Source organism: Thiohalophilus sp. (assembly GCF_034521165.1).
Lineage (GTDB): Bacteria > Pseudomonadota > Gammaproteobacteria > UBA6429 > Thiohalophilaceae > Thiohalophilus.
Genome location: NZ_JAXHMV010000008.1, coordinates 858,746 through 902,697, shown reverse-complemented (window position 1 = coordinate 902,697; position 43,952 = coordinate 858,746). Strand labels below are relative to the sequence as shown.

The 43,952-nt window shown below is 58.3% G+C and carries 39 protein-coding genes (1 of these 39 cut by a window edge); 10 read left to right on the top strand and 29 right to left on the bottom strand.

Annotated features, from left to right (window positions below; all coding sequences use genetic code 11):
- Positions 1-195 precede the first annotated feature (195 nt).
- From U5K34_RS09160 to leuS, 10 genes are all read right to left on the bottom strand, one after another.
- Positions 196-3,933 carry a YhdP family protein gene (locus U5K34_RS09160; protein ID WP_322568083.1) on the bottom strand — a complete coding sequence of 1,246 codons (3,738 nt, stop codon included), beginning with the start codon at positions 3,931-3,933 and terminating at the stop codon, positions 196-198.
- Positions 3,934-3,974: 41 nt separating this feature from the next.
- Positions 3,975-5,441 carry a ribonuclease G gene (gene rng, locus U5K34_RS09155; protein WP_322568082.1) on the bottom strand — a complete coding sequence of 489 codons (1,467 nt, stop codon included), beginning with the start codon at positions 5,439-5,441 and terminating at the stop codon, positions 3,975-3,977.
- A gap of 9 nt (positions 5,442-5,450) precedes the next feature.
- Positions 5,451-6,056, bottom strand: a complete 606-nt coding sequence (locus tag U5K34_RS09150; protein WP_322568081.1) for a Maf family protein — start codon at positions 6,054-6,056, stop codon at positions 5,451-5,453.
- A 75-nt stretch (positions 6,057-6,131) separates the two neighbouring features.
- Positions 6,132-6,599, bottom strand: coding sequence for a 23S rRNA (pseudouridine(1915)-N(3))-methyltransferase RlmH (rlmH, locus tag U5K34_RS09145; protein ID WP_322568080.1), 468 nt, complete (start codon positions 6,597-6,599; stop codon positions 6,132-6,134).
- A gap of 195 nt (positions 6,600-6,794) precedes the next feature.
- Entirely contained in the window at positions 6,795-7,139 is a 345-nt protein-coding gene (rsfS, locus tag U5K34_RS09140) for a ribosome silencing factor (protein ID WP_322568079.1), read from the bottom strand.
- A gap of 12 nt (positions 7,140-7,151) precedes the next feature.
- Complete coding sequence (gene nadD / locus U5K34_RS09135; RefSeq protein WP_322568078.1) at positions 7,152-7,787, bottom strand: nicotinate-nucleotide adenylyltransferase; 636 nt, start codon at positions 7,785-7,787, stop codon at positions 7,152-7,154.
- Positions 7,788-7,899: 112 nt separating this feature from the next.
- Complete coding sequence (locus U5K34_RS09130) at positions 7,900-9,168, bottom strand: glutamate-5-semialdehyde dehydrogenase (RefSeq protein ID WP_322568077.1); 1,269 nt, start codon at positions 9,166-9,168, stop codon at positions 7,900-7,902.
- Positions 9,169-9,196: 28 nt separating this feature from the next.
- Positions 9,197-10,234, bottom strand: a complete 1,038-nt coding sequence (holA, locus tag U5K34_RS09125; protein WP_322568076.1) for a DNA polymerase III subunit delta — start codon at positions 10,232-10,234, stop codon at positions 9,197-9,199.
- Positions 10,218-10,817 (bottom strand): LPS assembly lipoprotein LptE, encoded by a 600-nt coding sequence (lptE, locus tag U5K34_RS09120; protein ID WP_322568075.1) that lies wholly within the window; start codon positions 10,815-10,817, stop codon positions 10,218-10,220. The genes holA and lptE overlap by 17 nt, the downstream gene beginning before the upstream one ends.
- 12 nt (positions 10,818-10,829) lie before the next feature.
- Positions 10,830-13,286 carry a leucine--tRNA ligase gene (leuS, locus tag U5K34_RS09115; protein ID WP_322568074.1) on the bottom strand — a complete coding sequence of 819 codons (2,457 nt, stop codon included), beginning with the start codon at positions 13,284-13,286 and terminating at the stop codon, positions 10,830-10,832.
- Between the two features lie 161 nt (positions 13,287-13,447).
- Between leuS and U5K34_RS09110 the strand changes: the two genes are divergently transcribed.
- The gene (locus tag U5K34_RS09110; RefSeq protein WP_322568073.1) at positions 13,448-13,966 is read left to right on the top strand and encodes a zinc ribbon-containing protein; all 519 of its coding nucleotides are present in this window, start codon (positions 13,448-13,450) and stop codon (positions 13,964-13,966) included.
- 125 nt (positions 13,967-14,091) lie between these two features.
- On the opposite strand, the gene U5K34_RS09105 is transcribed toward U5K34_RS09110, so the two are convergent.
- From U5K34_RS09105 to miaB, 7 genes are all read right to left on the bottom strand, one after another.
- Positions 14,092-16,164, bottom strand: a complete 2,073-nt coding sequence (locus U5K34_RS09105; protein ID WP_322568072.1) for an EAL domain-containing protein — start codon at positions 16,162-16,164, stop codon at positions 14,092-14,094.
- Positions 16,165-16,745: 581 nt separating this feature from the next.
- Positions 16,746-16,985 carry a hypothetical protein gene (locus U5K34_RS09100; protein ID WP_322568071.1) on the bottom strand — a complete coding sequence of 80 codons (240 nt, stop codon included), beginning with the start codon at positions 16,983-16,985 and terminating at the stop codon, positions 16,746-16,748.
- Positions 16,986-17,028: 43 nt separating this feature from the next.
- Complete coding sequence (gene lnt, locus U5K34_RS09095; protein WP_322568070.1) at positions 17,029-18,570, bottom strand: apolipoprotein N-acyltransferase; 1,542 nt, start codon at positions 18,568-18,570, stop codon at positions 17,029-17,031.
- Positions 18,560-19,462 (bottom strand): HlyC/CorC family transporter, encoded by a 903-nt coding sequence (locus U5K34_RS09090; RefSeq protein ID WP_322568069.1) that lies wholly within the window; start codon positions 19,460-19,462, stop codon positions 18,560-18,562. Before U5K34_RS09090 ends, lnt begins: the two co-directional genes overlap by 11 nt.
- Entirely contained in the window at positions 19,459-19,920 is a 462-nt protein-coding gene (gene ybeY, locus U5K34_RS09085; protein WP_322568068.1) for an rRNA maturation RNase YbeY, read from the bottom strand. The genes U5K34_RS09090 and ybeY overlap by 4 nt, the downstream gene beginning before the upstream one ends.
- Entirely contained in the window at positions 19,917-20,891 is a 975-nt protein-coding gene (locus tag U5K34_RS09080) for a PhoH family protein (RefSeq protein WP_322568067.1), read from the bottom strand. Before U5K34_RS09080 ends, ybeY begins: the two co-directional genes overlap by 4 nt.
- Positions 20,892-20,927: 36 nt before the next feature.
- The gene (gene miaB, locus U5K34_RS09075; protein WP_322568066.1) at positions 20,928-22,268 is read right to left on the bottom strand and encodes a tRNA (N6-isopentenyl adenosine(37)-C2)-methylthiotransferase MiaB; all 1,341 of its coding nucleotides are present in this window, start codon (positions 22,266-22,268) and stop codon (positions 20,928-20,930) included.
- Between the two features lie 143 nt (positions 22,269-22,411).
- Here miaB and U5K34_RS09070 point away from each other — a divergent pair, with 143 nt between their 5' ends.
- Positions 22,412-24,070, top strand: a complete 1,659-nt coding sequence (locus tag U5K34_RS09070; protein WP_322568065.1) for a cation:proton antiporter family protein — start codon at positions 22,412-22,414, stop codon at positions 24,068-24,070.
- A 101-nt stretch (positions 24,071-24,171) separates the two neighbouring features.
- On the opposite strand, the gene U5K34_RS09065 is transcribed toward U5K34_RS09070, so the two are convergent.
- Together U5K34_RS09065 and U5K34_RS09060 are read right to left on the bottom strand one after the other, a co-directional pair.
- Positions 24,172-25,080, bottom strand: a complete 909-nt coding sequence (locus U5K34_RS09065) for an HDOD domain-containing protein (RefSeq protein ID WP_322568064.1) — start codon at positions 25,078-25,080, stop codon at positions 24,172-24,174.
- A 44-nt stretch (positions 25,081-25,124) separates the two neighbouring features.
- A complete protein-coding gene (locus U5K34_RS09060; protein ID WP_322568063.1) occupies positions 25,125-25,652 on the bottom strand; it encodes a hypothetical protein in 528 nt (175 codons plus the stop codon).
- Positions 25,653-25,868: 216 nt separating this feature from the next.
- On the opposite strand from U5K34_RS09060, the gene U5K34_RS09055 reads away from it, so the two are divergent.
- On the top strand, positions 25,869-27,005 hold the full coding sequence (locus U5K34_RS09055) for a response regulator (protein WP_322568062.1): 1,137 nt from the start codon (positions 25,869-25,871) through the stop codon (positions 27,003-27,005).
- Positions 27,006-27,029: 24 nt separating this feature from the next.
- Here the strand turns inward: U5K34_RS09055 and U5K34_RS09050 are convergent, their stop codons facing one another.
- The 5 genes from U5K34_RS09050 to U5K34_RS09030 form a co-directional block, all read right to left on the bottom strand.
- The gene (locus U5K34_RS09050) at positions 27,030-27,530 is read right to left on the bottom strand and encodes a protein disulfide oxidoreductase (protein ID WP_322568061.1); all 501 of its coding nucleotides are present in this window, start codon (positions 27,528-27,530) and stop codon (positions 27,030-27,032) included.
- Positions 27,531-28,011: 481 nt separating this feature from the next.
- Positions 28,012-29,238, bottom strand: coding sequence for a beta-ketoacyl-ACP synthase I (gene fabB / locus U5K34_RS09045; protein WP_322568060.1), 1,227 nt, complete (start codon positions 29,236-29,238; stop codon positions 28,012-28,014).
- 15 nt (positions 29,239-29,253) lie between these two features.
- The gene (fabA, locus tag U5K34_RS09040) at positions 29,254-29,793 is read right to left on the bottom strand and encodes a 3-hydroxyacyl-[acyl-carrier-protein] dehydratase FabA (protein ID WP_322568059.1); all 540 of its coding nucleotides are present in this window, start codon (positions 29,791-29,793) and stop codon (positions 29,254-29,256) included.
- A 135-nt stretch (positions 29,794-29,928) separates the two neighbouring features.
- On the bottom strand, positions 29,929-30,711 hold the full coding sequence (gene lpxA / locus U5K34_RS09035) for an acyl-ACP--UDP-N-acetylglucosamine O-acyltransferase (protein WP_322568058.1): 783 nt from the start codon (positions 30,709-30,711) through the stop codon (positions 29,929-29,931).
- Positions 30,712-30,741: 30 nt separating this feature from the next.
- Positions 30,742-31,230: a PaaI family thioesterase gene (locus tag U5K34_RS09030; protein WP_322568057.1), complete on the bottom strand. Its 489-nt coding sequence runs from the start codon at positions 31,228-31,230 to the stop codon at positions 30,742-30,744.
- Positions 31,231-31,315: 85 nt separating this feature from the next.
- Here U5K34_RS09030 and U5K34_RS09025 point away from each other — a divergent pair, with 85 nt between their 5' ends.
- Positions 31,316-32,812: a protein adenylyltransferase SelO gene (locus U5K34_RS09025; RefSeq protein ID WP_322568056.1), complete on the top strand. Its 1,497-nt coding sequence runs from the start codon at positions 31,316-31,318 to the stop codon at positions 32,810-32,812.
- Positions 32,813-32,957: 145 nt separating this feature from the next.
- Here the strand turns inward: U5K34_RS09025 and U5K34_RS09020 are convergent, their stop codons facing one another.
- Positions 32,958-33,329: an iron-sulfur cluster assembly accessory protein gene (locus tag U5K34_RS09020; protein WP_322568055.1), complete on the bottom strand. Its 372-nt coding sequence runs from the start codon at positions 33,327-33,329 to the stop codon at positions 32,958-32,960.
- A 145-nt stretch (positions 33,330-33,474) separates the two neighbouring features.
- Here U5K34_RS09020 and U5K34_RS09015 point away from each other — a divergent pair, with 145 nt between their 5' ends.
- Both U5K34_RS09015 and U5K34_RS09010 read left to right on the top strand, forming a co-directional pair.
- A complete protein-coding gene (locus U5K34_RS09015) occupies positions 33,475-33,759 on the top strand; it encodes an oxidative damage protection protein (protein ID WP_322568054.1) in 285 nt (94 codons plus the stop codon).
- Between the two features lie 6 nt (positions 33,760-33,765).
- Positions 33,766-34,311: an NUDIX hydrolase gene (locus U5K34_RS09010; protein ID WP_322568053.1), complete on the top strand. Its 546-nt coding sequence runs from the start codon at positions 33,766-33,768 to the stop codon at positions 34,309-34,311.
- A gap of 100 nt (positions 34,312-34,411) precedes the next feature.
- Here U5K34_RS09010 and U5K34_RS09005 read toward each other — a convergent pair whose 3' ends face one another.
- The gene (locus U5K34_RS09005) at positions 34,412-34,858 is read right to left on the bottom strand and encodes a hypothetical protein (RefSeq protein ID WP_322568052.1); all 447 of its coding nucleotides are present in this window, start codon (positions 34,856-34,858) and stop codon (positions 34,412-34,414) included.
- A 98-nt stretch (positions 34,859-34,956) separates the two neighbouring features.
- Between U5K34_RS09005 and U5K34_RS09000 the strand changes: the two genes are divergently transcribed.
- On the top strand, positions 34,957-36,120 hold the full coding sequence (locus tag U5K34_RS09000; RefSeq protein WP_322568051.1) for a hypothetical protein: 1,164 nt from the start codon (positions 34,957-34,959) through the stop codon (positions 36,118-36,120).
- Between the two features lie 2 nt (positions 36,121-36,122).
- On the opposite strand, the gene U5K34_RS08995 is transcribed toward U5K34_RS09000, so the two are convergent.
- Complete coding sequence (locus tag U5K34_RS08995; RefSeq protein ID WP_322568050.1) at positions 36,123-37,271, bottom strand: NAD(P)/FAD-dependent oxidoreductase; 1,149 nt, start codon at positions 37,269-37,271, stop codon at positions 36,123-36,125.
- A 10-nt stretch (positions 37,272-37,281) separates the two neighbouring features.
- Positions 37,282-38,655, bottom strand: coding sequence for a cyclopropane-fatty-acyl-phospholipid synthase family protein (locus tag U5K34_RS08990; protein WP_322568049.1), 1,374 nt, complete (start codon positions 38,653-38,655; stop codon positions 37,282-37,284).
- A 123-nt stretch (positions 38,656-38,778) separates the two neighbouring features.
- Between U5K34_RS08990 and U5K34_RS08985 the strand changes: the two genes are divergently transcribed.
- Both U5K34_RS08985 and U5K34_RS08980 read left to right on the top strand, forming a co-directional pair.
- Positions 38,779-39,462, top strand: coding sequence for a hypothetical protein (locus tag U5K34_RS08985; protein WP_322568048.1), 684 nt, complete (start codon positions 38,779-38,781; stop codon positions 39,460-39,462).
- 149 nt (positions 39,463-39,611) lie between these two features.
- Positions 39,612-42,713: a cyclic nucleotide-binding domain-containing protein gene (locus U5K34_RS08980; protein WP_322568047.1), complete on the top strand. Its 3,102-nt coding sequence runs from the start codon at positions 39,612-39,614 to the stop codon at positions 42,711-42,713.
- Between the two features lie 20 nt (positions 42,714-42,733).
- Here the strand turns inward: U5K34_RS08980 and U5K34_RS08975 are convergent, their stop codons facing one another.
- Positions 42,734-43,447: a nuclease-related domain-containing protein gene (locus tag U5K34_RS08975; RefSeq protein ID WP_322568046.1), complete on the bottom strand. Its 714-nt coding sequence runs from the start codon at positions 43,445-43,447 to the stop codon at positions 42,734-42,736.
- 128 nt (positions 43,448-43,575) lie between these two features.
- On the opposite strand from U5K34_RS08975, the gene U5K34_RS08970 reads away from it, so the two are divergent.
- On the top strand, positions 43,576-43,952 hold the 5' portion of the coding sequence (locus U5K34_RS08970) for a hypothetical protein (protein WP_322568045.1). The gene runs 25 nt beyond the window's last position; the window shows 377 of its 402 coding nt (coding positions 1-377); the start codon lies at positions 43,576-43,578; its stop codon lies off the right edge, out of view.

The following is a 43,952-nucleotide window of genomic DNA, read 5'->3' as shown; positions in this document are numbered from 1 at the left end:
TGACAGGGCCGGCATGGCCACGACCGACTCGGGGTTGCGTGGCACGGACCATTGCTCCCGGGTTAATTGATGCGCGGTATCAATGGCCGCAACCGTGCCGCAGACGCACAACAGGATGACGCTCACAAAGGTTTTCATACAGCCTAGAATACCATTAAACCGGCCGCGGGGTCAGGTTCCAAAGAAGCAGCAGGTTTACTGCTCGCTGTTGTCCAGCGGGGTAATGACCGGTTCTTCCCAGCTGCCGGTGATGTGATAACGTTTTGCCGAAGCCTTGTCGATGCCGCCGCCAAACAGCTTCTCCAGAAACAGGATGGCCGCCCCCACCTGGGTCCCGAACAGCAAGCCGCTGGCCACGGGCAAACTGTCGCCCACCTGCGGGATCACCGTGACCCGCTGATCGAAGTCCCGCTCGGCCAGGCCGGTTCGCCCCTGGATCAGGATCTTCGCCCCCGGCGCATCAATCTTCAGGGCCTTATTGTAGGAATTCCCGTCGCGCAGCTCGAAATCGCCCTGCATACGATCGAAGTGGAAGCCTTCCTGAAAGGTGTCGCTAAAATCGAGCATCAATCGGCGCGGCAGGGCCGAGAGACTGAACAGCCCCAGCAAACGACCGGCACCGGGGTTAACATTCACCAGACTGCCGTCCTGGATTTGCATAGATATCTCACCGGTTAACAAACCAGGTTCAAAGCCGATGGGTGGCGCACGCCAGTGCAGTTCACCGCGGCTTTTCAACTCGCCGCCCCCGATGATGGCGGCAAAACCGAGGTTATCGAGCAACTGACCGAGATTGGGACTGCTCAGATCATAATTGACCTGCGTGGAATGCCGCCCGAGTTCAAACCACCAGTCACCACTGACATGCAGTTGCAGGAGCTCACCCTGCAACCGCAGTCTTTGCAGGCGCAATCCCTTCTGCAGTGAACGCAGCTCGAAATCGAGCTGGCCCAGTGGCTGCTCAGCGTACTGAAATTGTTCGATGCGCCCGCTGATACCCGGCAAATTCGTCGGTGGCGGAGAATACGACGCCGTCTGGGCCGAAGACGTCGGGGTCGCCTGCTCGGGTTCTTCCATCCGGGCCAGCGCCAATCGTTGCATATCGACCCGGATCGGAAGCTGCCATGCACGGACCGCGTCCCCCCGATCGTCATTCACGTATTCGACAGTCCGCCGCCACTGGCCCGGATCAACCCCCTCCAGTGCACCGCTTACCAGCAGGACCCGTTCGTCAGGCAATGATGCCGACGTTGCCGGGCCGCAATGGACCACGCCCCGCTCCAGCTGCATCCGACCCTCACGTTGCACCAGCTCCAAACGTGTGGTCAATTGCTCGCCCAGGGTCAATGAAACGTTATTGCGCTCATCCCCGAACCGGGCTTCAGCCAGCAGCCGCATCGCCTGCGAGGCGGGTTTGTTCAGGGGCACCGGCAAATCCGAGCGAATGCCTTCCAGGGTCGAATCGATGCGTAATAGCGGTTGCTGTGCCGCGTTTTTATCCCCTCCCAGAACCACGGCACCATGCCAGGACGTGGTCCCCGAGACCCGGTGCGCCCAGCGCGGGGCAAGACGTTCGGCCAGTCGTGAGGCATTAACTCGCCCATGCGCCAGAATACTGATCTGGCGATCGCGTTCGGATTCGCCCGAGGTAGCCAGTTCCAGTGTCACCGGCTCATCCAGCAATTGTGCCTGCAATGCCCTGGAACTGACGCCGGTCTGATCGAAATTCACTTCGCCCTCGATCGATCGCAGTGCCAGTTTTTCATCCAGCAGATGGAGCTGGCCGTTACGCAACGTGACCTTGCCCTCATAACGCGTGGGCGCCTGTTCCTCCATCCGTGATCCGAGCGGGATCCATGCCTCGAAACGGGTATGTGCGGTTCCCTCGATGCGCGACTGTTCGATGAAACGTGAACCACCGGGCGCGATCGGGCTGTGGTTCAGAAACCGTGCCACATCGTTCAACTTGCCGTTGGCGTCGACCTGTAATTGCAACCGGGGATTGCGAAAGCTGGCAATGCGGGCCCGCGAGGGTGACAGCCGGGTATCGAACAAACGTCCCTGCCGGGTCAGAATCTCCATCCCGTCACTGGTCAAGGTGGCCGATAAATCAATACCCGTGATCGCCGGCCAGTCCTTTCGATAATCCAGACGCACATCCCGGGCATCCAGGTCCACCTTGAACTGTCCGCGCTGATCGCGAAAAGGAAAGTCGCCCAGCCGACCGTTAAACACCAGCCCGCCTTCGCTGACATGGCCGCTGACAATACTGCGATCCAGCCAGTTCACCAGCTTTTGTTTCATGATGCCGGTCGGATAATAACGACTGGCATGTTCCACCTTGCCGTTTTTAAATCGGGCCTGCAGATCCATATAGGGTGACACGGAACGGTCTTGCGGCAAACTCAATAACAGGCTGGCCGCCAGTTGTATGTGGTCGGTGTCCAATTCCAACTGTTCGCTTTGCAACTGCCAGCCCTGCTCGCTGCGTAACCAGCGTAACGTGCTGTCAAACCGGTTTATCGTCAATGCCTCGCGAAACAGGCGCGGCGCATCGATACTGGCAAAACCGGAATGCAAAGCAACCCGGCCTTGGCGATGATCGGCATAAAGCTGCCCCTGCAGACCGGTGACGCCTGGCAGATTATGCCAGGGCTCGAAGGAAAGGTGCTCGAAAGCGGCCTGCAACCGGTAACGGGGTGCCTGTTGTGCATTGCCTGTATGACGAAAGTGCAGACGCTGGACATCGCCCACCGGCTTGACGCTTTGCAAAAATTCGCGCTGCTGTGCATCAGGCAGGTTGGTCTGCAACAGCAGACCGGCAACATCCTCGATTCGAAAATAGTCACTATCCACTTGCCATTCGGCAGCCTGTGCCTCGTTACCCCGGGTATGACGAATACTGAAACGGGTTTGCGGCCAGACATCGCCGGAGCTCATGTACTGGAAACGGTCCACGTTCAGCGTCCAGCCATCGTCACGATTATCGACATCAAACAGCCCTCCCATCAATCGCACGTGATAGGACTCGTCCATAATCGGTAACGACATATCCAGATCGTAGGCGGTGAGATCGCCACTGAGTTGCGCTATGGCATTATCTTGCCAGGTTCCCCAGAGTTGAAAATCAGCGATCCCCGAATTGAGGCTGACGCCCTGGTATTCGGGTTTGACGCCCCATTTATCCAGCTGTATCGCGTCACCGCGCAGATAGATATCGCCTTTCATCTCACGCGGATTGAGGATGTCACCGCGAACATCCATGGCAATTTCAAAATTCTCACCCATGCGGGCGGGCAGTTTGACCTTGCCGTTAAGCTGATGGCGCTGATTGTCATTGCGCAACACCAGATTGACATCATCAAAACGCAGGAGGTTGCCGCCCTGCTTCAGATCTTTCCAGACTATTGTACTGTTGCGCAGGGACAACCAGCTGCGCTTGAACAACCAGTCCGCCAGCTCCCCCGATCCGCGTGGTCTGCCGGTCTGAAGGGTTTTCTCAAGATTGGTTACATCCACGCCCTGCAACAGGAATCGTCCGTCCTGTTGCCGGGTTATCGCCAGCTGAATACCATCAATCGTAAAATTACGCGGCACGACCTGGCGCTGGCGAACAGAGTCGATCAGGGCTATACCCAGCCGTGCCTGGTCAAAGCGCACCAGTTCACGCTCGCCGGTTTTATCCAGCATATAAACATCATCGAAAATCAATGTGGGCGTAAAACCGACCAACCGGGCATCCATGGACTCGATTCTCACCGTATGATCCAGGAAGGCGCTGGCCAGCTCTTCCAGATCAGAACGATAAGCGGTCAGGTCGGGTAAAAAGATGCGGAACAGGGAGACCAGCACGGCCAGGATGACAACCACGGCCGCCAGGCTGTACCAGAGGATACGTCGAAGAGTGCGCAGGTATTTTTTTGCCGTGGCCACGTTAAACTATCGTCATTCTATCCGGGTGCAGCCAGCATCGGTTACATCAGCACGACATCAAACTGTTCCTGGGTGTATTCCGACTCCACCTGGAACTTGATCGGCTTACTGATAAACTCTTCCAGCTCCGCCACACTGGTTGACTCCTCATCCAGCAACATATCCACTACCGGCTGAGCTGCCAGCACCAGAAACTGCCGGGCATCGAACTGGCGCGCCTCGCGCAAAATCTCGCGGAAGATCTCGAAACAGACCGTTTCCGAGGTCAACAGGGTACCGCGCCCGTTACAGATAGGACACGGTTCACACAGAATATGTTCCAGACTTTCGCGGGTTCGTTTTCGGGTCATCTCCACCAGCCCCAGACTGGAGACTTCGGTGATGTGGGTCTTGGCATGGTCCCGTTCGAGACTCTTTTCCAGCGCCCGCAAAACCTGCCGCCGGTGTTCGATATCCACCATATCGATAAAGTCGATAATGATAATCCCTCCCAGGTTGCGCAGGCGCAGCTGGCGCACGATCGCCTGGGTAGCTTCCAGATTGGTCTTGAAAATGGTCTCTTCGAGGTTGCGATGACCGACGAAGGCGCCGGTATTCACATCGATGGTGGTCATCGCCTCGGTCTGATCGATAATCAGATAGCCACCGGATTTAAGTTGCACCTTGCGTTCCAGGGCGCGACGAATTTCATCCTCGACTCCGTAAAGGTCGAAAATGGGTCGCTCGCCCGGATAATACTCAATCTGATCGACCAGCTCGGCGATAAACTTGGCAGCGAATTTTTTGACCTTGTGGTAGGTTTCATTGGAATCGATGCGAATTTTTTCAATATCACTGCCGCTGAGATCGCGCATGGTGCGCATTACCAGGGGCAGGTCCTCGTACAGGAGATTGCTGTCATCGCCATTGCCGGCGGCGCTGCGTTCCTGAATTGACGTCCACAATTTCTGCAGGAAGCACATGTCGTTATAAATCGCCTCATCGGAAACCCCTTCGGCCACGGTACGTACAATGTAGCCTCCCGCCTCGAACTGCGGGGCATAACGGGCGACAATCTCTTTCAGGCGCTGGCGCTCGGCTTCCTCGTCGATTTTTTGCGAGACACCGACATGTTCGGCGCCGGGCATGTACACCAGATAACGTGATGGAATGGAAAGCTGGGTTGTCAGACGTGCGCCTTTGGAACCCATCGGGTCCTTGACCACCTGCACCACCACCTCCTGACCTTCGCAGAGCAGTTGCATAATGGTTTGCGAGTTTTTCTCACTATCACTGTCAGTGCGCACGGCAATATCGGAGACATGCAAAAACGCCGTGCGATCCAGCCCCATCTCGATAAACGCGGCCTGCATGCCGGGCAGAACCCGGCTGACCTTGCCACGATAGATATTGCCCACCAGGCCGCGCTTGCGCGCCCGCTCGATGTGTACTTCCTGCAACATCCCATTTTCCACATAGGCGACACGGGTCTCCTGTGGGGTAACATTGATTAACAGTTCTTCACTCATACTGCCCACTCACTCCTGATCCCACTCCTGATCCGGAAACAACCCGACACCGGTCTGTTGTAATAATTGTGCGGTCTCGTACAACGGCAATCCCATCACCCCCGAGTAACTGCCCTGCAGTTCACGGATAAAGGCCGCCGCATAACCCTGAATGGCATAGGCGCCTGCCTTGCCCTGGCTTTCGCCGGTTTGCCAGTAGCGTTCACATTCCGTCCGGTTCAGTTCCCGAAACGTCACCTGGCTGATATTCAGTGCCTCGTATTCTTCATGATCGATCAATGTCACGCTGCTGAGAACCTGATGGGTTTTCCCCGACAGTCGCTGCAACATGGCGATCGCGTCGGCCTGATCCCGCGGTTTGCCCAGTACCTCATCGTCAATGACGATAACCGTATCGGCGCCGAGCACCGGTTGCGACGGCTTTTCATCGAACAGCATCAGGCCGGCGCGCGCCTTGTCCCGCGCCACCCGGCGGACATACGCCTCGGGCGCTTCGTTATCCAGCCGGGTCTCGCTGATCGCGACATCCAGCAACCGGTAACGGACGCCGATCTGCCCCAGCAATTCGCGCCGCCGCGGCGAGGCCGATGCCAGATAAATATCAAAAGGTTCCATACCTGTGAGTGTACCCTGTTCCGGCCCCGGGTTTCAGTGCCCGGCACGGCCCTTCGGGATGGGCCCGGTTTTTTGCTATTTATGGTAGGGATGGTGCTTGAGTATGCTCATGGCCCGATACAGCTGTTCTGCCACAATAATGCGCACCAGCGGGTGAGGCAAGGTCAGGGGAGAGAGCGACCAGCGGCCGCTGGCCTGTTGCAGGCAATCGGGCGCGAGACCGTCCGGGCCGCCGATCATCAGGGCGATATCCTGTCCGCCCTGCAGCCAGTCGCTCAATTGCCCGGCCAGTTGTGCGGTGGACCAGCTCTGGCCCTGGCTATCCAGCGCCCAGAGAGAGGCACTTTTCGGCACCGCCGCCAGTAACTTTTCGCCTTCCTGCTGTTTGAGTTGTTCGACGGCACTGGTCTTGCCGCGTTTGGCCAGCGGAACCTCGACCAGATTCAGCCGGCATTCGGGCGGCATGCGCCGGGCGTATTCGGCATAACCGTCCTGCACCCAGCCGGGCATCTTGCTGCCTACCGCCAAAAGATGAATCTGCATGCCAGGCCTGTTGGTTATCGCAAAAGAGTCGGTGTATGCGGGTCTGTCCGCGTTTGTTCGGCACGGATAAGGTAACCACCGAACACACCGAAAGACACTGAAAATGAATTATCGGTGTTTTCGGTGCGTTCAGTGTCTTCAGTGGTCATCTTGATCTGTGTCAGACCCCTCACCCCGGTACACAGAACACCCGGGTTATTTTTCGACTGCCGAGGGACTGGCCTCGCCCCAGAGTTTTTCCAGATTATAAAAGTCGCGGATCGACGGCTGCATGATATGCGCCACCACATCACCGAGATCGACCAGCACCCATTCGGCATATTGCTCACCTTCCACACCCATCGGCTTGATTCCGGCGGCTTTGGCTTTTTCGATTATATTGTCGGCGATGGCCTTGACCTGGCGCGCGGTATTGCCACTGGCGATGACCATGACATCGGTCACGTTGGACTGGCCACTGACATCCAGGACCTTGACATCGATGCCTTTGACGTCCTCGATCGCCTCCACCACCAGTTGTTTCAGTTGTTCACCATTCATGAGCGTCTCTGTTTACCCGTAGATGTGTTGCGTTTTGATCAATTCGTGGACGGTATCCGGCAGTAAATAGCGAATATCCCGTCCTTTTGCCAGTTCCTCGCGAATGCCGCTGGCCGAAATGTCCAGTTGGGTCACCGACTGGAAAGCGATCTTGCCGGCCGGTTGACCGCCCAGTTTTTCCGGTGCGTTGTAACGCGCCTGGATCTCCCTGACCAGCATCGAGCCCGAATGCATGTCGCGCAGCGACCAGCCGGGCCGGTGGGTGATCACCAGATGGGCATAATCGAAAAGTGCCTGCCAGCGGTGCCAGCCTTCCAGCCCCAGAAAGGCATCCAGACCCAGAATCAGGCACAACGGGGTTGAGGCCCCCAGCTCTTCACGCAGGCTGTGCAGGGTATCGACCATGTAGGAGGGACCGCTGCGGCGCAGTTCCCGATCGTCGATCACAAAACCGGGCTGGTCGGCAATCGCCGCGCGCACCATCATCAGGCGCTGCAGGGCCGACGCCTGGGGCTTGTCCCGGTGCGGCGGCTCGGCACTGGGAATAAAACGCAGCTCGCGCAGATCCAGCGCCTGATAGATCTCCAGCGCCGGTCGCAGATGGCCGAAATGGATGGGATCAAACGTCCCGCCAAGAATCCCGATCATAAGTACAGGGCCAAGGGCCGAGGGCCGAGGAACGAGTGAAAGAATGTCGTCACAACCCCGAATGCCAATGTTTTCCTCGTCACTCGTCCCTCGTAACTCGTCACTGTGATGGTCATTGTCTTATGTGACCATCACCAATGACGATGTATTTCTGCGAGGTCAGGCCGTGCAGGCCGACCGGCCCGCGGGCGTGGATCTTGTCGGTACTGATCCCGATCTCGGCACCCAGGCCGTATTCGAAACCGTCGGCAAAACGGGTCGAGGCATTGACCATGACCGAGCTGGCATCCACCTCGGCGAGAAAACGTCGCGCCCGGCCGATCTCCTCGGTCAGGATCGCTTCGGTATGGCCGGAACCGTGCGCATGAATGTGCTCAATCGCGGCGTCCAGATCCTCGACGATCCGGATCGACAGGATCGGTGCCAGGTATTCGGTGTCCCAGTCCTCGTCGGTGGCGGCCTTCGCCTCTGTTATGAGGGCGCGGGTCGCCTCGCAGCCGCGCAGCTCGACGCCCTCGTTTTGATATAACCGGCCGAGTTGCGGCAACACCTGTTCGGCAATCGCCTTGTGCACCAGCAGGGTTTCCATGGTGTTGCAGGTGCCGTAACGCTGGGTCTTGGCGTTGAAGGCCACGGCCACGGCCTTGTCGACGTCGGCCCGCTCGTCGATATAGACATGGCAGACCCCGTGCAGATGCTTGATCACCGGCACCCGGGAGTCGGCGCTAATCCGCTCGATCAGCCCCTTGCCGCCGCGCGGGACGATTACATCCACATATTCGGGCATGGTGATCAGTTCGCCGACCGCCGCGCGATCGGTGGTCTCGATGACCTGCACCGCCTCGTCGGGCAACCCCGCCTGCTGCAGCCCCTGATGTATACAGGCGGCAATCGCCTGGTTGGAATGCTCGGCCTCGGAACCGCCTCGCAAAATGGCGGCGTTACCGGATTTGAGGCACAGGGCGGCGGCGTCGGCGGTCACATTGGGACGCGATTCGTAAATGATGCCGATCACGCCCAGCGGCACCCGCATCTTGCCCACCTCGATGCCCGAGGGGCGATAAGCCATGTCGCTGATTTCGCCAACCGGATCGGGCAGCGCCGCAATCTGGCGCAGCCCTTCGGCCATGGCGGCAATGCGCCCGGCATTGAGTTCCAGGCGGTCCAGCAGGGCGGCATCCAGGCCCTTGTCCTGCCCGGCCTGCATATCTTGCCGGTTGGCGGCCAGCAGGGCGTCCTGTCCGGCTTCCAGGGCTTCGGCGATCGCCTGCAGGGCGGTATTTTTCTGGTTGGTTCCCGCGCGCGCCATCGCCCGCGAGGCCTGGCGGGCCTGGCGACCCAACTGGATCATGTACTGCTTGATATCGACTTTGGCGTCCATGGTGTTCGGTTTTACCTGTAATGTGAAATCAGCCGGCGGCCCGTCCGGGTTCAAACAGGGGACGATCGGCCAGCGCCATGATCAATTGTAACAATTCCTCCCACGGCTCGCCTGCCGCCTGGCCCTTGAGACAGAGATCAATGTGCCGGCAGCGCTGCAACAGCGATCGCCACAGCGCGGCGTGCGGGTGACGGTGCAGGGCGGCGCTGACCGGGGCCTTGCGTTTGTCCCACACCCGGTATTGCTGCAGCACGGCCGCCAGCGGCTGACCGCCCTCCAGCGCGGCGGCCATACCTGCCAGCGAGCGAACCTCCCGGCTCAGGGCCCAGAGTACCAGAATCGCCTCGACGCCCTCGCCGCGCAGGCCGTACAGCATGCGCTGGGCACGCACCCGATCCCCGCTGAGGGTCACATCCACCAGCGAGAACAGATCATAGCGGGCGCTGTCGGCCACCGCCGCCGCCACCTGTTCGGCATCGATCGGGCCGGGACCGTTGAGCAGGCGCAGTTTTTCCAGCTCCTGGTCGGCGGCCAGCAGATTGCCTTCGATGCGCTCCACCAGCAGTTGCAGCGCCGCCTCGCTGGGCTGCATCTCGCGCAGGGCCATGCGCTGCTTGAGCCAGCCCGGCAGCTGCGCCGCCTCGATGGGCCACACGGCCAGCGTGACGCCAGCCCGATCGATGGCCTTGTACCATTTGCTGCTCTGCTGGGTTCTGTCCAGTTTGGCGCTGATGATCAACAACAGGGTGTCCGACGGCGGGTTGTCAAGATACGCCTGCAGGGCCTTGCTGCCCTCGGTACCCGGCTTGCCGGTGGGCAGGCGCAGTTCGATCAGCTGCTTTTCGGCAAACAGGGACAGATTGGCCGTGGACGCGCCCAGGTTCTGCCAGTCAAAGCGGGCATCGGCGTGCAGCACCTGGCGATCGGTGTAACCCTGCTCCCGGGCCTGCTGGCGTATGGCATTGACCGCCTGATCGATCTGGAAGGGTTCGTCGCCGCTGATCAGATAGACCGGGGCCAGCCCCTTTTGCAACCGGGCGGGAAGCTGATCAGCGCGCAGTTTCATCGTCGACCCCGTTATCCGCTTCGAACGCCGGGGCGGCTTCTTCGGCCGCCGGCGCGGGTTGTGCCGCGCGGTTGCGTAGCTGGAACGTAATGCGCCGCAGCATCTGCAGGGCCGCTTCTTCGGCCAGCAGGCGTTCGAGACGCTGTTCCTCGTCATCCATGGCCAGGGCGTTGTCGGGATTAAACTGGTAGGCCCGGCTGACAGTCACAGTCTGATTCTGCAGCAGCGGCTGGCCGCCGGCGTCCTCGAGCGTGAAGCTGACCTGATAACGCAGCTCGTATTCGTTGGGGCGCCCGGCGCTGTCCACCGACAGGGTACGCCGCGTCACTTCATCGCGCTTGATCACCAGACGCGCGGCCGGGCCGGCGCCGTCGCGCTCGAAATCCAGCTCTGCCTCCGAGCGGCGCCAGGCGCGGCTCAGCGATTCGCCCAGTGCCGAATAGGGCGCCACGCCCTCGGCCAGCGTGTATTGCAATTCGGGGGGCATCTCCACCGCGCCGCGCAGGCGAAACCCGCAGGCCTGCAGTGCCAGGGTCAGGATCAGGATCAATAACAGGGGCAAGCCGTAACGTGTTATGAACATTATACGACTCTATTATTTCACCACGATATTGACCAGCTTGCCCGGCACCACGATCAGCTTGATGATCCCCTTGCCCTCGATAAAGCGTTGCACGTTTTCCTCCTGCTGGGCAGCCTGTTCGATCTGGCTGCGTTCGGCATCCACTGGCACACTGATGCGCCCGCGCAGTTTGCCGTTGACCTGCACCACCAGCTCGACCGCCTCGCGCACCAGGGCCGACTCATCCGCCTGCGGCCAGATCTGTTCGATGACCGCCCCCGTGTGGCCCAGCGCCTGCCACAGCACGTGGGTAATGTGCGGCACAATGGGCGATAACAACAGCACCACCGTCTCCAGGGCTTCCTGGACCACGGCCCGCCCCGCCGGGGAATCATCCTCGAACTTGCCCAGCGCGTTCATCAGTTCCATCACCGCGGCGATGGCGGTATTAAAAGTATAACGCCGGCCCATGTCGTCGGTACACTTGGCGATGGTCTCGTGCACCTGACGGCGCAGCGTTTTCTGTTTGTCCGACAGGCCGGCCGGATCGACCGCATCGGCCGGGCCGCCTGCGACCTGCTGCTGCACCCGCGCCCACAAGCGCTTGAGAAAACGGTAGGCGCCATCGACTCCGGCATCGGACCATTCCAGGGACTGTTCCGGCGGCGCGGCGAACATCATGAACAGCCGTGCGGTATCGGCGCCGTACTTGTCGATCAGCGCCTGGGGATCCACCGTGTTGCCCTTGGACTTGGACATCTTGGCGCCGTCTTTGAGGACCATGCCCTGGGTCAGCAGATGGGTAAACGGTTCCGCGTTTTGAATCAGGCCCACATCGCGCATCAGTTTGTTGTAAAAACGCGCGTAGAGCAGATGCAAAATGGCGTGCTCGATGCCCCCGATGTACTGATCCACCGGCAGCCAGTAGTCGGCCCGCGCATCCAGCATCGCTTTGCAGTTGTCCGCACTGGCATAGCGGGCGTAGTACCAGCTCGACTCCATGAAGGTATCGAAGGTGTCGGTTTCGCGCTCGGCCCTGGTGCCACATTTGGGGCAGCGGGTGTTATAGAACTCGGGCATCTGCTTGAGCGGCGAGCCGACCACGCCCTCGAAGTTCACCTCCTCGGGCAACACCACCGGCAGGTCTTTTTCCGGCACCGGCACCTCGCCGCATTTTTTGCAATGGATGATCGGGATCGGTGCGCCCCAGTAACGCTGGCGCGACACGCCCCAGTCGCGCAGCCGGTAAGTGACCCGTTTCTCGCCCCGCTTTTGCTGTTGCAACTGTGCCGCAATCTTTTCAAACGCGTCGTCGGAAGTGAGCCCGTCAAAGTCGCCCGAGTTGATCAGCCGCCCCTTGTCGGTAAAGGCGCCTTCGTTCAGATCCGGGGATTCCCCTTCCAGCGGAGCGATCACCGGGCGGATCGGCAGACCATAGGCACGGGCAAATTCCCAGTCGCGCTGATCGTGCGCGGGCACGGCCATGACCGCCCCCTCGCCGTAACTCATCAGCACGAAGTTGGCCACGTAGATCGGGATCCGATCGCCGCTGATCGGATGCACCGCCTTGAAACCGGTGTCGATGCCCTTTTTCTCCAGGGTCTCGAGGGTGGCCTCGGCGGTGCCGGTCTGTTCGCACTCTTTTATAAAGGCGGCGACATTGGCATAGCGCTCGCCCGCTTCCTGGGCCAGCGGATGCTGTGCCGCCACCGCCATGTAGGTCACGCCCATCAGGGTATCCGGGCGGGTGGTAAAGACTTTCAGACGCTGCTTACGCTCGGCCAGGTCGAAGGCAATTTCCACCCCGTGGGATCGGCCGATCCAGTTGCGCTGCATGGTGCGCACCTGCTCGGGCCAGCCCTCCAGATTGTCCAGCTCTTCGAGCAGTTCGTCCGCGTAGGCGGTGATCTTCATGAACCACTGCGGGATATCCTTGCGCTCCACCGGCGTGTCGCAGCGCCAGCACTTGCCTTCGATCACCTGCTCGTTGGCCAGCACGGTCAGATCGTTCGGACACCAGTTGACCGGCGAGGTTTTCTTGTAGACCAGCCCTTTTTTATACAGTTTGGTAAACAGCCACTGCTCCCAGCGATAATAATCGGGATCGCAGGTGGCCAGCTCGCGGTCCCAGTCGTAACCGAGCCCCAGGCGCTTGAGCTGGGCACGCATATAATCGATGTTCTGCCGGGTCCAGGCCCCCGGCGCGACCTGGTTCTGCATGGCCGCGTTTTCCGCCGGCAGGCCGAAGGCGTCCCAGCCCATCGGCTGCAGCACATTCTTGCCCTGCATGCGCTGGTAACGGCTGATCACATCCCCGATGGTGTAATTGCGAACATGGCCCATGTGCAGGCGGCCGCTCGGGTAGGGAAACATGGATAGACAATAGAATTTTTCCCTGGCCGGATCCTCGCTGGCCTTGAAGGATTGCTGCGCTTCCCAGTACTGCTGGGCGGCCTGTTCGATCTGTTCGGGGTGGTATTGTTCGTCCATTCGCTCGCTGCTTTGGTTGATCTTCGGATAGGGATAAGCCGCCTATTCTACTCCGCCCGCCCGCCGGGCAAAACCGCCATATTCGGCCCGGGGACTTGCAAGTGCCGGCCAGCCGACCCAAGATAACCCTATACGATTGGACAAAATAAGGAATCGACACCATGAACGATACCCAGGACCGGCTGCTCAAGGCCTATCACGACATGATGCACCATCTGCGCGACGCGTGGACGGACGTGGAAGAAAAAGCATTGCCACCGCTGCGGGAGCGCCTCGACAAGGCCATGCAACAGGCTTCGGAGATGGGCGAGCTCAGCCGCGAGGAGGCCGAAAGAGTCCGCGAATATGTGCGTCGTGACGTGGAAGAAGCCGCGGATTTCATGAGCGAGAACGGTCGCCAGCTCAGGGAGTGGCTGCAATTCGATCTGCAGTTTGCCGAATCCAAGTTCGCCGAGCTGTTCGCCAGTGTCGCCGATCGCACCCGGCTGGAGCTGGAGATGCTCGCCGATCGGGCCCGCCGGGTCGGCGAATGGCATACCGGGGAAATCACCGGCATCGGTGTCCTGCAATGCAAGCAATGCGGCGAAAAGCTGCACTTCGAAAAACCGGGCCACATTCCGCCCTGCCCCAAATGCCAGGGCACCGTCTTCAAGAAATACTTCGGCCCGGCACAACAATAAAACTACCGCTTCCTGCGCGGCTCCCGCGCAGAATACAGACCGTGATGTCCCGGTAATCCCGTCGGACCGGGACAGTTCGATCGCCACAACCCACGCTCAATACCCGAAATGTCGAATCGTACGTGCTAAATGCATTCAGATAACCAATTTTGCATATCACCTGCATACATCGGCCTGCTAAAGAGATATCCCTGCCCCTGATCACAACCAATATCTGTAAGGAACTTTTCCTGTGCTTGTGTTTCAATTCCTTCTGCAACAACCTCAAAATCCAGTGCATGAGACATATCTACCACTGCTCTGACTATTTCTCTATCGGCAGAGCCGCCATCCAGAGCATCAACAAACGATTTGTCAATCTTTAGTTTGCGGACTGGCAACAGCTTCATGGTCGCTATATTTGAAAAACCAGTCCCAAAGTCATCGACCGCAACCTGGACACCTTTGTCGCCAAGCCGATGCAACAGTTCTATAACAGAGTCTCGAGCTGTCGAAAGTGATGTTTCAGTCAATTCAACTTCAAAATGTTCAGGACATAGCCCTGAATCTGATAACGTTTTAATAATATAACCATATGTATCCGATGTGATTTGCAAAGGCGAAAGATTTATTGAAAAGCGCACATCATGACCCTCAATAGCCGTCTGAATGCTACGAGCTTCATGTAACGCCTTATGGATCACCCAGTTACCCAGCGGTTCCATCAGTCCTGTCTGCTCTGCCAGTGGCACGAATTCAGAAGGAGTTATGTCAGTACCATCGGCTCTTCTCCAACGAACCAGCGCCTCGAATCCGCGAACTTTCTTGGTTTTTAGACACATTTGTGGTTGCCATGCGATACTCAACTTGCCACAGTCAAGCGAATGCCGTAATTCATTCGCAAGAGACATTCTTTTTGATGCTCTTTCATGCATTTCTACAGAGTAAAAACGAAAACACCCTTTGCCTGATTCCTTTGCCTGATACATTGCAGTATCCGCGGCCCGAACAAGCTCCTCGGTATTATCTCCATCCCCTGGAAAACGGCTTATACCTATGCTGGCTGTAAAAAAGTGCGATTGGTTACCCGCCTTGATTGGCATAGAAATTGAGTTTAATATCTTTTTTGCGGAAGCAATTGCAGTCATCTCGTCATTGGCCCGATCGAGTATAATCGTAAATTCATCACCGCCAAGACGCGCAATTGTATCGCTTTCTCTTATACACTCGCACAATCTTTCCGATACTCTGACCAGGACGTCGTCCCCATGACCATGCCCAAGATTGTCATTAATTTCCTTGAAACCATCAAGATCAATGAACAACAGGGAAAAACCTTCACCGCCCCTTCGGGTTTTTGCAATCTCCTGTTTTAATCTGTCAATAAACTGAACTCTGTTAGGCAGATTCGTCAAAGCATCATGGTAAGCAAGGAATCGCAGTCGCTCTCTCATCTCCTTGTTCTTACTGATATCGGAAAATACCCCGGCATAATGGGCAATATTTCCCTTATCATCTTTGATAGCGTTTATATGCAGCCACTCCGGATATACTTCACCATTTTTTCTTCTGTTCCATACCTCGCCCTCCCAGGCGCCTGACTTCTCTAGCTGATCGTGCATAAAACTATAAAATTCCTTATTATGTTTCCCGGAGCTGAGTATCTTTGGCGACTCCCCAAGCACATCAGTCTCCGTATAACCGGTTGTTTCCGTAAAGGCACGATTTATTTTTATAATTCTCTTTTCAGCATCCGTCACCATAATTCCTTCCGAAGTGGCTGAAAATACTGCCTCAGCAATGCTTCTTTCTTTGTAGTCTGATGACAACTGTTTATTTAACTTTATTTCTGCTTTAATGAGACCGTTAAAAATACTCAGCTGATTTATGACCCCAATAAGCGCTCCGCTGTCACGTTCTATAACCGGAATGTACTCCATATAGGTTCGATTTACACATTCCATCATCTCGTTCAGCGGTGTATCGTGCAAAACTGATAATAACTTATCCCGGACTACCAGTTCCGCGAATGCACTCGCCGGAAAATGGGCAGCCTGGCTCTTACCTATAATCCCTAATAATTTTTCGTCATCATCAATAACAATGAAAATATCTGGCTGATCGTCTGGCTTTTTGACTATATCCCGATAACAATCGAACTCTCTGACACAGACCCAGCCGAATGCCAATAAATCAACCGTCTTCAAATTACTACACATAAGTTATTTCCTGAATTTCGACTTTATTTGCAGTATTCAAATGCAGGAGTTATACCGAACCTGTTGTAAGCTTGACTTCAGTCAGTCCGTCCTTGATTGGAGGAAGGACGAATTCTTTAATACGGAAATGAGTGTCGTAGCAACGAAAAACGTGTTTCAACCTATAACAAACTTCGCGGACAATTTGCGTGCAATTTAGACCTGCTCTAAATTACAATTTTGCGCTCTCATGGTTGTATTGCCACGCTTATAATCAATATCAGTTCGATTTTTTTACCTGCAATCCAGGGCGACCAGGGAATCCTGGAAACTTCGAAAAACGGAGATTTTTGCAAAATCGGCGGGTTTATGAACTGATCCAGATCATAATCTTGCATTGTCGTTTAGCTGAAAAAACAAAATTGTTTAGAAAATTGGTCGGATTTTACGTAAATAAATGAAATCCCGTTTTACGAGTACGAAGTAAAAACGCGCTCGCAACCAACTGAGTCGTGAAGCTCCGGGAGAACCATCTGTACCGATCGTAATGGCCGGCGACAAGCGGGCTCTATACGGTTTAATACCGCCGCTTTTGAGCGGCTTTATTGATCGTTTGTTCGATCGTCAAGGCTGACCAGCCCCTTAAGCCGGGAGCGGGCAATAACATGCAGCACAATCCCGCAACCGATGAAGAAAATCACCGAGGCCATGAACGAGGCGTGAATCGGATCGCCGGATTGTCGTGGTTCATACACAAGGGCCGCGATGGCAAAGCCGACGGCTACCAGATAACAGAGCACGGCGATGACCAGGGAAATCTTCTGAGCCAGGTTGGATTGCATTGGCGGAACCTCTCGGGTTGTCGAGCGAGGGTATCTGACCCGGTCACTCAGGCGGGGTAACAGGTTGTATTCTGACGAGCCAGACAAGCGCAACGCCAATCAGTAACAATAACAGCAAAACCGGATAATTACCGAAGCGAATATAGGGGGTGCTGCCCTGCCGGGGGTGGATCGTCCCCCGGGTGACATGGGTTTCAAACTGGACGGAACGGGCAATCATTCGCCCCTTGTGATCGACGATGGCACTGATACCATTGGTGGTCGCTCGCAATAGCGGCCGGCCGGTTTCCAGGGCGCGCATGCGGGCGATTTGCAAATGCTGGTGCGGCGCAAAAGAATCGCCATACCAGGCGTTGTTGCTGCCATTGATCATCAGCGTCGCCTCGGGCAGTTGCCGGATCACTTCCTCACCGAAAACATCCTCGTAACAGACCGTGGCGGCCACCGGGTGACCGGCGGCCTGTAACAGCGGTTGCCCGGGATCGCCCGCGCTGAAACTGGACATGGGCAGGTCGAAAAAGGCAATCATGCCTCGCAGCAGCGACTCCAGCGGCACATATTCACCAAACGGGACCAGGTGGGTTTTGTGATACACCCCGGGGCTGCGGCCCACGCTGAGCAGGCTGTTGTAATAGGCCCGGCTCTGGCGATCCATGACCGGCAGGCCCAGTACGATATCCGTGTTATGTTTACGCGCGCGCTGTTGCAGTTCGGCCAGATAATCGTCCTCGATGTTATGATAAAAGGTACTCAGCGCATTTTCCGGCCAGACAACCAGATCACTGTCCCACTCCTGCCCGGTCAGCTCACGGTACAGGGATAAGCGTTTGGCCAGCGCTTGTGGATCCCATTTGGTGGCCTGTGGCAGATTGCCCTGAATCAGACTGGCGCGCAGTGGTTGCCCCTGTGGCTGGGTCCAGGTGATTTGCAACAGCCCGTAGCCCAGCAGGTGCAGGGCAACGAATACCAGCAGCAGGCCCAGCTGTTTGCGCCGGCTGCGATACAGCAGGATTAATAACAACAATGCCGCGCCCAGCAACGTAATCCAGCCCAGGCCATAGCTCCCCAGCAAGGGCGCATATCCGGCCAGACCGCTGTCGATCTGGCTGTAACCCAGATTCAGCCAGGGAAAGCCGGTCAAAAACCAGCCACGCACCCACTCCAGGGCGATCCACAACGCCGGGAAAACCAGCAACAGGCTCAACAAACGTTGATGGGGGTACCCGGACAGCGCGTTTCGCACCCGCACGGCGAGATAGCCGAGCAAGCCGTAATAGAGCGCGAGAAAAGCGACAAACAGCGCGGTTAAAAACGCGGCCAGCAAGACCGAGGCATAACCGAATTCATGAATCGCGACATATACCCAGGAGACGCCAACGCCGAACAGGCCGAGCCCGAACAGATAGCCGCTGAGCAGTGCCTGACGTGGCGTCGCATCCAGCCACAGGTAGAACAGTAATGCCGGGGCCAGATAGGCCAGCGGCAGGAAGGCAAACGGTTCAAACGCCAGCGGCAGGGCCGCGCCGGCCAGCAGCGCCAGGCCATGGCGGGCATGGCGCTGGCTTAACAACGGTTCAGCTGCCACGCGCACTGCTGCGATTGACGCTCTCGGTCTGCGTCGGCGCTTCGAGCTGACGCACTTCCAGCAGATGGACCTGACGATTGGTGGCACGCAAAACCCGGAACTGCAGATTGCCCAGCTCGATTTCTTCGCCGCGCTTGGGCAGATGGCCCAGCTGATTGATCACCAGGCCCCCGATGGTATCGAACTCCTCGTCGCTGTAGTCGGTACCGAAGTGCTGATTGAAGTCCTCGATGGGCGTGATCCCCTTGACCGTGGCGGTCTGGTTTTCGTGTTGCAGGATCTGCGTATCTTCCTCGAAGTCATGCTCGTCCTCGATCTCGCCGACGATCTGCTCCAGCACGTCCTCGATGGTCACCAGCCCGGCCACGCCACCGTATTCATCGACCACGATCGCCATGTGGTTACGATTGGCGCGAAACTCCTTGAGCAACACATTCAGTCGTTTGCTTTCGGGAATGATGACGGCGGGACGCAGGATATCGCGAATATTCAGCCGGCTCTGTTCGCCTTCGAGAAAATAGGGCAACAGATCCTTGGCCAGCAGGATGCCGATCACATCGTCCTTATTTTCCCCCACGGCCGGAAAACGGGAGTGCGCGGAGTCAATGACTGTTTTCAATATCTGTTTGGGATCGGCATCGCGTTCGACAACGGTCATTTGCGAGCGCGGGATCATGATATCGCGCACCTGCATGTCGGAGACCTGCAGGACACCTTCGATCATGGCCAGGGCGTCGATGTCGATGACCTGGTTACGATGTGCTTCGTGCAGAACTTCCTGTAACTGGTCCAGATCTTTCAGGTCGCCCTGCAGGGCCTGACCCAGTCGTTCCAGCCACGATTTTTGCGGTTTGGTTTCTTTGTCGGGACTCCCCGATCGGTCTTCGCTCATTGCTCTGCTTCCAGTCGGTAAGGATTGGTATAGCCCAGTTCTTCCATGATGCTGATTTCCCGACGCTCCATTGCTTCTGCCTCGTCCTGTTGCAGATGATCATACCCCAGCAAATGCAGGGTGCCGTGTACTATCATATGCGCCCAGTGCGCCATCTCTTGCTTGCCCTGTTCCCGGGCCTCGCGCTGTACTACCGGGGCACAGATCACCAGGTCCCCGAGCAAATCCAGTTCCACCTCGGGCGGACACTCGAACGGAAATGACAACACATTGGTCGGCCCGCTTTTGTGCCGGTACTGCTCGTTCAGTTCAGTGCTTTCATCTTCATCGACGATACGTACCGTCAATTCAGCATCGTCGCGCTGCTCGGCGTGCAAGGCCGCGCTGACCCAGCGCTGGATATCCGCCTCATTCGGACCGGCCGCAGCGATGCGCTGCACCTCCACCTCGATACTCATGGCAGCGGGTCTTCGCCGCGCGCCTCGTACGCCTGGACGATGCGCTGCACCAGCGGATGGCGCACCACGTCCTTGGCGTTGAAAAAGGTAAAGCTGATCCCCTCCACATCCTTCAATACTTCGATGACCTGGCGCAGCCCCGATTGCTGGTTGCGCGGCAGATCCACCTGGGTAACGTCCCCGGTCACCACCACCGTGGAACCGAACCCGATCCGGGTCAGGAACATCTTCATCTGTTCCACGGTGGTGTTCTGCGCCTCATCCAGGATGATGAACGATTCGTTCAGGGTGCGCCCGCGCATGTAGGCCAGCGGCGCCACTTCGATTACATTACGCTCCATCAGCCTGGCCACCGTTTCAAAGCCCAGCATTTCATACAGCGCGTCATACAGTGGCCGCAGGTAGGGATCGATCTTCTGCGCAAGGTCCCCGGGCAAAAAGCCCAGCCGCTCGCCCGACTCCACCGCCGGGCGGGTCAGTACCAGGCGCCGCACTTCCTCGCGCTCCAGCGCCTGCACCGCGGCGGCCACGGCCAGATAGGTCTTGCCGGTGCCGGCCGGGCCGATACCGAAATTGAGATCGTTGTCCTTGAGATTGCTCAGGTACTGCTTCTGGTTGGGGCCGCGGCCGCGCACCGAGCCGCGCGGCGTGGTCAGGATCACCTCGTCCTTCGGGGTGATATCCGCCACCAGCGCATCCACGCCCGACTCCTGTAAATGGAGGTTCACCTGGGACGGATTCAAGGTCTGGTGTTCGGTTTCGGCATACAGATCCCGCAGCACCTCGCCGGCGGCCTGGACAGAGCGACTGTCGCCGATCACCCGGAAGTTGTTGCCGCGATTGTTCACCTCCACACCCAGGCGCCGTTCGATCTGGCGCAAGTGCTCGTCGAACTGGCCGCACAGGTTGGCCAGCCGCTGATTATCAGCGGGTTCGAGAACGATATCGGTGGAAAAAGCGTGGCTGGTCAAGACGGGATCTTGGGCTGGTTATACAAAAACAGGCAATCAGGCACAGCGGACGGACTGGCTGAGCAGTTCGCCGCGCAGGGAGTTGGGCAGAGCTTCGGTAATCGTCACGTCGACAAACTCACCGATGAGTTCAGGATCACCCTTGAAGTTTACCACACGATTGTTGGCCGTGCGCCCGGCGAGTTGGCCCGAATCTTTCCGGGAGAGGCCGCTGACCAGAATCTGCTGCACGCTGCCCACCATGTCGCGGCTGATTTGTGCCGCCTGCTGGTTGATACGCTCCTGCAAAATCGCCAGGCGCTGTTTTTTCACTTCCAGCGGCACATCATCGGGCAACGATGAGGCCGGCGTACCCGGCCGGGCGCTGTAGACAAAACTGAACGAGTGATCGAAGCCGATTTCAGCGATCAGATCCATCGTCGCCTCGAAGTCGGCATCGCTCTCGCCGGGGAAGCCGACGATAAAATCCGAGGAAAGGCTGATGTCCGGGCGCACCTCGCGCAGGCGACGGATGGTGGCCTTGTATTCCATAGCGGTGTGCTTGCGTTTCATCAGCGCCAGGATCCGATTCGAGCCGCTTTGCACCGGCAGGTGCAGGTGGCTGACCAGCTCCGGTACCTCGGCATAGGCCTGGAACAGGCTTTCGTTCATCTCCAGCGGATGGGAGGTGGTATAGCGAATCCGATCAATGCCGTCGATGGCGGCCACATACTGGATCAGCAGCCCCAGATCGGCGATATCGCCATCATCCATGCCCCCCCGATAGGCGTTGACGTTCTGGCCCAGCAGAGTCACCTCGCGCACACCGCGCTCGGCCAGCTCCGCCACTTCGGCAATCACATCATCAAACGGGCGGCTGAACTCCTCGCCGCGGGTATAGGGCACCACGCAGAAACTGCAGTACTTGCTGCAGCCTTCCATAATGGAGACAAAGGCGCTGGGTCCGTCGGTGCGCGGTTCGGGCAGGTGATCGAATTTTTCGATCTCGGGAAAAGAGATATCCACCACGGACTTTTTGCGCGCTTGCGCATCGTCCAGCATCTGCGGCAGGCGGTGCAGGGTCTGAGGCCCGAAGACCAGATCGACATAGGGCGCGCGCTTCAAAATGGCCTCCCCTTCCTGGCTGGCGACGCAACCGCCCACACCGATCACCAGCTCCGGGCGGGCCTGCTTGAGCTCGCGCCACATGCCCAGGTGGGAGAAGACCTTCTCCTGCGCCTTTTCGCGCACCGAGCAGGTGTTGAGCAGCAGCACGTCGGCCTCCTCGACCTGGTCGGTCAATTCCAGGCCGTGCGAGGCCCGCAGCACGTCGGCCATCTTGGCCGTGTCGTACTCGTTCATCTGGCACCCAAAGGTCCGTATATGCAGCTTGCCCATTTTTTAACCAGTCACAATTCGGGAGCGCAAAGGTAGCATTTTCACTTCGGTGTTTCCAGCTATCCCGCCATTTCATTAGCGCGCGACAGCCCCGCCGGACGCTGGCACAATGCCAACAGGCTGACCCCGCCGGAGGGCAAGCGGTGCTGGAAAATATCTTTTTGCAGTTTGGGATTATTATCGGTCTGGCCGCGGCCGCCGGGGCCCTGGCCCAGTTTCTGCGCCAGCCGCTGATTGTGGCGTTTATTGCGATCGGGATCCTGCTGGGGCCCTCGGCACTCGACTGGGTCAGCCACAGCAACGAGATCGAGCTGTTCGCCCGCCTGGGCATCGCCCTGTTGCTGTTCGTGGTCGGCCTGAAACTGGATCTGCACATTATACGCTCGGTCGGCCCGGTGGCACTGGTCTCCGGCCTGGGCCAGGTGATTTTCACCTCGGTGATCGGCTATCTGATCGGCCTGGCCCTGGGCATGGAACATATCACCGCCCTGTATGTGGCCGTGGCGCTGACCTTCTCCAGCACCATCATCATCGTCAAGCTGCTGTCGGACAAGCGCGAGGTCGATTCGCTGCACGGGCGCATCGCGGTCGGTTTTTTGATCGTGCAGGACATCGTGGTGGTACTGGTCATGATCGCCCTGACCGCATTTGGCAGCCAGAGCGGCGCCGACCTCAATATGGTCCAGGAAGGCCTGTTCATTCTGTTCAAGGGCGCCCTGATGCTGGTCTCCGTGGCGCTGTTGATGCGCTATATCCTACCGCCCCTGCTACATCGTCTGGCCCATTCGGCGGAGCTGCTGATGCTGTTTGCCATCGCCCTGGCAATACTGGGCGCGGCGGCCGGCGATGCGCTGGGCTTCAGCAAGGAAGTGGGCGCCTTTCTGGCCGGGATCTCCATCGCCTCGACCCCCTACCGGGAACTGGTGGCGGCGCGCCTGGTCAGCCTGCGCGATTTTCTGTTGCTATTCTTTTTCATCGAACTGGGCGCCAGCCTGGAACTGGGGACCCTCGGCGCCCAGCTGGGCGCGGCAAGCCTGTTCTCGGTCTTTGTGCTGATCGGTAATCCGCTGATCGTCATGGCCATCATGGGCTACATGGGCTATCGCAAGCGCACCGGCTTTCTGTCCGGGCTGGCGGTGGCGCAGATCAGTGAGTTCTCACTTATCCTCGCGGCCCTGGGTCTGACCCTGGGCCACCTGCAGCAGGAGACCGTCGGGCTGATCACCCTAGTGGGGCTCATCACTATCAGCCTCTCCACTTATATGATCCTCTACTCGCACCCGCTTTACGATCGCCTCGCCCCGTATCTGGGCATCTTCGAACGCAAGGTCGCCTTCCGGGAGTCAGGCCAGGCGGCGGGGAGCGCCGAGGATGCCAGCATTCTGCTGTTCGGGCTGGGGCGCTTCGGCGCGGCCGTGGCAGCCAACCTGCGCAGCCACGGTTATCGGATCCTCGCGGTGGATTTCGACCCCGAGGTGGTCCGTCTGCACACCCGCGAAGGCTACGCCGCCCGCTATGGCGATGCCGAGGATCCGGAGTTTCTCGCCACGTTACCCCTGGATCGGGTGCGCTGGGTCATCAGCACCATCCGGGATCGGGGGATCAATCGCATGCTGCTCAGCGGCCTGCGCCAGCAGGGCTATCACGGCCGGATCGCACTCTCCACGGCCCATCGCCATGACGCCCCGCTGTACGAACAGGACGGCATCGATCTGGTGCTGGTGCCCTATGCCGATGCGGCCAGGGAAGCCGCCGAGCGGGTCCTGGCCGCCGACGCGCAGCCCGGCGACAGCCGCAGCTGACGCCGCGCTCAATCGATGACCGACTCGGAGGCGATCTTGTGGATGCTCAGATCGGCGCCGCGATGGCGCGTTATGAAAATCCATCCACTGCCGGGCCGCGCTCAACGCGAGCGAAAACCGCGCGGCAGGATCACTTCCAGGGCATCACTGAACAGGGGCCCGGCACGCTGACATAATGGTTCGATAATCGTCTCATCCAGCTTCAGGGTCTGCCAGGCAATGGGATCGATCGGCTGGACATACACCTCGCTGCGGCTATCGAGTCCCTGCTCGGCCATACCGGTGATGCTGTTGGCGATATGCACGATACTGGCCTCGATCCGATGCGCCGGCGCCTCATCCGGCCGGTGATGATATTCGACCGCCGCACACAGCGACTCGGGCATCTGCCAGGCCGTGAGCAGTTCTCCGCCGATGCGGGCGTGATCGAACCCCAGCAGACGCTGTTCGGCCTCGAAATCGCCGCACGGCTGTTCCGTGGCCAGCTCGATCGCGGCACGCGATTGTTCGGGCAGACGGTTATACATTACCAGCTTGCCAATATCATGCAGCAGGCCGGCGACAAACAACCGCTCGCTATGTAACACGTGACACTCTTCGGCCAGTAACTGGGCCACCACGGCACAGTAAACACTGTGTCGCCAGAAATGGACCATGTTTAACAGGTCGGTGGGAATGCGTGAGAACGCCTCCACCGCGGAAGCCGCCAGTACCAGCCCGCGCAGTTCACGCAGGCCGATCACCGCCACGGCCCGGGAGACGGTTTCGATACGCGACGGAAAGCCGTAAAAGGAGCTGTTCACAATCTTCAGCAAGCGGGCCGTGAGACTCGCATCCTGGCTGATCACCTTGCCCAGATCATTGGCCGAGGTCTCGGGCTCCTCGACCATTTCATTGACCCGCAAGCAAACCTCCGGCAGGGAGACCAGCTGCACCGCACCACCGACCAGTTCCGAAGGAGAAATCCCGGCAGGATAGTCGCCGGATGCCTGTGGGGTAATATCACTCATTGGAAAAAGTTAGCGACTGTCCCGGCCACAACTTTAACCGGGAGTTACTCACCGGCTTCCCCGCGGCGTTTGGCCAGGCTCAATTGCGCCATCTGACTGACCTCGGGCAGGGGATCCCGGCTCAGTCGTTGCAGGGTGGGCTCATCGGTATTCCAGTTACGCGCCACCTCCAGACGAATTTCGCCATTGGTATCTTTGGCAAGGATCGCCAGCGCGTCGGCCGGGACATACTCAAACCGGGCAACCACACTGCGCACGGCCGGGTCGGGATCGCGTGCCAGTTTGAGGAAGGTTTTCTCGGCCGTACCAAGATTGGTGGCCACGCCGATACGCACCTGGGAATGCGCATCGTCGGCCAGTCGATGCAGCAGTTCGGGCGGCGCACGGCGGTTGCGGCTGACCCTCTGGCGCACCTCCCAGTCGCGATGATGGGCCAGGATTTGCAGACGCTCTGGCGACGTGGCGGGATGCGCCGCCTCGCGCCGACGCTGCTGGGTCTCATCGGCCAGTGCCGCAGGCAAGCCCAGCAACAGAATCAGGCTCCACACAACGGACCAACGGGCATAACGCATGACGGGTTTCCTGGAAGAATGGAATCGGGCCAGTGTCTATCCTTCTCCGGCAGTCTGATTTCGTCAAGCTTTAGCAATACAGGCCGACAACCTTGTCAGGCAAGGGCGCGTATCACCTGAAAAACCGGGTTGGGTCCTTTGCCAAGCCCGGCGTATCCCGATATGCTGAGGCGTGTGTCGGCCTGATACTACGTCACACCAACAACGATAATCGAGATGGAAGAAGACGAGAATAATATTCCCCGCATTCTGGCCGTAGACGACTCCCGCGTGATGCGCCGGGCCATGACCAAGGTTCTGGGCAAGGCCTACCACGTCATCGAGGCCGAACACGGCGAGGACGCCTGGACCTATCTCACCAACGACCCTGATATCCAGGTGGTCTTTACCGATCTGTCCATGCCCTACCTGGACGGCTTCGGCCTGCTGGAGCGCATGCGCGACTCGGACGACCCGCGTCTGCGCGAAATACCGGTCATCATCATCACCGGCAAGGACGATGACGACGAAACCAAGCAACGGGCGCTGGACAAGGGCGCCTCGGACTTTATTACCAAGCCGTTTGATTCGGTACAGTTACAGGCCCGCGCCAGGGCGCATGTCAATTTCGAACAGACCACCCGCAAGCTCACTGAAACCTCCGACAAACTGCAACAACAGGCCGCCATCGATCAGGTCACCGGCCTGGGCGGACAGACCTACTTCTGCCGGGCGGCCGATGAAAGCCTGGCCTATTTCAAACGCCACGGCGGTCAGTTCACGCTGCTGCGCATGGATATCGACGATTTCAACGCGCTGTTTATCGCCAACGGCAAGGCCCTGGCGGACAAAATACTGCAACAGATCGGCAAGACCCTGATCCCGCTGGTGCGCAAGGAAGACATGCTGGCCCGCATCGGACTGGCGAAGTTCGCCATGTTACTGCGCGACACCCCAATCGATGACGCCACTAACCTGGCCGAGCGCATCCGACAGGAAATCAATGCCTTGAGGTTTGATGCCGGCGGCCAGCAACTGCATGTCACCGTCAGTATTGGTCTGTTCGAACCGCACCTGACACAAGAGTCGGATATCAAAGCCCTGCTTGCCGAAACCGAAAAGTATCTGAACAAGGCCATCGAGGCCGGCGGCAACCAGACGGTGGTCAAATCCCTGCGCAAGGGCAACGGTGCCGAGCATCTGGATGTGCAACAGGCGCTCAAGCTGCTTGCCGAAGGCAAGGAAGATCTGCTCAAACCCCATCTTGGCAGCCTCATCGAACAGGTTATGCCCCTGCTAAACTACATCGGCCAGCAATCCAGCGACGATATGGCCCGGGCTATTCAGGCGCTCAAGGAGAAGCTGGAAAAATAACTTCCACCGCGTCTGACAAAGGCTTCACTGCATCCACCATAACCGCAAGCGCAGCCCCCATTCGGTGGTGTAACCCACCTCACGAAAGGCAATCTCGCCATCACTGTTGATCAATAACGTGGTGGGCACACCGCGGATACCAAAACGACTCGCCAGCCGACCCTCTTCATCCAGCAGGGTCATGAAATTCAGCCCCTGTTCGTGCATGTAGTCCCGCACTTCCTCCCGGCCCCCGGATTGCATGGCAACACTGACCACCCGGTGATCCCGGCTCAGGGCCTGGATAGTGTCCTCCTCAAAACGACAAACCGGACACCAGCTGGCCCAGAAGTGCAAGACATACGGCTTGCCGGCCAGGTCCCGCGAATCGAAATAGGCCCCCTGCAACAGGGGCGCGCTGTAATCCGGCGCCCTGCCGCTGACCAGGTTCCGTTTTTGATACTGCTGGGCACCAAAATAGACTAGCGCAAACACCAGCAACCAGAGCAGAAAGCGGACGGGTTTGGGAAGTTTTTTAAGTGGCATGGCGATAAATCCGGTTTCCAACCGTCGTCAAAGGCCGGTGAATTTAAACCACCGAAACACCGAAGGCACTGAACTCACCGACTTCGATGATTATTCAATAGCTTCAGGAACAGATATTCAGGAATAGACCATCATCAACCCGGCCGGTTCACTATTTGACGACCCAACTACCGCCTGCCACTCACCGGTCTGACGGATAAAACACCTGAACGTCGAAGATACCGAATGTCATTATTCAGCTTTGTAGGTCACGTTGGCGAAGCTTACGTGACTGCCTCCGTGCGACAATTATCCCGGTTAATTTTTACCACGAAGACAGGAAGGAACGAAGTAAAGCGCTTTGCGTTGAGTCCGTAATCAGCCGGCCTGCATATTGACAAAGACTCTTCGTGACTTCGAGCCTTCGTGGTATGAGTTTCATGCCCCGGTCTTGTAGCTAAAATGTCAGGTAGCGCGGTGCGCACCTGTCAGGAACAGTTATTTAGTTGTCGGAATAGCGCTGGAACACCAGCGTGGCGTTGGTGCCACCGAAGCCGAAGCTGTTGGACATGACGCAGTTGATGTTTGCATCATCCTGACGTTCGCGAACGATGGGGTAACCTTCTGCACCGGGGTCCAGTTCCTGGATATTGGCCGAGGCGGCGAGGAAGTTTTCCTGCATCATCAACAGCGAATAGATCGCCTCGTTAACGCCGGCGGCACCCAGGGCGTGGCCGGTCAGGGATTTGGTCGAGGCGATGGCCGGCATGTTGTTACCGAACACCTCCTTGACGGCTTCCAGTTCGCGGATATCGCCCACCGGGGTGCTGGTGCCGTGAGCGTTGATGTAATCCACCGGTGTTTTGACTTCCTGCAGGGCTTGCTGCATGCAGCGTACCGCCCCTTCGCCGGAGGGCTGCACCATGTCGAAGCCGTCGGAGGTGGCGCCGTAGCCAACCAGTTCGGCATAAATGGTTGCGCCACGGGCTTTGGCATGCTCCAGCTCTTCGAGCACCAGTACCCCGCCGCCGCCGGAGATGACAAAGCCATCGCGATCGACATCATAGGTGCGCGAGGCAGTCTCGGGTGCGTCGTTATATTTGGATGAAAGCGCGCCCATGGCATCGAACAGCACGGACAGCGTCCAGTGCACTTCCTCGCCGCCGCCGGCGAATACGATGTCCTGCTTGCCCATCTGGATCAACTCATAACCGTTGCCGATGCAATGGGCGGAAGTGGAACAGGCCGAACTGATGGAGTAATTGACCCCCTTGATCTTGAACGGCGTGGCCAGACAGGCGGAGTTGGTGCTGGACATAGTGCGCGGCACCATATAGGGGCCGACCTTGCGTACGCCTTTTTCCCGCAGGATATCGGCGGCCTGCACGATATTCTTGGTAGAAGGTCCGCCAGAACCGACGATCAGGCCGCTGCGCGGATTGGAAATCTCGTTCTCTTCCAGGCCGGCATCGGCAATCGCCTGTTCCATTGCCAGGTAATTGAACGCGGCGCCGTCGCCCATGAAGCGCTTGAGCTTGCGATCGATCAGCTCATCAAGGTTCAGATCAATCGGCCCGTCGATCTGGGAGCGAAAGCCGAGATCGGCATATTCGGAATTGAAACGGATACCGGAGCGGCCCTGGCGCAGAGACTCGGTAACCTCCTGCCGGTTATTGCCGATACTGGAGACAATTCCGAGACCTGTAATAGCAACGCGTCGTAATGGCATGTTCAGATAAACTGCTTAAAGTTGGTCAGTGGAGGTGAAAAGCCCGACCCGCAGATCGTCGGCGGTATAGATTTCACGGCCGTCGACTTCCAGGCTGGCATCGGCGATACCCATAAACAATTTACGCATAATCAATCGTTTCAGGTTGATGCGGTAGGTCACCATTTTGCAATCCGGGGTAACCTGGCCGGTAAATTTGACCTCGCCGGCACCCAGTGCCCGGCCGTGGCCCGGTCCGCCCATCCAGCCGAGGAAAAAGCCGATCAGCTGCCACATGGCGTCCAGTCCCAGACAACCCGGCATCACCGGGTCGCCTTCAAAATGACACTGGAAAAACCACAAATCCGGTTTGATATCCAGCTCGGCGATAATCTCGCCCTTGTCGAAATTCCCGCCACTGTCACTGATATGGGTAATGCGGTCGAACATCAGCATCGGTGGCAACGGCAACTGGGCATTACCCGGGCCAAAAAGCTCGCCGTGACCACACTGAATCAGTTCTTCATAGGTGTAGCTCTGTTTCTTCTGGGTCGGGGCCACGTTGGCTGAGTCCATAAATATATTATTTCCAATTATCAGTAAGTTATATGCCCCGGCCTGTTTCCGGAATCCGGGAGATGAAAATATCGACAGGCTATTTTAACTGTGGAACGCGCGGGAAATAAAGCCATTGCAACGGGTTTTCCCGTCTCAGTCCCGGTCGCGATGAAATCCGCGCTTCGACCCCTCGATAAACGCCGCCAGGCGGATTGCCGAATCCGTGGCCAGGGCCTGCAGTTGCTGCAAACTGGCCGCCAGATCGGCCTCGCCGCGAAACAGAATCCGGTACGCCTGCTTCAGGGCGCGCAGATCCTCTGCCTGGTAACCGGCCCGTCTGAGGCCCACCACGTTCAGACCCCGCACCCGACCCGGCATGCCGTCGGTAATCATAAACGGCAACACATCCCGGGTGATTTTGCTGTTGCCGCCGATCATGGCCAGTTCGCCCACCCGGGCGAACTGGTGAATCATTACCCCGCCGGAGATAAATGCCCGCTCGGCCACGCTGACAAAACCGCCCAGGGCGGCGTAAGGCGCTATGATCACCTGATTGGCCAGGACGCAATCATGGCCAAGATGCGCCCCGTTCATCAAATAGTTGCGATCTCCCAGCCGGGTATGTTCGCTGGCCACGCTGGCGCGATGAATAATAACCGCCTCACGCAGCACATTCTCGTCGCCGATCGTCACATAGCTGGCTGTTGCGGGGGCGAAGCCGAGGTCCTGGGGCAGGCCACCGATGACCGCGTGTTCATGGATCCGGTTACTGTTGCCGATCCGGCTTCCGCCGTGCACAACTGCGCCACTGTGCAGAATATTGTTATCCCCCAGTATGACGTCGTCATGAATCACCACGAACGGGCCAATCTGATTGCCAGTGCCAAGTTGCGCCTGTTCGGAAACCACCGCGGTGGGATGAATCGTATTGTTCATAAATCAGGTTGCCTGGATAAAGTCATTCAATTATCGATTTTTCAGATAGCCCCGGGGCCGGATTGCCACGGTGCTTTTGACGACACTGCAGCGCACGCCATCGGCGCGGTAAAAACCGTACTCGAAAGTCGGCGTGCTGCGATCCTTTTCTGCCAGTTCACGGCGGATCTGTTCCTCCAGTTGTGGCGGAAACTCGAAACGCAGTTCCAGATCACTGTTGCCCACCTGCTGAAAATCAACCTCATGCGCCCGGGTCCAGACCGACGTACCGGGAAACAACCTGGCACAGGCCAGCGCGGCGATCGGATCCGACAGGGCACACTGGTAACCGCCGAACATGGAATTGCCCATATTACGGGAGAACATATTCAATGGCAGCAACAAACGGATACGACGCCAGTCGTCGCTCAACTCCAGCACCTTGACCCGCATCAGCCAGAACGGCGGATACCATTGCAGGCGACGCTTTTCGGACAAAAAGTGCAGGCGGCTCAGCAGTTTCAGCAGATTGAAAGTCATTTGGCCCCGTGATTGTCCCCGAACAGTACTATACACCTATAGACTACCGGGTGTATTTGTATGGCGTCACGTTACAATATCAGGCATGCCTGATACCGCAAGACAAACCGCGACCACACTGCAAGACGTATTACGTTTCGACAACCGTTTTGCCCGCCTGCCGGAGCGATTCTACTCCCGGGTGAATCCGACCCCGTTTGAAGCCTCGCATCATCTGGTCAGTTTCAACCCGGACGTGGCCCGTCTGCTGGGTATCGCCCCGGATTCGGTTGCCCCCGATGAATGGATCGATCTGATCAGCGGACATTGCTTGCCGGCCGGTTGCGAGCCGCTGGCGATGCTCTATGCCGGCCATCAGTTCGGCCACTTTGTTCCGCAACTGGGCGACGGCCGGGCGATTCTGCTGGGCGAGGTAAGTAACCCCCAGGGTGAAAAGTACGACATCCAGCTCAAGGGCAGCGGTCTGACCCCTTATTCCCGCAACGCGGACGGCCGCGCCGTGCTGCGTTCCACCATTCGCGAATACCTGTGTTCCGAGGCCATGCACGGACTCGGTATTCCCACTACCCGGGCTCTGGCCATTGTCGGCAGCGACGCCGAAGTCTATCGCGAGCAGATCGAAACCGGCGCCATTCTGGCGCGCGTCGCCCCCTCGCATGTGCGCTTTGGATCCTTCGAGGTTTTTTATCATCGCAAGCAGCACGACGCCGTGCAGCAACTGGCCGATCATGTGATCGCCGAACACTATCCCGGGCTGGCGACACACGACAAACCGTATGTCGCCCTGCTCGAAGAAGTCGTCCGGCGCACCGCCCGCTTGATTGCCCAGTGGCAGGCGGTCGGCTTCGCCCATGGCGTGCTGAACACCGACAATATGTCGATCCTCGGCCTGACGCTGGATTACGGTCCCTTCGGGTTTGTGGAACAGTATCAACCCGGCTATATCTGCAACCACTCGGACTTCCACGGCCGTTACGCCTTCGACCAGCAACCGGGTATCGGACTGTGGAACCTGAACCGTCTGGCCCAGACATTGATTCCGCTGATCAGCGTCGACGAGGCCAAAGCCGCGCTGGAGCAATACGAGCCGCTGTTTGTCGACCACTATCTTGAGCTGATGCACGCCAAGCTGGGATTGAACAACAATGATGACACGACGCAGGAACTGATCAGTGATTTGCTGTCGGCCATGCAGGCCAACCAGGTCGATTACACCCGGCTGTTCCGGGCGCTGTGCGATTTTGACTCTCATCCAGAGGCCCGCAATGAGGCGATCCGCAACCTGTTTGTCGAACGCGAAGCGTTTGATAGCTGGGCACAACAGTATCGCCGGCAGCTGGAACGGGAGCAGAGTGACGACGCATCACGCCGGGAAGCGATGCGCAAGGTCAACCCCAAATATGTATTGCGCAATTACATGGCCCAGATCGCCATCGACAAGGCACAGCAAAACGATTTCAGTGAAGTGGAAAAATTACTGGAGATCCTGCGCTATCCCTTCGCCGAACATCCCGACATGGACCACTACGCGGGCGAACCGCCGCAGTGGGCGAATCAGATCGAGGTGAGTTGCTCTTCATAGGCCTGCTGCCGGGCCGAGTGACGAGTACTATGTGTCTTCGACGCTTGATATTATTTACTACCTCTTAAAGGCAAAAAAAAATTCCAGGTGTGTTTTACACACCTATATACTCCTTGTACCTCGTCACTGACAGTCCTTCGGACTGTCAGCCGGCTGCCCCGCAGGACCCGCATGCTCCGCTGCCGCCGACGCTCTGGAAAACGTTATTGAAGACAAACGAGGCGCGGCCTTCTTCGGTGTAGTCGATATCGCAGCCTTTGAGGTAACTCAGGGCAATGGCATCCACCACCACCTTGAAACCGTCCTTTTCAAGAACCTTGTCACGGGGCTCGATATATTCCGCGTAAGTCATGCCATAGGTCATGCCACCGCAACCGCCGCCGGTGACAAAAATACGAATGCCTTCGATACCGTCATCGGCGTTTTGCATAATGGCCTGCAGCTGGCCCGCCGCCTTGTCGCTGATCTGAATATCCTGCGTGTTAATCTCCGGTTCGAACGCCAGCGCCTGACTCATGCTGTTTACCTCCTGTCGGGCGGCCTTGCGGGACCGCGGTGAATTGCAGATAATAATCAAGTCTGTTGCCAATCTTATCATACAGACATGGCGAGACCAGCAATGGTTCCAGGCCCCCGATCCAACCAGAACCCGGAGTAATCACATGACACATACGGTTTTCTGCCAGGTTCTCAAGCGCGAGGCGCCGGCCCTGGACGAGGCACCTTACCCGGGTGAAATCGGCCAGCGCATTGTCGAGAACGTCTCGGCCGAAGGCTGGCGCCTGTGGCTGGACCGTTTGACCACGATCATTAACGAAAACCGCCTCAGCACCGCCGATCCGCGTCATCTGGATATGATTGAAGAGCATATGCTTGGCTTTTTGTTTAACGAAAGCGATCAGGGTGCCCTGCCCAACGGCTATGTACCCCGCGATAAGTCATCGTAATCCGTTATGAAATTTTGTAGCGAATGCGGACACCGGGTTAACAGCCGTATACCCGACGGGGATAATCGGCTGCGCTATGTCTGCGATCAATGCCAGACCATTCATTATCACAACCCCAAGATCGTTGCCGGTACCCTGCCGGTCTGGGAAGACAAGGTACTGCTGTGCAAGCGCGCCATCGAACCCCGTTACGGGACCTGGACCCTGCCGGCCGGGTTCATGGAACTGGGCGAGACCATGGAACAGGCGGCATTGCGTGAATCCGAAGAAGAGGCTTGCGCCAATGTCGAAATCGACCACATTTACACCCTGATCAGCCTGCCACACGTCGACCAGGTATATGTGATGTATCGCGCCCGCTTACTGGATCTCGATTTCGCCGCCGGTGAGGAAAGCCTGGAGGTGCGGCTGTTCGATGAGAGCGAAATCCCCTGGCAGGAACTGGCATTTCGCACTATCCACTATACGCTGGAACGGTTTTTCGACGATCGCCGCCAGGGCAATTTTCCGGTCTACACCCACACGATCAACGCCAATAACCGTGCGCCGTAAACCTGCATCGGAACCGGCGTTCTGAATACCCGTAAAATATGCGGTACAGTCGCACCGGTTAAACTCGGCGTATTCGGGTATTCGTAACGCCGGTTCAGGTTTAACCTCCGCCCCGCGTTTGCCACCGGATGCGTGACAGGGACCATTCCCCCGCCCGCTTGTGCCAGCGCATGCTGACCGAATAGCGTCGTCCCCGCTCGGGTAACACGCTCCTGCCAGCGAGCAACAGCGCCTCGAGGGTGACATCCGCCTGATCACCCTGCACCCGGATGTCCCGGTTATGGATCACGACCTTGATATCGGGATAACGACGGAAGTGATACAGCATCATGGCCCGCAGTTCCCGCTGTCGCAGATCCTCACCAGCACGAAAGTCCTCCGCCAGGTGCGCCAGTACCGGAGTGGTGCGCCGCTCTTCGATCCCCGCCTGCATGGCTCCAATGGCCCGGGCGATCTGTGCGGCATCATCTTCCGGCTCGCCGCAACCGGCCAGCAGCAAGGCCCCGACCACTCCCCCGACAATCGCTGAAAATGTGATACGCATCATTACCTCGTTCGACAATTTCGTTATGTTTGGCCTGACCGCGACCTTCCTGTCGTCCTTACTGACTTGCAAGAGTGCAATAACAGGGTTCCACGTCACTTATGACCATCTTCGTCTCTCGCCTGTTGAACCGCGCCAACCCGCCGAGCCGGGCCGTCGGATTGCAACGCCGGCTAGAGCCACTGGCCGTCCGTCAGCCGCTGGTGTATCGGGGTCTGGTCACGCTGTTTGCTCTGGCGGGCTATCTGTTGTTGCTGCTGTTTCCCTTGATTGCTTTGGGTCTGCTGAGTGATTTGCCTCGCCAATGGCAGATCGCCAGCACCTGGCAGGAGTGGTTATGGAGCGGCCTCAATTTGCTTATCATTCTGTTCGCCCTGGCCCTGAGCACGCCATTACTCTTCAACCGCTTTGCTTTACCCAAAGGCCTGGAAATTCACCGGCAAAATGCGCCGAAACTGTTTCAGCTGGTGGAACAACTGCGCCAGGACTTCAAATACCCGGTACTCGATCAGATTATCCTGCGCGAAGGTTTCGGCGTCGAGGTGATCCGTACCCCCCGTCCGGGCCTGCCCCTGCTCCATCAGCATACGCTGGTCATCGGCCTCGACAGTTTGCTGACCCTGCCGCCGGCCCATTTCAAATCCGTGCTGGCACGGCGCATCGGTCAACTCAGCGGCATTCATAATCGATATGTCGGCTGGCTGACGGCCCTGTGTCAGACCTGGCAGCATTATCATCAGGCATTCAAACAACAAAAATCGCCGCTGGCGCGCCCCCTGCAATGGCTGTTCGCTATCTACGCCCCATTTTATGCCGCGCTGGCGTTTTATGCCGTGCGTCAGAACGAACTGGAGGCGGATCGCTATGCCCTGGATATTGCCAATGATGACGAGATTGCCAGCCTGTTCTCCCAGCTGATTGTCACCGAAACGTTTTTAAAAACCCGCTTCTGGCCCAAGATTACCCAGCTCGCGCGACGCGAGAGCCAACCGGAACATCGCCCTTACGCCAGCATGGTTCAGGTGTTGCGGCGTGGTCTGAATCGCACAGAGATGCAAGAGTGGATCAAGGACGCTTTCAACACCCCTTCCGATGTCAAAGACCCGGCGCCGCTATTGCAACAGCGGCTGGACAACATCGGCCACCACAAACCCGCCTCCCCTCAACCGATCCGCGAAACCGCGGCTGACACCTTCCTGGATCCGACGGTCAAACAAAAGATCATCGACAAATTCGATCAGCGCTGGCTGGCGAAGCTTAAATAATGCTATGAACCGTGGGACACGGAGGTGAACTGTTGCAGGGGGGGCTGGTGAGACTGCAGGAACCAGCGATCGATGACGACCTTGCGGGTAAACCAGTGCGTCTGCATCAGGCGACTGGCCAGTACCTGTTTGATCCCCAGCGGCAGACGTTCGAGCAGTGAGGGCGCCGGCTGGCGCTGACCAAAACGTTCTTCCAGCACCTGTTGATAGGGCTGAAGTTTTTCCTGCGAATAATCGCCGGCCGCCTCGCGTATCACCTGCGCCGCCAGCAGGGCCGATTCAATCGCCGGACGAATGCCTTCCCCGCTTTGCGGATAGGCCAGGCCGGCCGCATCGCCGATCAACAGAACACCTTCATCCACCACCTGACGCAGGGCATGGGGATACAGCAGATAGGCATGGCCCTGGAACTTGTCGGTAATGTCGAAATCAAGTCGTCCTGACTCGCGCAGAAAGTCGCAAAAGGCGCGGACATGTTCCGACAGACGGTGATTCTCTTCCCGCCCCAGACCGACATTCAGATAATCCCCCTTGCGGAAGATCCAGCCATAGCCCTTGAGATCCGGCGTAAAGAACAGTTCGGGCACTTCCGGCTCGGCATGACAACCCGCCTTTTGTTCCTCGCTCATTTCAAACTCGATTTCCTGGGCGGCCACGACCTGCTCGCTGCTGCCCAGTTTGGCGCCAATGCGCCGGGCGACGGGGCAAAAATGGCCCCCCGCCCCGATCACCAGTGACGCCCGGATTTCGCCGTTGATCAGCCAGCTGTCTCCGTCGCGTTCCATCGTTTTGAAAGCCCGGCCCAGCATTAACTCGGCACCGCTACGACGTAACAGGTATTCATCGAACTCGCGTCGACGAATCCCGTAGCTCACCGGCTCATCCTGGTAGTGGGTCTCCACCTGCTTCTGGCCCAGCTGGCTGACCCGAAAACCACTGATCGGTTGCAGGGTACGGCCCTGGCGATAATCATCCAGATCGATTTGCAAGGTCTCCATGACCGCCGGGGTCACCCAGCCGGCACAGACCTTGTCGCGCGGGAATTCACGCTTGTCCATCACGGCAATGCGCAGCGATGTATCGCGCAATGCCCAGGCAAAAGAAGAGCCGGCGGGTCCACCGCCGACGATCAGGATATCCACTTGCGTCATATTATCCTCGTCAGCCGGCATCCTGGGTGTATAAATAGGCGCGAGACCATGGCAGCTGATTATGTTGCGCGCGGGTAAAGACCACCTGGAACAGCTGTAACTCGCCGCTGGTAAACGCCGCGATCGAGCCGCACAGATACAGGCGCCAGGCCCGCACAAACTCCTCATCGAACATTTCCCGGACGGTATCGGTATTTTCCTCGTAACGGGCCAGCCAGTGTTCCAGGGTCCTGGCGTAATGCAAACGCAGGTTTTCAACATCCTGCACCGAAAAGCGGCAGGGTTCGAAAATGTCCATCATCTCGCGCAGGGAAGGCGGATAGGCGCCGGGGAAAATCCGCCGTTCGATCCAGGGGTTCATGGGACCGGCCACGTTACGGCCGATGGTATGAATCAGTCCGCGTCCGTCGGGTTCAAGACACCGGTCGATGACCCGGCCCAGCTCGCTGTAATCGCGGGTTCCGACGTGCTCGAGCATGCCGACCGAGACAAACACGTCAAAGCTGCCACGAATGTTGCGATAATCATCCTCGACGTATTCAACCTGGTCGCTGAGTCCCTGCTCCTCGGCCTGCTCGCGGGCAAACCGGACCTGTTCGCGGGAAATGTTATAGGCCTTGACCGTCACGCCATAATGTTTGGCCATAAAGCGTGCCAGCCCACCCCAGCCACAGCCGGCTTCGACTACCCGATCACCCGGTTTCAGCTGCAGCTTGCGGCAGATGTGGTGCAGCTTGGCCGTCTGCGACTCCTCCAGCGACATGTCTGGTTCGGGAAAGTAGGAACAGGTGTACTGCATGGCCACCCTGTCCAGCCACAGGCGATAGAATTCATTACTGATATCGTAGTGGTGATAGATATTGTCGCGGGCGCGGGAGAGCGAATTGGCGATACGCCGGTGACCCAGCCAGTTGACCAGCTTGCGAAACCAGCCCTGCTTGCCATTGCGCTTGAGTCCGCTATACACCTCTTCGAGAAAGCGCACCATGTCGCCCTCGAAACTGATGCGCCCGGCGCTGTAGAGATCACCGAAATGCAGCTCGGGATGCAGTACCAGCTTCCAGATCGCCAGTCGATCGTTAAAGCGCAGACTCGCCACCGGTTCTTCCACCTGGTTGATCTGCTTACCATCCCACAACGCCAAATTGACCGGCGGGTGGTCGGGTACTTCCATTATCTTGTTAACAAACCAGCGATCCAGCGCGGTCACGGTGCCAAACGGATGGCTGGCGCTCTGAGATCCTTTTTTGGCCTTGATCCCGATACGCCGCTCGCCCTGCTCATCAACTCCCCAGGCCTGTTTTTTGCGTTCGGCAACCGACGATGAGGATGACGACGACTTCGTTGAATTCTGTTCTGTTTTGTGTTGTTGCTCGCGCATCATGCACTCCGTTTCGTGTCGATTGTGCCGCGTATATTCATCAGCTACCCACAGCACGTCCACTCTTGACTATGCCGGATATTCCCGCAATTATCCAGTGCTCCAGTTGAGGATTAATGCCAGTTCATGTCCAAGTATTCTGACGCCATTGCACGCCTGCTGCTCGTTTTCACCCCGCTGTTGATCATGCCCCGGGCCTTTGCCGACTACGCCCCCGGCGAGCTGGACTTCTCGATGCAGGTCGAGCATAACGAAACCCGCTGGCGCTATCCCGGCCAGACACTGACCAGCAAAAGCTCGCTGCTGGGCGTGCGTCTGAAAGAGCGTCTGGCACCCCGCCTGCTGGGCAGCCTCAAGGCCGGCTATCTGGAGCTGAGCCAGTCGGGCAACCCGCTGCCGGCAGCCCGGACCACCACCGGCTATTACGGCGGGGTTGAGCTGACGCTGCTGTTACTCGACATCACTGCGCTGAATCTGGCGCTGACCGGCGGCTACACCTACCGGCAAACCGACGGCCACGAGGGTGACACAGACGTGGAACTGCGCTGGTACGATACCTACGCCCAGCTGGATCTGGGCGTGGCCCTCAGCGAGCGGCTGACACTGCACGCCAGTGGCGGCACACTGCGCAGTGACGGCGAACAGCGGGTCAGCGGCAATACCACCACGCTGCTGGATTTCGAGCAAACCGAGCGGGGTTATTACAGTGCCGGGCTCTCCTACTGGCTGGACGGGACAGGCTACCTGGGGGCAAGCTGGCTGGGTGGCAGTCAGGAAGGATTCCGATTCTCCTTCCATCGCCGGTTTTAAGCCGCTGGCGGGCCAGGATTGACCCCTTTGTGAGGGGTTTCACAACATAGGCCCCAATAATGGTCTAAATTTTACATACCCCTAATGTTGCGCCCTGGCAGGCCGTTAGCACGGGGGCCCATTCGCCACCCGGACTCGATGACTCAGACATGGCCAGCAAGACCAAACTCGACAAGAACCTGCTCAAGGGCCTGGAACCGCTGGGTAACCTCGCCTATGACAAACTCGAGGAGCTGGTCAGCAAGGCCACCATCGAGGATCTGCCGGCCGGCCGGACCCTGTTTCGCGAAGGCGAAAAAGACAACCGCACCCTCTACCTGATTCAGGGCCAGGTCGAATTTCGCCAAAGTGGCGAGAAGAAATCCCGGGTCATTAAATCCAAAAATGCCCAGGCCCGCCAACCGCTGGACAACCATCAGCCCCATACCGGCACTGCCAAAGCCAAGGGCCCGGTCACGGTCGTCAGCATCGACTCCGCCCTGCTGGAAATCATTCTGAACGACACCCCGCTCGACGCCTACGAATTCGAGGTAACCGAACTTGGCGGCGAGGATACCACCGACTGGATGCTGCGCTTTTTGCAGTCGCGGGCGTTCCTCAAGCTGCCGACGGACAACATCCAGGCCATCCTGATGCGCATGCAAGAGCGGCCGGCCAAAAAAGGCGATCGCATCATCCATCAGGGTGAACAGGACGACTATTACTACATCGTGCAAAGCGGGCGTTGCAACGTCACCCGCCGCCCCGCCCCCAAAGCCGGCGAGATCCCGCTGGCCACGCTGGAGGAAGGCGATGGCTTTGGCGAGGAAGCGCTGATTACCAACGGCCGGCGCAATGCCAGCATCAGCATGCTGGAAGACGGCATATTGATGCGCCTGAAAAAAGAGGATTTTCTCGCCTATCTGGCCGAGCCGCTCATCACCCGACTGTCGGAAAGCGACACGGCAGCCAAACTCGACAACGGCGCCCTGCTGATCGACGTACGCAGCCATGAAGAATTCAACCGCCAGCACGCCGAAGGCTCGGTCAATATTCCGCTGTCCATGCTGCGGCTGAAACTCGACGGCCTCAATCCCGACCGGGAATATGTGCTGGCCAGCGCCGATGGCACCCAGAGCGCGGCGGCCGCGTTTTTGCTGACCCAGCACGGCTTCGAGTGCGGGATTCTCGATGGCGGTTTGCAGGCCACCAGCTTCAAGCTCACCGGGGGTAGCGATGATCAGGGCGAAGCCGCTGCCGCTGCCGCTCCGGCCAGCAAACGCACCGCCGCAGCGGAAAAAACCCGTCAGGCCGCGGAGGATCAGGCCCGCAAGATCAGTCAGCAGGCCGACACCGCCCGCCGCGAAGCCGAACAACTGGCCGAGAAAACCGCCAGCGCCGAAAAAGCCAAGCGCGATGCCGAGCAGGAGATTCGGCGCCTCTCCGAACAGAACCAGCAGGCTGAAAAAACCGCCCGCAAGCAGGCCGAGCAGGCCCGCCATCAGGCCGAAGCGGAATTACAGAAAATCCAGACCGCCAAACGGGCCAACGAAGAAAAACAACAGGCCCTGGATGCCTCCCTGAAGCGGGCACAACAGATCGCCGCCGAGGCCACCGAAGCGGCCAAACGTTCACGTGAAAAGGCCGAAAAGGAAGCCGCTGCCATCCGGCGCCAGGCCCGCGAAGAAGCCGAACAACTCAAACAGGAAATGGAGGAGACCCGTCGCCGCTTCGAGCAACGGACCAGTCAGGCGGAACAGGAAAAAGAAGCCCAGCGCCAGGCCGCCATCGAACAGGCCCGCCAGGAAGCCAAAGCCATACGCCAGCAGGCCCAGAGCGAAGCCGAACGCCTGCGCAGTGAGCTGGAAACCGCCCGCCAGGCCGTCGATCAGCGCGCCGCCGAAGTCGAGCAACAGGAACGCCAGAAACAGGTTTCCCTGCTGGAGAAGGCCCGCAGTCGCGCCATGGAACTGGCCGAAAAAACCACGCGCATCGCCGAACAGGAGGCCGAGGAAATCCGTCGCAAGGCCCTGGAAGAAGCCGAGCAACTGCGCCAGGAAATGGAACAGACCCGTCAGCAAGTAATGGAACACGCCGCCCGGGCCCAGCAGGAAGCGCAGGCCCGCGCCAAACAGGAAGTCGAGGAACAGGCCCGCCGCGAGGCCGAGGCCCGTGCCAGGAAGGAAGCCGACGAGCAGGCCCGCCGCGAGGCCGAAGCGCGTGCCAAACAGGAAGCCGACGAGCAGGCCCGCCGCGAGGCCGAGGCCCGTGCCAAACAGGAAGCCGACGAGCAGGCCCGCCGCGAGGCCGACGAGGCCCGTGCCAAGGAGGAAGCCGACGAGCAGGCCCGCCGCGAGGCCGAAGCGCGTGCCAAACAGGAAGCCGACGAGCAGGCCCGCCGCGAGGCCGAAGCGCGTGCCAAACAGGAAGCCGACGAGCAGGCCCGCCGCGAGGCCGAAGCGCGTGCCAAACAGGAAGCCGACGAGCAGGCCCGCCGCGAGGCCGAGGCCCGCTCCAGGCAGCAGGCCGAGCAGGAGAGCAAACAGAATCAGGAACGCGAAGCCCGTCGCCAGCAGGCGATCCACCAGGCCCAGCATCGCCGTCAGGAACAGGCCCGGCGCATGGCCGAGGAGATCAAGGCCAAACTGGAGCAGGCAGAACAGCAGCGCCAGGCAGAGGAAGAACGCCAGCGTGGCGAAGGGCTCTCTCTGGCCCGTGCCACACTTCAGCGTAAACCCGACGGGCGAATTATCCTCGAAGGCGAAGAAGATATTTTTATTTTCAAGGAACCGAGCGTTACCCCCGAACAGATCAAGGCCGAGCTGGACAACGAACCGCAACGTGGCACTGGCGGGAGCAGTGCTGAATTGCCCTCTTTCGAGATCGAAGAGACTGAAAAGCCGGTCTTTAAGCCGCTCAACACCCAGGCGGTTCATGCCCGACTCGCCGAACAGCAGGCCTCCCATCAACAAAAACGCAAAAAACGCCACGTCTTCGCCCTGGCCGCCTCACTCATGCTGGCACTGGGCAGCGGTGGTGTTTATCTGTTCCTGCACCCGGAACTGATCGACCAACACGTCATTGCCCGCTCCGATACCGGCAAGAGCACCACTATCCGTGCCGGTGTCGGCACACTGAATAACAAGGAATCAAAAGAAAAGGACAACAAGGACGAGCAATCTCGCCAGACTCACGAAAACAATCTCGAAAGCAATCTGCGCGAGCGTTTCGATAACCTCCTGGAACAGTGGAAAGAGATCGTCTCCCGCTGAACCTGCGGCACCGTGCTCATTTAAACCAGTAAATAACGCCAGCCAAGCCAGGCTCCGGCAGCCAGAAACATCACTCCCGCCATGACACTGCGTCCATTGAAAGCTGTTTCTTTTTCGACGGCATAAAGCTGGCGCAGCTTCGATACCTCGGGGGTTTGCACCCGTTGCTTCAGCGCTCCCCAGGCCTGCCAGTACGCTGCGGGCACCTCACGCTGACGATTATCTTCACCCAGCTTTTCCAGCTCCGCCACCGAGATCAGTTTTTCGGGTCGCCCCTTGGGGAACTCCACACCTTTGGTAAACACCACCCGGCCCTTGACGGGAATACCGGCAGCGTAATCTTTGACTGCCAGGACTTCCGACTCCAGTTGCGGCAGGGGATTCCCAAACTTGTAGGTTCGCTTGCCCAGCACCTGGGTCCAGTTATCAATCCCGTCGGCGGCAAACACCACCCCCTTATAACGGTGCACCGGCAATACGAGCAGCCCGTCCGGCGTCAGCAACAGATTTTCCAGATAAACCGCCCCGTCCATACCGTCAGGAATCACAACCTGATGTAATGCCTCGGCCGCGACGGCCTGAATTTTCTTATGCAACTGCCGGTCAAGATACCCGCTGTACAGACGCGGCCAGGCAAGCACCATCGCCGCCAGCAACAGCAACAGGGCAATCCCCCAGGTGATCAGGTTATCGGAATATTCAACCAGCAGGTTTATCAGACTATCGATGGTCATTCGTCACGCAGAATCATGTTATATCTCCTATAATACGGAAAACCGCCCGGTGACGCCATGCTGTAACGGCGCAACCTGCTCACAAAATCGGCAGTAATGTCGCCCAATAAAACGCTATTCACAGATTGATGAATCCCGAGTACGAACAACAACTGAAAAATGCCGAGCAGATCGTCAATGCCTACGGCAAAATACTGGCACAACTGGATGCCAGCAACTACGGTCATCCACTCTCACTGCTGCCCTACCCGCGGGACGACATTAAAAGCGCCATTCAACTCTTGTTATGGGAGCTGGAAGGGGAAAATAAGGATATATGTAACAGTCTGGCGCAAAGCTATGTTTACCTGGCCCAGTTCATTCCCGACGATGAAGCCGAAATTATCGCCGAGGGACAACGCTTCATGACGTCCAGCAACTTTGATGATGGACATATCGAAGAGGCGGACGAGGCGGCCCGTATCATCAACCGCATCAAGCTGGAAATGGAGGAGATGATCCTCGA

Coding starts and splice junctions, on each gene's coding strand:
- rng (WP_322568082.1), bottom strand. CDS start 5,441: ATGAGTGAAGAACTGTTAATCAATGTTACCCCACAGGAGACCCGTGTC.
- U5K34_RS09150 (WP_322568081.1), bottom strand. CDS start 6,056: ATGGAACCTTTTGATATTTATCTGGCATCGGCCTCGCCGCGGCGGCGC.
- rlmH (WP_322568080.1), bottom strand. CDS start 6,599: ATGCAGATTCATCTTTTGGCGGTAGGCAGCAAGATGCCCGGCTGGGTG.
- rsfS (WP_322568079.1), bottom strand. CDS start 7,139: ATGAATGGTGAACAACTGAAACAACTGGTGGTGGAGGCGATCGAGGAC.
- nadD (WP_322568078.1), bottom strand. CDS start 7,787: ATGATCGGGATTCTTGGCGGGACGTTTGATCCCATCCATTTCGGCCAT.
- U5K34_RS09130 (WP_322568077.1), bottom strand. CDS start 9,168: ATGGACGCCAAAGTCGATATCAAGCAGTACATGATCCAGTTGGGTCGC.
- holA (WP_322568076.1), bottom strand. CDS start 10,234: ATGAAACTGCGCGCTGATCAGCTTCCCGCCCGGTTGCAAAAGGGGCTG.
- lptE (WP_322568075.1), bottom strand. CDS start 10,817: ATGTTCATAACACGTTACGGCTTGCCCCTGTTATTGATCCTGATCCTG.
- leuS (WP_322568074.1), bottom strand. CDS start 13,286: ATGGACGAACAATACCACCCCGAACAGATCGAACAGGCCGCCCAGCAG.
- U5K34_RS09110 (WP_322568073.1), top strand. CDS start 13,448: ATGAACGATACCCAGGACCGGCTGCTCAAGGCCTATCACGACATGATG.
- U5K34_RS09105 (WP_322568072.1), bottom strand. CDS start 16,164: ATGTGTAGTAATTTGAAGACGGTTGATTTATTGGCATTCGGCTGGGTC.
- U5K34_RS09100 (WP_322568071.1), bottom strand. CDS start 16,985: ATGCAATCCAACCTGGCTCAGAAGATTTCCCTGGTCATCGCCGTGCTC.
- U5K34_RS09090 (WP_322568069.1), bottom strand. CDS start 19,462: ATGAGCGAAGACCGATCGGGGAGTCCCGACAAAGAAACCAAACCGCAA.
- ybeY (WP_322568068.1), bottom strand. CDS start 19,920: ATGAGTATCGAGGTGGAGGTGCAGCGCATCGCTGCGGCCGGTCCGAAT.
- miaB (WP_322568066.1), bottom strand. CDS start 22,268: ATGGGCAAGCTGCATATACGGACCTTTGGGTGCCAGATGAACGAGTAC.
- U5K34_RS09065 (WP_322568064.1), bottom strand. CDS start 25,080: ATGAGTGATATTACCCCACAGGCATCCGGCGACTATCCTGCCGGGATT.
- U5K34_RS09060 (WP_322568063.1), bottom strand. CDS start 25,652: ATGCGTTATGCCCGTTGGTCCGTTGTGTGGAGCCTGATTCTGTTGCTG.
- U5K34_RS09055 (WP_322568062.1), top strand. CDS start 25,869: ATGGAAGAAGACGAGAATAATATTCCCCGCATTCTGGCCGTAGACGAC.
- U5K34_RS09050 (WP_322568061.1), bottom strand. CDS start 27,530: ATGCCACTTAAAAAACTTCCCAAACCCGTCCGCTTTCTGCTCTGGTTG.
- fabB (WP_322568060.1), bottom strand. CDS start 29,238: ATGCCATTACGACGCGTTGCTATTACAGGTCTCGGAATTGTCTCCAGT.
- fabA (WP_322568059.1), bottom strand. CDS start 29,793: ATGGACTCAGCCAACGTGGCCCCGACCCAGAAGAAACAGAGCTACACC.
- lpxA (WP_322568058.1), bottom strand. CDS start 30,711: ATGAACAATACGATTCATCCCACCGCGGTGGTTTCCGAACAGGCGCAA.
- U5K34_RS09030 (WP_322568057.1), bottom strand. CDS start 31,230: ATGACTTTCAATCTGCTGAAACTGCTGAGCCGCCTGCACTTTTTGTCC.
- U5K34_RS09025 (WP_322568056.1), top strand. CDS start 31,316: ATGCCTGATACCGCAAGACAAACCGCGACCACACTGCAAGACGTATTA.
- U5K34_RS09020 (WP_322568055.1), bottom strand. CDS start 33,329: ATGAGTCAGGCGCTGGCGTTCGAACCGGAGATTAACACGCAGGATATT.
- U5K34_RS09015 (WP_322568054.1), top strand. CDS start 33,475: ATGACACATACGGTTTTCTGCCAGGTTCTCAAGCGCGAGGCGCCGGCC.
- U5K34_RS09010 (WP_322568053.1), top strand. CDS start 33,766: ATGAAATTTTGTAGCGAATGCGGACACCGGGTTAACAGCCGTATACCC.
- U5K34_RS09005 (WP_322568052.1), bottom strand. CDS start 34,858: ATGATGCGTATCACATTTTCAGCGATTGTCGGGGGAGTGGTCGGGGCC.
- U5K34_RS09000 (WP_322568051.1), top strand. CDS start 34,957: ATGACCATCTTCGTCTCTCGCCTGTTGAACCGCGCCAACCCGCCGAGC.
- U5K34_RS08995 (WP_322568050.1), bottom strand. CDS start 37,271: ATGACGCAAGTGGATATCCTGATCGTCGGCGGTGGACCCGCCGGCTCT.
- U5K34_RS08990 (WP_322568049.1), bottom strand. CDS start 38,655: ATGATGCGCGAGCAACAACACAAAACAGAACAGAATTCAACGAAGTCG.
- U5K34_RS08985 (WP_322568048.1), top strand. CDS start 38,779: ATGTCCAAGTATTCTGACGCCATTGCACGCCTGCTGCTCGTTTTCACC.
- U5K34_RS08980 (WP_322568047.1), top strand. CDS start 39,612: ATGGCCAGCAAGACCAAACTCGACAAGAACCTGCTCAAGGGCCTGGAA.
- U5K34_RS08975 (WP_322568046.1), bottom strand. CDS start 43,447: ATGACCATCGATAGTCTGATAAACCTGCTGGTTGAATATTCCGATAAC.